The 57,671-nt window shown below is 65.1% G+C and carries 46 protein-coding genes and 1 riboswitch (1 of these 47 running past the window's edge); of the genes, 21 read left to right on the forward strand and 25 right to left on the reverse strand.

Annotated elements, in window-relative coordinates:
- Nucleotides 1-153: 153 nt before the first annotated feature.
- The 4 genes from ABWY06_RS05700 (at nucleotide 154) to ABWY06_RS05715 (ending at nucleotide 6,028) form a co-directional block, all read left to right on the forward strand.
- Entirely contained in the window at nucleotides 154-969 is an 816-nt protein-coding gene (locus ABWY06_RS05700; RefSeq protein WP_353924593.1) for a rhodanese-like domain-containing protein, read from the forward strand.
- A gap of 40 nt (nucleotides 970-1,009) precedes the next feature.
- Nucleotides 1,010-1,879, forward strand: a complete 870-nt coding sequence (asd, locus tag ABWY06_RS05705) for an archaetidylserine decarboxylase (protein ID WP_353924594.1) — start codon at nucleotides 1,010-1,012, stop codon at nucleotides 1,877-1,879.
- Between the two features lie 203 nt (nucleotides 1,880-2,082).
- On the forward strand, nucleotides 2,083-3,897 hold the full coding sequence (locus tag ABWY06_RS05710; protein WP_353924595.1) for a cyclic-di-GMP receptor FimW-related protein: 1,815 nt from the start codon (nucleotides 2,083-2,085) through the stop codon (nucleotides 3,895-3,897).
- 61 nt (nucleotides 3,898-3,958) lie between these two features.
- Nucleotides 3,959-6,028: a GGDEF/EAL domain-containing response regulator gene (locus ABWY06_RS05715; RefSeq protein ID WP_353924596.1), complete on the forward strand. Its 2,070-nt coding sequence runs from the start codon at nucleotides 3,959-3,961 to the stop codon at nucleotides 6,026-6,028.
- Between the two features lie 88 nt (nucleotides 6,029-6,116).
- Here the strand turns inward: ABWY06_RS05715 and serB are convergent, their stop codons facing one another.
- Nucleotides 6,117-7,331: a phosphoserine phosphatase SerB gene (gene serB, locus ABWY06_RS05720; RefSeq protein WP_353924597.1), complete on the reverse strand. Its 1,215-nt coding sequence runs from the start codon at nucleotides 7,329-7,331 to the stop codon at nucleotides 6,117-6,119.
- A gap of 208 nt (nucleotides 7,332-7,539) precedes the next feature.
- Here serB and ABWY06_RS05725 point away from each other — a divergent pair, with 208 nt between their 5' ends.
- Nucleotides 7,540-9,111: an AhpA/YtjB family protein gene (locus ABWY06_RS05725; RefSeq protein ID WP_353924598.1), complete on the forward strand. Its 1,572-nt coding sequence runs from the start codon at nucleotides 7,540-7,542 to the stop codon at nucleotides 9,109-9,111.
- A gap of 115 nt (nucleotides 9,112-9,226) precedes the next feature.
- On the forward strand, nucleotides 9,227-9,769 hold the full coding sequence (locus tag ABWY06_RS05730; protein WP_353924599.1) for a metal-dependent hydrolase: 543 nt from the start codon (nucleotides 9,227-9,229) through the stop codon (nucleotides 9,767-9,769).
- Nucleotides 9,770-9,796: 27 nt separating this feature from the next.
- Here the strand turns inward: ABWY06_RS05730 and ABWY06_RS05735 are convergent, their stop codons facing one another.
- The 9 genes from ABWY06_RS05735 to ABWY06_RS05775 all read right to left on the reverse strand — a co-directional run bounded on the left by ABWY06_RS05735 (nucleotide 9,797) and on the right by ABWY06_RS05775 (nucleotide 19,325).
- On the reverse strand, nucleotides 9,797-10,501 hold the full coding sequence (locus ABWY06_RS05735; protein WP_353924600.1) for a PqiC family protein: 705 nt from the start codon (nucleotides 10,499-10,501) through the stop codon (nucleotides 9,797-9,799).
- Between the two features lie 171 nt (nucleotides 10,502-10,672).
- The gene (gene parC / locus ABWY06_RS05740; RefSeq protein ID WP_353924601.1) at nucleotides 10,673-12,931 is read right to left on the reverse strand and encodes a DNA topoisomerase IV subunit A; all 2,259 of its coding nucleotides are present in this window, start codon (nucleotides 12,929-12,931) and stop codon (nucleotides 10,673-10,675) included.
- Between the two features lie 7 nt (nucleotides 12,932-12,938).
- Complete coding sequence (locus tag ABWY06_RS05745; protein ID WP_353924602.1) at nucleotides 12,939-13,451, reverse strand: retropepsin-like aspartic protease family protein; 513 nt, start codon at nucleotides 13,449-13,451, stop codon at nucleotides 12,939-12,941.
- Nucleotides 13,448-14,425, reverse strand: coding sequence for an esterase-like activity of phytase family protein (locus ABWY06_RS05750; protein WP_502948151.1), 978 nt, complete (start codon nucleotides 14,423-14,425; stop codon nucleotides 13,448-13,450). Before ABWY06_RS05750 ends, ABWY06_RS05745 begins: the two co-directional genes overlap by 4 nt.
- Nucleotides 14,425-16,320: a DNA topoisomerase IV subunit B gene (gene parE / locus ABWY06_RS05755; RefSeq protein ID WP_353924603.1), complete on the reverse strand. Its 1,896-nt coding sequence runs from the start codon at nucleotides 16,318-16,320 to the stop codon at nucleotides 14,425-14,427. The genes ABWY06_RS05750 and parE overlap by 1 nt, the downstream gene beginning before the upstream one ends.
- A gap of 150 nt (nucleotides 16,321-16,470) precedes the next feature.
- On the reverse strand, nucleotides 16,471-17,070 hold the full coding sequence (locus ABWY06_RS05760) for a YqiA/YcfP family alpha/beta fold hydrolase (RefSeq protein WP_353924604.1): 600 nt from the start codon (nucleotides 17,068-17,070) through the stop codon (nucleotides 16,471-16,473).
- Nucleotides 17,071-17,257: 187 nt separating this feature from the next.
- On the reverse strand, nucleotides 17,258-18,073 hold the full coding sequence (gene cpdA, locus ABWY06_RS05765; RefSeq protein ID WP_353924605.1) for a 3',5'-cyclic-AMP phosphodiesterase: 816 nt from the start codon (nucleotides 18,071-18,073) through the stop codon (nucleotides 17,258-17,260).
- Nucleotides 18,074-18,243: 170 nt separating this feature from the next.
- A complete protein-coding gene (locus ABWY06_RS05770) occupies nucleotides 18,244-18,696 on the reverse strand; it encodes a DUF1249 domain-containing protein (RefSeq protein ID WP_353924606.1) in 453 nt (150 codons plus the stop codon).
- A complete protein-coding gene (locus ABWY06_RS05775) occupies nucleotides 18,687-19,325 on the reverse strand; it encodes an NUDIX domain-containing protein (RefSeq protein ID WP_353924607.1) in 639 nt (212 codons plus the stop codon). The genes ABWY06_RS05770 and ABWY06_RS05775 overlap by 10 nt, the downstream gene beginning before the upstream one ends.
- A gap of 212 nt (nucleotides 19,326-19,537) precedes the next feature.
- Here ABWY06_RS05775 and ABWY06_RS05780 point away from each other — a divergent pair, with 212 nt between their 5' ends.
- The 8 genes from ABWY06_RS05780 to ABWY06_RS05815 all read left to right on the forward strand — a co-directional run bounded on the left by ABWY06_RS05780 (nucleotide 19,538) and on the right by ABWY06_RS05815 (nucleotide 29,962).
- Complete coding sequence (locus tag ABWY06_RS05780; protein ID WP_353924608.1) at nucleotides 19,538-20,278, forward strand: RsiV family protein; 741 nt, start codon at nucleotides 19,538-19,540, stop codon at nucleotides 20,276-20,278.
- 173 nt (nucleotides 20,279-20,451) lie between these two features.
- Nucleotides 20,452-21,330, forward strand: a complete 879-nt coding sequence (locus tag ABWY06_RS05785) for a PAS domain S-box protein (protein ID WP_353924609.1) — start codon at nucleotides 20,452-20,454, stop codon at nucleotides 21,328-21,330.
- A gap of 233 nt (nucleotides 21,331-21,563) precedes the next feature.
- Nucleotides 21,564-23,303, forward strand: coding sequence for a HesA/MoeB/ThiF family protein (locus ABWY06_RS05790; RefSeq protein WP_353924610.1), 1,740 nt, complete (start codon nucleotides 21,564-21,566; stop codon nucleotides 23,301-23,303).
- Nucleotides 23,304-23,305: 2 nt separating this feature from the next.
- On the forward strand, nucleotides 23,306-24,529 hold the full coding sequence (locus tag ABWY06_RS05795; protein WP_353924611.1) for an acyl-CoA dehydrogenase family protein: 1,224 nt from the start codon (nucleotides 23,306-23,308) through the stop codon (nucleotides 24,527-24,529).
- On the forward strand, nucleotides 24,526-27,051 hold the full coding sequence (locus ABWY06_RS05800; RefSeq protein ID WP_353924612.1) for an efflux RND transporter permease subunit: 2,526 nt from the start codon (nucleotides 24,526-24,528) through the stop codon (nucleotides 27,049-27,051). The genes ABWY06_RS05795 and ABWY06_RS05800 overlap by 4 nt, the downstream gene beginning before the upstream one ends.
- Nucleotides 27,044-27,952: a hypothetical protein gene (locus tag ABWY06_RS05805; protein WP_353924613.1), complete on the forward strand. Its 909-nt coding sequence runs from the start codon at nucleotides 27,044-27,046 to the stop codon at nucleotides 27,950-27,952. The genes ABWY06_RS05800 and ABWY06_RS05805 overlap by 8 nt, the downstream gene beginning before the upstream one ends.
- Nucleotides 27,953-27,962: 10 nt before the next feature.
- Nucleotides 27,963-28,745 carry an outer membrane lipoprotein-sorting protein gene (locus ABWY06_RS05810; RefSeq protein ID WP_353924614.1) on the forward strand — a complete coding sequence of 261 codons (783 nt, stop codon included), beginning with the start codon at nucleotides 27,963-27,965 and terminating at the stop codon, nucleotides 28,743-28,745.
- A complete protein-coding gene (locus ABWY06_RS05815) occupies nucleotides 28,745-29,962 on the forward strand; it encodes a DUF1302 family protein (RefSeq protein ID WP_353924615.1) in 1,218 nt (405 codons plus the stop codon). Before ABWY06_RS05810 ends, ABWY06_RS05815 begins: the two co-directional genes overlap by 1 nt.
- Nucleotides 29,963-30,321: 359 nt before the next feature.
- On the opposite strand, the gene thiC is transcribed toward ABWY06_RS05815, so the two are convergent.
- Nucleotides 30,322-32,211: a phosphomethylpyrimidine synthase ThiC gene (gene thiC, locus ABWY06_RS05820; protein ID WP_353924616.1), complete on the reverse strand. Its 1,890-nt coding sequence runs from the start codon at nucleotides 32,209-32,211 to the stop codon at nucleotides 30,322-30,324.
- Between the two features lie 122 nt (nucleotides 32,212-32,333).
- Nucleotides 32,334-32,439, reverse strand: a riboswitch (TPP riboswitch).
- A gap of 222 nt (nucleotides 32,440-32,661) precedes the next feature.
- Here thiC and ABWY06_RS05825 point away from each other — a divergent pair.
- Entirely contained in the window at nucleotides 32,662-34,110 is a 1,449-nt protein-coding gene (locus ABWY06_RS05825; RefSeq protein ID WP_353924617.1) for a TolC family outer membrane protein, read from the forward strand.
- A gap of 103 nt (nucleotides 34,111-34,213) precedes the next feature.
- On the opposite strand, the gene waaA is transcribed toward ABWY06_RS05825, so the two are convergent.
- Together waaA and ABWY06_RS05835 are read right to left on the reverse strand one after the other, a co-directional pair.
- On the reverse strand, nucleotides 34,214-35,485 hold the full coding sequence (gene waaA, locus ABWY06_RS05830; protein ID WP_353924618.1) for a lipid IV(A) 3-deoxy-D-manno-octulosonic acid transferase: 1,272 nt from the start codon (nucleotides 35,483-35,485) through the stop codon (nucleotides 34,214-34,216).
- Between the two features lie 70 nt (nucleotides 35,486-35,555).
- Nucleotides 35,556-36,440: a LysR family transcriptional regulator gene (locus ABWY06_RS05835; protein ID WP_353924619.1), complete on the reverse strand. Its 885-nt coding sequence runs from the start codon at nucleotides 36,438-36,440 to the stop codon at nucleotides 35,556-35,558.
- 84 nt (nucleotides 36,441-36,524) lie between these two features.
- Between ABWY06_RS05835 and ABWY06_RS05840 the strand changes: the two genes are divergently transcribed.
- From ABWY06_RS05840 to ABWY06_RS05855, 4 genes are all read left to right on the forward strand, one after another.
- Nucleotides 36,525-36,857, forward strand: a complete 333-nt coding sequence (locus ABWY06_RS05840) for a DMT family transporter (protein WP_353924620.1) — start codon at nucleotides 36,525-36,527, stop codon at nucleotides 36,855-36,857.
- 165 nt (nucleotides 36,858-37,022) lie between these two features.
- Nucleotides 37,023-38,198, forward strand: a complete 1,176-nt coding sequence (locus ABWY06_RS05845) for an NAD(P)/FAD-dependent oxidoreductase (protein WP_353924621.1) — start codon at nucleotides 37,023-37,025, stop codon at nucleotides 38,196-38,198.
- Nucleotides 38,195-39,007, forward strand: coding sequence for an aldo/keto reductase (locus tag ABWY06_RS05850; protein WP_353924622.1), 813 nt, complete (start codon nucleotides 38,195-38,197; stop codon nucleotides 39,005-39,007). The genes ABWY06_RS05845 and ABWY06_RS05850 overlap by 4 nt, the downstream gene beginning before the upstream one ends.
- Nucleotides 39,008-39,044: 37 nt before the next feature.
- Nucleotides 39,045-39,989 (forward strand): metal ABC transporter ATPase, encoded by a 945-nt coding sequence (locus tag ABWY06_RS05855; RefSeq protein WP_353924623.1) that lies wholly within the window; start codon nucleotides 39,045-39,047, stop codon nucleotides 39,987-39,989.
- 47 nt (nucleotides 39,990-40,036) lie between these two features.
- Here ABWY06_RS05855 and hldE read toward each other — a convergent pair whose 3' ends face one another.
- From hldE to msbA, 4 genes are all read right to left on the reverse strand, one after another.
- Complete coding sequence (hldE, locus tag ABWY06_RS05860; RefSeq protein WP_353924624.1) at nucleotides 40,037-41,458, reverse strand: bifunctional D-glycero-beta-D-manno-heptose-7-phosphate kinase/D-glycero-beta-D-manno-heptose 1-phosphate adenylyltransferase HldE; 1,422 nt, start codon at nucleotides 41,456-41,458, stop codon at nucleotides 40,037-40,039.
- A 102-nt stretch (nucleotides 41,459-41,560) separates the two neighbouring features.
- Nucleotides 41,561-42,961, reverse strand: a complete 1,401-nt coding sequence (locus ABWY06_RS05865) for a PIG-L deacetylase family protein (protein ID WP_353924625.1) — start codon at nucleotides 42,959-42,961, stop codon at nucleotides 41,561-41,563.
- Nucleotides 42,962-42,963: 2 nt separating this feature from the next.
- Nucleotides 42,964-43,860 (reverse strand): GNAT family N-acetyltransferase, encoded by an 897-nt coding sequence (locus tag ABWY06_RS05870; protein ID WP_353924626.1) that lies wholly within the window; start codon nucleotides 43,858-43,860, stop codon nucleotides 42,964-42,966.
- Nucleotides 43,854-45,719: a lipid A export permease/ATP-binding protein MsbA gene (msbA, locus tag ABWY06_RS05875; RefSeq protein WP_502948152.1), complete on the reverse strand. Its 1,866-nt coding sequence runs from the start codon at nucleotides 45,717-45,719 to the stop codon at nucleotides 43,854-43,856. Before msbA ends, ABWY06_RS05870 begins: the two co-directional genes overlap by 7 nt.
- 156 nt (nucleotides 45,720-45,875) lie before the next feature.
- On the opposite strand from msbA, the gene ABWY06_RS05880 reads away from it, so the two are divergent.
- Nucleotides 45,876-47,747, forward strand: coding sequence for an O-antigen ligase family protein (locus ABWY06_RS05880; protein WP_353924627.1), 1,872 nt, complete (start codon nucleotides 45,876-45,878; stop codon nucleotides 47,745-47,747).
- The gene (locus ABWY06_RS05885) at nucleotides 47,744-48,970 is read left to right on the forward strand and encodes an acyltransferase family protein (RefSeq protein WP_353924628.1); all 1,227 of its coding nucleotides are present in this window, start codon (nucleotides 47,744-47,746) and stop codon (nucleotides 48,968-48,970) included. The genes ABWY06_RS05880 and ABWY06_RS05885 overlap by 4 nt, the downstream gene beginning before the upstream one ends.
- 38 nt (nucleotides 48,971-49,008) lie before the next feature.
- Here the strand turns inward: ABWY06_RS05885 and ABWY06_RS05890 are convergent, their stop codons facing one another.
- The 8 genes from ABWY06_RS05890 to ABWY06_RS05925 all read right to left on the reverse strand — a co-directional run.
- Complete coding sequence (locus ABWY06_RS05890; RefSeq protein WP_353924629.1) at nucleotides 49,009-49,890, reverse strand: glycosyltransferase; 882 nt, start codon at nucleotides 49,888-49,890, stop codon at nucleotides 49,009-49,011.
- Nucleotides 49,887-51,041 (reverse strand): glycosyltransferase, encoded by a 1,155-nt coding sequence (locus ABWY06_RS05895; protein ID WP_353924630.1) that lies wholly within the window; start codon nucleotides 51,039-51,041, stop codon nucleotides 49,887-49,889. Before ABWY06_RS05895 ends, ABWY06_RS05890 begins: the two co-directional genes overlap by 4 nt.
- Nucleotides 51,038-51,919, reverse strand: a complete 882-nt coding sequence (locus ABWY06_RS05900; protein ID WP_353924631.1) for a DUF6625 family protein — start codon at nucleotides 51,917-51,919, stop codon at nucleotides 51,038-51,040. Before ABWY06_RS05900 ends, ABWY06_RS05895 begins: the two co-directional genes overlap by 4 nt.
- 29 nt (nucleotides 51,920-51,948) lie before the next feature.
- The gene (gene galE, locus ABWY06_RS05905; protein ID WP_353924632.1) at nucleotides 51,949-52,962 is read right to left on the reverse strand and encodes a UDP-glucose 4-epimerase GalE; all 1,014 of its coding nucleotides are present in this window, start codon (nucleotides 52,960-52,962) and stop codon (nucleotides 51,949-51,951) included.
- A 76-nt stretch (nucleotides 52,963-53,038) separates the two neighbouring features.
- Nucleotides 53,039-54,175 (reverse strand): glycosyltransferase, encoded by a 1,137-nt coding sequence (locus tag ABWY06_RS05910; RefSeq protein WP_353924633.1) that lies wholly within the window; start codon nucleotides 54,173-54,175, stop codon nucleotides 53,039-53,041.
- Nucleotides 54,159-55,916, reverse strand: a complete 1,758-nt coding sequence (locus ABWY06_RS05915; protein ID WP_353924634.1) for a carbamoyltransferase family protein — start codon at nucleotides 55,914-55,916, stop codon at nucleotides 54,159-54,161. The genes ABWY06_RS05910 and ABWY06_RS05915 overlap by 17 nt, the downstream gene beginning before the upstream one ends.
- A gap of 64 nt (nucleotides 55,917-55,980) precedes the next feature.
- Entirely contained in the window at nucleotides 55,981-57,450 is a 1,470-nt protein-coding gene (locus ABWY06_RS05920; protein WP_353924635.1) for a lipopolysaccharide kinase InaA family protein, read from the reverse strand.
- Nucleotides 57,447-57,671, reverse strand: partial view of a lipopolysaccharide kinase InaA family protein gene (locus ABWY06_RS05925; protein ID WP_353924636.1) — the end only. It continues 522 nt past the right edge of the window; the window shows 225 of its 747 coding nt (coding positions 523-747); its start codon lies off the right edge, out of view; it ends in the stop codon at nucleotides 57,447-57,449. The genes ABWY06_RS05920 and ABWY06_RS05925 overlap by 4 nt, the downstream gene beginning before the upstream one ends.

Below are 57,671 nucleotides of genomic sequence, written 5' to 3' on the forward strand. Positions count from 1 at the left end.
CCGACCAGGAGGGCGCGCCGCTGAGCGAGGTCAGTCTGCAGGCCTTCGGTAAAACCGTGCAATGCATCGAGCGGGCATTGGCCAGTTTTGCCAAACGCGGACGCTGAGCTTTCCGCTACAATCGGCAGCCTTGTTACCTGCGAGGCCTATTGCATGTCCGCCTTCTCAAGCCTGCCCCTGGTGATCGAACCGGGCGACCTGGCAACCCGCCTGGACAGTCCCGAACTGATCCTGGTCGACCTGACCAGCAGCGCCCGTTATGCCGAAGGCCACCTACCTGGAGCCCGCTTCGTCGACCCGAAACGCACCCAGCTCGGCGCGCCGCCAGCACCCGGTCTGTTACCGCCGCTGGCGCAACTGGAGACCCTGTTCGGCGAACTGGGGCACCGCGCGGACGCCATCTACGTGGTCTACGACGATGAGGGCGGTGGCTGGGCAGGTCGCTTTATCTGGCTGCTGGATGTGATCGGCCATCACCGTTACCACTACCTCAATGGCGGCTTGCCTGCCTGGCTGGCCCAGCAGTTGCCACTCGCCACGGCGGTACCGGCCAGCGCGGACGGCCCGGTGACGCTGCAGTTGGACGACGCGCCAACGGCCAGCCGAGAGTACCTGCTGAGCCGCCTGGGAGCCACCGACCTGGCAATCTGGGATGCCCGCACAGCCGCCGAATTCCGCGGCGAGAAAGTCCTGGCCGCCCGTGGCGGCCACGTGCCGGGGGCGGTCAATCTCGACTGGACCCTGGCGATGGATCCGGCGCGCCAGCTGCGCTTGCGCCAGGACCTGCTGCCCCTGCTCGAACAGTTGGGCATTAGCCCGGACAAGGAGATCATCACCCACTGCCACAGCCATCACCGCTCCGGCTTTACCTACCTGGTCGCCAAGGCGCTGGGTTACCCGCGGGTGAAGGGCTATGCAGGTTCATGGTCGGAATGGGGCAATCACCCCGACTCACCGATCGAACATTGAACGCGACACCTTCCCCGCCAGCCACTGACGAACCCACGCCATGACCACTCTCAAACAGCGGCTGTTCATCTTCAGCCAATACCTGCTGCCCCACCACTTGCTCTCTCGACTGATCGGCTATGCCGCCGACTGCCGAATCAGCGGTTTCAAGAATCGCCTGATCAGCTGGTTCGCCCAGCAGTACCAGGTCGATATGCGCGAAGCCCTGGTCGAGGACCTGCACGCGTACGAACACTTCAATGCTTTTTTTACCCGAGCCCTCAAGGACGGTGCCCGACCGCTGGATGACAGCCCGGGCGCAGTGCTGTGCCCGGCGGACGGCGCCATCAGCCAGCTGGGCGCCATCGAGCACGGACGGCTGTTTCAGGCCAAGGGCCACAGCTTTACCGCGCAAGAATTGCTGGGCGGCGACAGCCAGCGGGCGCAGGCCTTTCTCGGCGGCACCTTCGCCACCGTGTACCTGTCGCCCAAGGACTACCATCGGGTGCACATGCCGCTGACCGGCACACTGCGCGAGATGGTGTATGTGCCGGGCCGGCTCTTCTCGGTCAATCAGACCACCGCCGAAAACGTCCCTGGGTTGTTCGCCCGCAACGAACGCGTGGTCTGCCTGTTCGATACCGAGCGCGGACCGATGGCGGTCGTCCTGGTCGGCGCCATGATAGTGGCGAGCATCGAAACCGTCTGGGCGGGACTGGTGACGCCACCCAAGCGCAGCCTCAAGACCCTGCGCTACGACGAAGCCGCACGGGCGCCCATTACCTTGGCCAAAGGGGCTGAGCTGGGTCGTTTCAAGCTGGGTTCGACCGCCATCGTACTGTTCGGTCCGGACCAGGTCGCCTGGCATAACAACCTCGGCGCGGGCAGCGCTGTGCGCATGGGCCAGGCGCTCGGCCAGGCGCACAGCTGATGCCCAGAGGGCATCGCGACTGAACGTATCGGCCTTGCCCCCGGTCCAAGCTGCACGCTTGCCAGCCAGCATGCGTCGCTGGCACGACTGGCGGCGGGGCCGCCGGGATGCTGCTAGAGTAGGGGAAACCCTAACCTGCAGTGACACCGAGAAAAACAGGCAGCTCGCTTGACCCCCCTGCGCCGTTGGAGCATCCGAGTTACATGGAAAAACACAGCCCGCACTTGCTGCTGCGCGTTCCGACCCCGACTCAGCAAAGCTTGTCCTATTGCGAGCCCAGCCCCCGCGACCTGAAACGCTGGATAGCCGGCCTGCCCAAGGCCAATCTGGGGGAAATGGCGCGCCAGCTCTACCAGAGCCTGGTGGAACTCAATCAGCTGGTGACGCCTGCGGACAATCGCCTGCAGTTGCTGGAACTGCTGCGCTCCGAGGTCTATTTCGTCTGCAAGCACCTGGAGCGGCATTTCCTCAACCAGGCCATTGTGCTCGACGAACGCCCGCGCAAGGTGGCCAACCTGTGCCAGGCCCTGCAGAACCATTTGGCGGTGGGCTACAAGCTGATCATCGCCCAGGAGGCCGTCCGCCCGGTGCGTGACCGCTCCCCCTTGCTGACCGCGGCCCTGCAGCGAGCCACGCACTGCTTGTGCGGCCCCTTGATACGGGCCAGTCAACTTTATTGTCCGGTGCCTGAGGGTTTGTGGCTGGAGTTACACCAACTCTATCAACTGGCACGCGAGCGCAACCTGCAGCAGGTCGTGGTGCGTGACACCCTGGCGCTGCACACGCCCGGGCTGAGCGTCGAGCAAACCTACCTGGTGGCGCTCCTGCTCGGCTGCGCCCGCTGCAACCAGATGCGCCAGAACGGTATCGCACGCCTGGCCGAGATCCTCGAGCCTTGGAGTGCGCTGGTCACCTTGCAGGCCGCGACCGAGGCCTCCAGCCTATTTGCCGTACCGCCCCAGGTTGATGGTCCGCCGCGCTACAAGTCGCTGTTTCAGGATGCGGAACTGCCAAACCTGCTGGGGATCGACCCCCAGCGCCTGGTCGACGCGCTCAATGACTACCTGGCAATGCCCGCCGAGACACGCAGCAAATCCCAGCTCTTGGTTCCCGAAGGTTTCAGCCTGGACCTGCTGCAGCACCTGAGTTCGGCCTGGGGTGACATTTCCGAACGGACCTTCCAGCGCAACCCGGGCCAGGGCAGCCTGACGCTGTGTATTGGCATGTCGGCCCTGCACTACTTTCTCGCGGGACGCAAAAGCTTCAACGAGGTGTTGCGTAGCCCGGAAAAAACCAAGGCCGCGGTATTCAAGTCCGGTATCTCCGGCGGGCCGGATGTGTGGTCGAACGCGTTCGACGCCCAACCCGTTACGAATTGGGAAAATGGCCTGCCCTTCGAGGAGATTCAATACAACCACGCGCCCGGCAAGACTTCCGACCCGGACGACGGCGCTGCCGTAGAGAGCATGCCGACCTTCGTGCTGCCGATTGTCAACCACAGTCCCGGAGGCTATTGCCTGTCCTGGCCCAAAGAGGTGCCCAGTCAATTGCAAGCGGGTGAATTGCTCGGCATCCAGGACAGTCCGGAACAAGGCTGGAGTGTCGCGCTGGTACGCTGGATTCGCCAGGTCCGTGGGGGCGGCACGCAGATGGGCATCGAACTGGTTGCACCCTATGCGCAGCCCTGCGGGCTGCAATTGCTGCGCAAGGCCGAACAAAACAGCCAGATGCTGCGCGCCCTGCTGCTACCGGCGATCAACGCCATCTCCAGGCCAGCAACCGTGATTACCCCGCGCCTGCCCTTCCAAGAAGGCAACAAGGTGTTGGTGAATCTGGGGGGCAAGGAACAGCGGGCGATTTTAAGCCACCGGCAAACCAGCACGGGCAGCTTCAATCAGTTCGAATACCGCAGCGTAGACGAGCAGCCGGAGCCCGTGGCCGGGAAACCCGTCACAGCTCCAGCAAGCGCTGGTGAAGCGGGCGAGGAAGACTTTGACTCACTCTGGAAGTCGCTGTAGATTGCCAGAACTCCCATTTGTCGCCTTTTCGCGCCCGTTCGGCGCAGTCTAAGTACCCGCCATGGCCCTCGAAAAGAAAACCATCAGGCTTCTGATTCTCGAAGACTCGCAAAACGAGGCTGAACGCCTCGTCAGCCTGTTTCGCAATTCCGGCCGCGCCACTCGCGTGCACCGGCTGACGTCCAGCGATGACCTGGCCAATGCGCTGCAGCAGAGCTGGGACCTGATGATCGCAGCCCCCAGCAGCGAAAACCTTGACCCCAATGAAGCGATCACGGCCATTCGCCGTCAGGCCAAGGATATTCCGTTTATCCAACTGACCGAGGGCAACGATTCCGACGCCATTACCGAGGCCTTGACTCTTGGTGCCCAGGATGCCCTCCCGCAAGGTGAAGACGAGCGCCTGGTATTGGTCGCCAACCGCGAGCTGGCCAATCTGGAGGAACGCCGCGCGCGCCGCGCGGCCGAGGTGGCATTGCGCGAGACCGAGAAACGCTGCCAGTTGCTGCTCGACAGCTCGGTCGATGCCATCACCTATGTCCACGATGGCATGCACATCTACGCCAACCGCGCCTATCTGGAGCTTTTTGATTACCAGGACGCCGACGAGCTCGAGGGCATGCCGATGATCGACCTGATCGCCCCGAGCGATCAGGCGAGCTTCAAGGACTTCCTGAAAAACTACCATGGCACCGACGGCAACGCCGAGCTCACCTGCAACGGCCTGAAGGCCGATGGTCAGGACTTCGTCGCGCGCATGAGTTTCTCCCCAGCCACCTATGACAGCGAACCCTGTATCCAGGTGGTGATCCGCGCTGAAACCAGCAATGCGGAACTGGAAGAGCGCCTGCGCGAAATCAGCAGCCAGGACCTGGTGACCGGGTTGTTCAATCGCAGTTACTTCCTGGAGTTGATGGACAGTGCCGCCGAGCGCGCGGTCAATGCCGGGCTGCCATCGAGCCTGGCCTATATACGCCTCGACCGCTATTCCAGCCTGCTGGCAGGGATTGGCCTGGCAGGCATCGACCTGCTGCTCACCGACCTGGCCAACCTGCTGCGCAGCCACTTCGACAGCGACGCGCAACTGGCGCGCTTCGGCGACGACGTTTTCGGTGTACTGCAGCCCGGCCTGACACCCGAGAAAGCGCAACCGGCCATGGTCAGCCTGCTGAAGAAAGTCGAAGGGCACCTGTTCGATGTCAGCGGCCGGACCATCCAGACCACCCTGTCGATCGGCCTGGCCGGCCTCAACGAAAAAACCCCGAAAGCCCAGGAAGTGGTCGATCGCGCCCATCGCAGCGCCGACGAATTGGGCGATGGCAACGGCCTGAAGATCTTCAACCCGGCCGACGAACTGGCGGCAGCGGCCAATCGCGGCAACGTGGTCGCGATGGTGCAGCAGGCCCTGGAGAACAACAGCTTCCGCCTGCTCTTTCAGCCGATCATCAGCCTGCGTGGCGACAGCCATGAGCATTACGAAGTGCTGCTGCGAATGGTCAACGGCCAAGGCCAGGAAGTGCCGCCCATCGAGTTCCTCGCGGCGGCGATGGATGCCGGCCTGGCAGAGAAGATCGACCGCTGGGTCATCCTCAACTCGATAAAGCTGCTCGCCGATCATCGCAGCAAAGGCCATCAGACCTGCCTGTTCGTCCACCTGTCCAGCGCCAGCCTGCAGGACCAGACCCTATTGCCCTGGCTCAGCGTGGCGCTCAAGGCTGCCCGCCTGCCCTCCGACGCCCTGGCGTTCCAGCTCAGCGAACCGGACGCCATTGCCTACCTGAAACAGGCCAAGGCACTGACCCAGGGCTTGGCGCAGTTGCACTGCAAGGTGGTACTGAGCCAGTTCGGCTGCTCGCTCAACCCATTCAACACCCTGAAGCACTTGAGCATCGACTTTGTCAAAGTCGACGGCTCGTTCTCCCAGGACCTGACCCAGGCGGAGAACCAGGAAGCGCTGAAGACCCTGCTCGACAGCCTGCACGCCCAGGCGAAGCTGACGATCGTGCCCTACGTCGAAAGCGCCAGCGTGCTGGCGACTCTCTGGCAAGCCGGCGTCAACTATATCCAGGGCTACTACCTGCAAGGGCCCAGCCAATCGATGGACTACGACTTCTCTGCGGGAGACGAATAACGCTGCAGCCCTCGGAGTCGTAAAAAAACCGCCTACCGGCGGTTTTTTTGCTCTGGCGCTCACGCCAGGACAGCGGCGTGCGCCCCGTTCAGACCTGGCCGTCGCGGTCGCGGCAGCCCAGCAGGTAGAGGATACCGTCCAACCCCAGGGTCGAGATCGCCTGCTTGGCCGACTGCTTGACCAGCGGTTTGGCGCGAAACGCCACGCCAAGGCCGGCAATCGCCAACATCGGCAAGTCATTCGCCCCATCCCCCACGGCGATGGTCTGCTCCAGGCTGAGCCCCTCGCGCGCCGCCAGGTCGCGCAGCAGATCGGCTTTGCGCTGTGCATCGACGATAGGCTCCAGCGCCACGCCGGTGACCCGCCCATCGATAATCTGCAGTTCGTTGGCGAAGACGTAATCGATACCCAGTTTTACCTGCAATTGCTCGGCGAAGTAACTGAAGCCGCCTGACAGGATCGCCGTCTTGTAGCCCAGCCGCTTGAGCTCGGCGAACAGGGTTTGCGCCCCCTCGGTCAGGCGCAGGGACGCCCCGACCTGGACCAGCGCCGCTTCGGGCAGCCCTTTGAGCAGTGCCAGGCGCTCCTTGAAACTGGCGCGAAAATCCAGCTCGCCACGCATCGCCCGCTCGGTGATCTCAGCCACTTGCTCGCCAACACCGGCGACCTTGGCCAGTTCGTCTATGACCTCGGCCTCGATCAACGTGGAATCCATGTCGAACACGGCCAGCCGACGATTGCGCCGGTACAGGGAGTCCTGCTGGAAGGCGATATCGACATTCAACTCCTGGGCTACGCGGAGAAATTCCGCGCGCAAGGCGATGGGATCGGCAGGTTCGCCACGCACCGAAAACTCAATGCAGCCCTTGCTGAGTTCGGCCGGCGTATCCAGCGGCATGCGCCCGGAAAGCCGGTCGATGTGATCGATGTTCAAGGCATATTTGGCGGTGATCGCGCTGACCCGCTGCAGTTGCTCGGCCGTGACCTTGCGCGTCAACAGGGTGACGATATGCCGGGGCTTGCCTTGCCCGCTCACCCACTGCCGGTAATCCGCCTCGGACACCGGCGTGAAGCGCACTTGCTGATCGAGCTTGTAGGCGGTGAACAGCACATCCTTGAGCACCTGCGAGGCCTGTTCGGCCCCCGGAATCTCCACCAGGATGCCGAACGACAGGGTGTCATGAATGACCGCTTGGCCAATATCGAGGATATTGACCCCCCCTTGCGCCAGCACGCCGGTGATGGCGGCCGTCAGGCCGGGCCGGTCTTCGCCAGTGATGTTGATCAGGACGATTTCGCGCAAAGCGCACCTCCCAGGATAAAGAAGGCGGCCATTCTACCTGCTTGTGCCGGCACGGCTACCCTCTTGCGCCGGTGTCGATCTGCCCGCGGCGGCGTGCAATCCCGACCACGGCCCGGCTTTTCGTCCCGCTTTACCGCTTCAAGCCTTCATCCGTGGTGGCGCGTTCCGTATACTGCGCGGCAACTCCATTCTAGAAGAGCCGAGCCCTGTGAACCGGCCTGCGCCCGTCAAACCCGATAACGTCTTCCTGCTGATCTTCCACGCACTGCGCCAGCGCCGCGTGCCCCTGGTCCTGCGCATCGCCAGCCACAGCCTGTTGCTGGTGGCGCTGGCGTTGCTGATCTATGCCTGGGTCATCGGCATGCAGTTCAAGCAGGCGATGCAGCAGCAAGCCGACGCATTGGGTCAGAGCCTGATTGTGCAAACAGCGTCCTCGGCCACCGAGCTGCTGGTGTCCAACGATATTCTCAGCCTCAATGTCCTACTTAATAATCTGGTGAAGAATCCGTTGGTGGCCCATGCCGCACTCTATAGCGTGGACAACCGCATTCTCGCCGAGGCGGGCGCGCGCCCCAAACAGGGCTTGCTCGGCGAAGCGGAGGGGCTGTATTCGACCCCCATCACCTTTCAGGAAGTGATTGCCGGCCACCTGCGCCTGAGTCTGGACATGCAACAGTTCCAGCAGCCAATGACCATCAGCCTGCAGAGCATGGGGCTGCTCAGCCTGATCCTGCTGGCCCTGACGCTGTCGCTGAGCATGCGCCTGGGGCGATACATCTCCACCCCGCTGATGGAGCTGCGCCTCTGGTTGCGCGACCCGGACGACCCGGCGCCCGGGGCCGCCCGCCAGGACGAGATCGGTGACTTGGCGCGTCAGCTGCAAACGCGCCTGGTGCCACCCAGGCCTGAGGTCGAACAGCCGTCCGAACTGGACGCCAGTGCGTTCGAGGAGGAGACGGACGCGCCCCTTGAGCTCGAAGGCAGTGACGACGACCCAGGGTTCGAGATTCGCGACCTGCGCGACCCCTCGTTCGATGCACCGCTCGAAGCTCCCCTTCCGCGTAGACCGTCCCCCGCCCTGGGCGACGATGACGACCCCTTCGCCGAATTGCGCCACGAGTTCGAAGACCCCCTGCCGGCGCCGATCGTCGAGGTGCCGCCGGTCATCACTCGACCAGTGCATGCGCCCGCCATACCCGGTGAGCCACAACGCAGCGCCGTGCTGGCGATCCAACTGGGCGCCCAGGAACAGCTGCGCCGCCTGCCGCGGCTGCGCCTGATGGACCTGCTGCAGCGTTATCGCGACTGCCTGGATCAAGCGGCGGCGCTGTACCAAGGCGAACTGCATACCCTCAAGGACGGCAGCAGCCTGATGCTGTTCCACAGCCGCGACAGCGGCGCGGACTACCTGACCCACGCCCTCTGCTGCGGCGAACTGATGCGCGCGCTGGGTCATGCCCTGCAAATCGAAGTGGCCGACAGTGGCATTACCCTGCAATTGCAACTGGGCTTGACCCAAGGGCAAGACTTGCTTCAGCTCAGCCAGGGCGACCTGTTGCTCAGCGACACCGCCCAGGATGCACTGGCGCTCTCGCAGCACAGCCGCAATCTGCTATTGGTCGAGCGCAGCATCGGTGACGACCCACTGTTGCGCGAGCGCGTGCGCATTCGCGCCATCGCCAGCCCGGAAGGCGCGTGCTGCGTCGAGCGCCTGCTGGAGCCCTATCCGTCGTTGCTGGAGCGCCAGCTCGCACGCATGCACGAAACCCCAAGGGCCTGATGACACAGGGCACACGGCCGCGCCAGCCGCCACAGGAGGGCGAGATCGGGCAGGAGTCGCGTCGCTTGCCCGAGCCAATACTGCCGTACCGTGCCCCCGCAGGCCCTGGGCATCCATGACCACCCTGATCAGCCACCCACTGCCGATACTGGCCCTGGGACTGGCGCTGGGCAGCCGCATCATCGGGCCCCGGCTGATGCTGGCGGGCGCCCTGCTGGCCTGCCTGCCGGACGCCGATGTGCTGGCCTTCAAGCTGGGTATCGCCTATGCCGACCCTTGGGGCCATCGCGGCGCCAGCCATTCCCTGCTGTTTGCCGCCGCCTGTGGCCTGCTGCTGGCACTGGGCAGCCGCCTGCTGCGCACGGGGCCACTGAAAGCCGGCCTGTGGGGCTTTCTCGCCTGCGCATCACACGGCGCGCTCGACGCCCTGACCAATGGCGGCCTGGGAGTCGCCTTCGCCTGGCCCTGGCACCACGAGCGCTACTTCATGCCGTGGCGACCGATTCAGGTGTCGCCTTTTATCAACGGTTTTTTCAGCACACGCGGGCTGGCCGTGCTGCTGTCCGAGGTACGCTGGGTGTGGTTGCCCTGCCTGCTGCTGGCTGCCGCCGGCCTGGGCCTGCGGCGCTGGATCGGGCCCCGGCAAAACCCCTACTGACGGGCGCTACCGGGTTCCGGACAGGGGTTAGAAACGAAACACCTCTAGGTTGTTACGCACCGGCTCGGCCAGCGGTGCCTGCGACGGTGGCGTCGCCCGCTGCCGGGGACGGGCCGGCGCCGGCTTGACCGGCACCTCGGCCACCACCGAACTGGCCAACGGTACGATCGCCTGCGCCAGTTGCTCCACCAGGCGCTGCAGCACCACGCTCTGAGCCCGCACTTGGTCGGCGATCGCCGCCTGGTGAGGCTCCTCGATCCGCACCAGGCGGCTCGCGCGCAACTGCCCGGCCTTGTCCAGCACGCGCCACTGCGCCTCGAGCACCGCCGGATGCTGGGGGCCGGAATCCAGCCGGGTAATGCTCAGCAGTACCTGCAACTGCGGGACAAAACCGCTCGGTGCCGGCGCCAGCACCAGTCGCTGGCTGTCCAACCGCCAGGCCAGCTGGCGCAAGATCTGCTGGTCGATATCCGCCGCCAGATTGCCGGCCCAACTGGCATCTGTCGTAGCCACCAGGCTGCCATCGGGCTGGCGCTGCAACAAGGCTTCGCGCTGCAGGTAATCCGCCACCGAAACCGGCCCCAACACCAGCGCCAGCCCTTCGGCCTGCTGCGGCACACCGACTTCGCCACCGCTCAGCTGGTACAGGGGCACCGGCTGGTAAGCGGTACAGCCAACCAGCCCGAGCACTCCCAGCAGCAGCGCCAAGAGGGAAAGGCGACTTCGTATCATGACTGTCTTCACCCTGTTTTCGGTCCTGCTCCGGGGCCGCCAACGGCGGCCCGACATCCCAACCACGCACCAGGCGCAGGCCCCACGCCAACGCGGCGGCGTATCATCCGCCAATCCGTCGCATGACTCCAGCCTTCCCCACCCTGAACGACGGCGAACCGTCCACCGGCCTTAACCGAGGGCCTCCACCAACAAGCCGTCGACGCGCTGGAAACCGCGCGGCAGCTTGTTGCCGCGCCGGCCACGCTCGCCCTTGTAGTGCTCCAGATCGTCGGGCTTGAGTGACAACGTGCGCTTGCCGGCCTGCAACACCAACGTGGCACCCGTGGGCAGCACAGCCAGGTCGGTCAGGTATTCTTCGCGACTGGCGACCCGCTCGCCCGGGATACCGATGATCTTGTTACCCTTGCCCTTGCTCAACTGCGGCAAGTCGCTGACCTTGAACAGCAGCAGCCGCCCCTCGCTGGTCACCGCCGCCAACCAGTCCTCCTCTCGTCGTGCCAGGGGCCGTGGCGCCATCACCCGGGCCCCGGTGGGCAGGCTGAGCAAAGCCTTGCCGGCCTTGTTCTTGGCCTGCAAGTCCTCGCCCTTGACCACGAAACCGTATCCGGCATCGGAGGCCAGCACATAGAGTGCATCGTCCTCGGGCAGCAGCACCCATTCGAAACTGGCCCCCGGTGGCGGCGTCAGCCGCCCGGTCAGCGGCTCACCCTGACCGCGGGCCGAAGGCAGGGAGTGGGCCGCCAGGGAATAACTGCGCCCGCTGGAATCGATAAACACCGCAAACTGGTTGGAGCGCCCCGGCGCGCCGGTCTTGTAACCGTCACCGGCCTTGTAGGACAGGCCGGTGGCATCGATCTCATGGCCCTTGGCGCAGCGCACCCAGCCTTTCTCGGAAATCACCACGGTGACCGCTTCGGTGGGCAGCAATTCGGTTTCCGACAGCGCCCGTGCCTCAGTACGGGCGACGATGGGCGAGCGCCGAGCATCACCATAGGTCTCGGCATCGGCGATCAGTTCGCTGCGCACCAGGTTCTTCAGTTTCTTCTCGCTGCCCAGCAGGGCCTGCAGCTTGGCTTGCTCCTTGGCCAGGGCTTCCTGCTCGCCGCGGATCTTCATCTCTTCCAGCCGCGCCAACTGGCGCAACCGGGTGTCGAGGATATAGTCGGTCTGCTCCTCGCTCAGGCCAAAGCGCGCCATCAGCACGGACTTGGGCTGATCCTCGGTCCGGATGATATGGATCACTTCGTCCAGGTTAAGGAAGGCGATCAACAAACCTTCCAGCAACCGCAGGCGCTTCTCCACCTTGTCCAGGCGAAACTGCAGGCGTCGGCGCACGGTGCCGATGCGGAAGGTCAACCACTCGCTCAGCAGGCTGCGCAGGTTCTTGACCTGGGGTTTGTTGTCCAGGCCGATGATATTGATATTGACCCGGTAGCTCGACTCCAACTCGGTGGTGGCGAACAGGTGCTGCATCAGCTCGTCCAGGTCGATGCGGTTGGAGCGCGGGATGATCACGATGCGACAGGGGTGCTCATGGTCCGATTCGTCGCGCAGGTCGGCGACCATCGGCAGCTTCTTGGCCTGCATCTGCGCGGCGATCTGCTCCAGCACCTTGGCCCCCGAGACCTGGTGCGGCAAGGCAGTGACCACGATGTCGCCATCCTCGATGCGGTACACCGCGCGCATGCGCACCGAGCCCTTGCCGGTTTCGTAGATCTTCAGCAGGTCGGCGCGCGGCGTGATGATCTCCGCCTCGGTGGGGTAGTCCGGGCCCAACACATGCTCGCACAGCTGTTCCACCGTGGCGCCGGGTTCATCCAGCAAGCGCACGCAGGCGCTGGCGACTTCCCGCAGGTTGTGGGGCGGCACGTCAGTGGCCATGCCCACGGCGATTCCGGTGGTGCCGTTGAGCAGCAGGTTCGGCAGGCGCGCCGGCAGCACCGCGGGCTCGTCCAGGGTGCCATCGAAGTTCGGCACCCAGTCCGCGGTGCCCTGACCCAGTTCGGTCAACAGGACTTCCGAGTAACGGGAAAGCCGCGCCTCGGTGTAACGCATGGCGGCAAAGGACTTCGGGTCGTCCGGCGCGCCCCAGTTGCCCTGGCCATCGACCAGGGTGTAGCGGTAACTGAACGGCTGGGCCATCAACACCATGGCCTCGTAACACGCCGAATCACCGTGGGGGTGAAACTTGCCGAGCACATCGCCCACCGTGCGCGCCGATTTCTTGTGCTTGGAGTCGGCGTCCAGTCCCAGTTCGCTCATGGCGTAGACGATGCGCCGCTGCACCGGCTTGAGGCCATCGCCGATATGTGGCAAGGCGCGGTCCATGATCACGTACATGGAGTAGTTCAGGTAGGCCTGTTCGGTGAAGTCAGCCAGGGAACGGCGTTCTACGCCATCCAGGCTGAGGTCGAGGGTATCGCTCATGGGACTCTCATGGGGTCTGGCGCAGCACCAGGGTGCCGTCGCGCTGAGTAAATTCGAGTTGTTTCAAGGCACTCATGCCCAGCAGCACCTCATCGCCGTCCATGCCGGGGACGATTAGGGCGGTCACGTCGTCCAGGCGGATCGCGCCCAGCTGCAGCTGCCGCACCCGGGTGCGGTAAGCCGCGGCGCTGCCATTGGCGGTGCTGATTTCGACTTCGGCGCCGGACGCGAGCCCCAGGCGCGCGGCCAACTCACCCGGAATCGCCATATCGGTGGCACCGGTGTCAAGCATCAGGGTCACCCGCTGGCCGTCGATCCGGCCATCGAGCAGGTAATGCCCCTGGGGATTGCCCAGCAGACGCACCTCGCTGTACCCCTCGCCCCGAATTGACTCGGGCGAAGCGTTGGGGTTATGCCGGGCCTGCTCCCAGCGCCCCAGGAACAGGGTCGCCAAGCCCAGCGCGGCGACCCAGGCGAGAATCCAGAACAGCCGCCCCGCCAGCTTGCCGGGCGCGCTCACAACGCCGCGCCCCAGCCCGCGACCGGCGCGGCGAAGCGCCAGACGAAGGGCCGCACGTCCCCATCGGCACGCGCATGGCCGCCGTTATCCAGGCCGATCCAGGCGCCCTCGGCGTCCACCCACAGGGCTTCAGCCGTGCCATGGGGTTGGTGGTAACTGCGCGTCTCGCTCAACGCGGTATCGGCGAACGACCAGCAACGCTCCACCGCACCGGTCTGCACGGAGCGCCGGCAGACGGTATGGGCCAGACGCTCCAGGGTGAAGAGTTTGTCGTCGAACCAGGCCAGGGCGGAAAAATCCCGCGGCTGCCGGCGCCCCCCCAACGCGGCGGGCCCCTGCTCCCGACCGCCTTCGCTGAGCAGCACGCAGCGCTCGTCACACTGCCAGCGGTCCTGCTCGCTGCGCAGTTGCAACAAGCCGCGGCGCTGACGCTCCGCGGCCAACCACAGGCGCTCGCCCGCGGGGTCGATGGCCAGCCCTTCGAAACCGGCGTTGAAGTGCAGCAACAGGCCACTGGCGCGGGCCTGGCGTGTCAGGGTAGCGGGCAGGGTTAACCACTGTGGCTCGCCGATCCGCGGCAGGCGCAGCACCCCCAGGGCCGTCTCGCTGGCCAGGTAGCGGTTGCCGGCCGCATCGCAGGTCAGGCCTTCGAAATCCAGCTGACCGCCGCGAAACAGGCCATTGACCCGGTTTACCGTTCGTAGCCCCCAAGGTGAGCCACTGGCCGGTGCCGGCGGCGCGGCGAAGCGCTCGACCTGCGCCAGCCAGCTGATCGCACCCGCCTCCAGGCGGTAGAGCCGATCGTCCTCGCGGTCAGACAGCGCCCAGAGCGCGCCGTCGCACCAGGCCAGGCCCGACAGGTTGCCGGCCGCGATCCCGTCCACCGCACGGTCCTCCAGCAGCCGCAGCGACTCGAGCTGGGCCCAGGCGCCGAACGGCGCGGCCAGCAGCAGCGCCGCCAGCAGCCAACGCATCAGGCCAGCACCTCCGCCAGGTCACCCTTGGACTCCAGCCAGCTCTTGCGGTCACCGGCGCGTTTCTTCGCCAGCAACATGTCCATCAGTTCCTCGGTCATGGCGAAGTCCTCCAGGGTCAGCTGCACCAGACGCCGAGTATTGGGGTCCATGGTGGTTTCCCGCAGTTGCGGCGGGTTCATCTCACCAAGCCCCTTGAAACGGGTCACCTGGGGTTTGCCGCGACGCTTTTCCGCCACCAGGCGCTCCAATATGCCGTCGCGCTCACCTTCGTCCAGAGCGTAGAAAATCTCCTTGCCCAGGTCGATGCGGTACAAGGGCGGCATGGCCACATAGACATGACCGGCGTCCACCAGCGGACGGAAATGACGCACAAACAGGGCACACAGCAAGGTCGCGATGTGCAGGCCGTCGGAGTCCGCGTCTGCCAGGATGCAGATCTTGCCGTAGCGCAGCTGGGTCAGGTCGGCGGCGCCAGGGTCGACACCGATGGCCACCGCGATGTTATGCACCTCCTGACTGGCCAGCACCTCCCCGCCGTCCACTTCCCAGGTATTGAGGATCTTCCCGCGCAACGGCAGGATGGCCTGGAACTCCTTGTCCCGCGCCTGCTTGGCCGAACCGCCGGCGGAGTCACCCTCGACCAGGAACAGCTCCGAGCGCATCGGGTCCTGGCCGGCGCAGTCGGCCAGCTTGCCGGGCAGCGCCGGGCCCTGGGTGATGCGTTTGCGCTCGACCTTCTTGCCGGCCTTGAGACGTCGCCCGGCGTTGTTGATTGCCAGCTCGGCCAGCTGCAAACCCAGCTCCGGGTGCTGGTTGAGCCAGAGGCTGAACGCATCCTTGACCACGCCGGAGACAAAGGCGGCGGCCTCGCGGGACGACAGGCGCTCCTTGGTTTGGCCGGAAAACTGCGGCTCCTGCATTTTCATCGACAGGACAAAGGCGATCCGTTCCCAGACATCCTCGGGCGCCAGCTTGACCCCCCGCGGCAGCAGGCTGCGGAACTCGCAGAACTCGCGCATGGCGTCCAGCAGGCCTTGGCGCAGGCCATTGACATGGGTGCCGCCCTGGGCAGTCGGGATCAGGTTGACATAACTTTCCTGGACGCTGTCACCGCCCTCGGGCAGCCACAACAGCGCCCAATCCACGGCTTCCTTGTTGCCCGCCAGACTGCCGCAGAACGGCTCGTCGGGCAGCCGCAGGCTGTCGGCCACGGCGTCCACCAGGTAGGAGCGCAGACCATCCTGGTAGTGCCATTCGACCTTTTCGCCACTGGCCTTGTCCTCGAAACTCACCGCCAGGCCCGGACAGAGCACCGCCTTGGCCTTGAGCACATGTTTGAGGCGACTGACCGAGAACCGCGGCGAATCGAAATATTTGACGTCCGGCCAGAAGTGCACGCTGGTGCCGGTATTGCGCTTGCCGACCGTACCGACCACCGCCAGGTCGCTGGCCTTGTAACCGTCGGCGAAACTCATCTGGTATTCGCTGCCGTCGCGCTTGACCGTCACTATGACCTGGGTCGACAACGCATTGACCACCGATATGCCGACGCCATGCAGGCCGCCGGAAAACTGGTAATTCTTGTTGGAAAACTTGCCACCGGCATGCAGCTTGGTGAGGATCAGTTCGACACCGGGCACCCCCTCCTCGGGATGGATGTCCACCGGCATGCCCCGCCCGTCGTCACTGACCTCAAGGGAGTTGTCTTCATGCAGAATCACTTGCACCGACTTGGCGTGACCCGCCAGGGCCTCGTCGACGCTGTTATCGATGACCTCCTGAGCCAGGTGGTTGGGCCGGCTGGTGTCGGTGTACATACCCGGGCGCTTGCGCACCGGATCGAGCCCCGACAGTACTTCGATGGCATCGGCGTTATAGGAACCGGCACTCATGCGGCGGGCCCTGTCCGTCGTGCGACCGGGTCGCCCCGGCGCTGCGTCGGTCCCCGCTGATCTGCAATCACCAAAAGGTCTCTCCTCATTTCTGTACATCGCATGCGGGGCAGCGTCTTGCCAAACTGGATCCGAAACGGACCGCCCTTGTCACACCGTTACGGCCGGCAGGCGGAACCCGGCAAAGGCCAGCAAGGCCGGCAGGCGCTCGGCAAACCCCTGAAAACCGTGATCACCACCGGCCTGGATACGCAGCGCACAGCGCTGGTAGTAGGCCTGGGCCTGGCGATAATCGAGTGTTTCATCAGCCGTCTGCAGCCACACTTGATAGCGCAGCGGATCCTGCGGCGGTGGTACTTCCAGCTCGGCCAGGGCCTGCACATGATCGGCCGTCAGGGTCCAGCGTTCGCCACTGTACAGATTGCACTGCGGCCCCAGGCGACCGTCGAACAGGCGGTGCGGGCTTACGGCGGGATTGATCAGCAAGGCCTTCAGACCATGACGCTCGGCCAAGTGGGTCGCATAGTAGCCGCCCAAGGAACTGCCGACCAGCACTGGCCGTCCCAGGGCGCTGATCGCCGCATCGAGCTGGGCCATGGCCTGGCGCGGGTGATGATGCAACGCGGGCACCTGCAATTGGCTGGCCCAACCCTGGGCGGCGAACAGCTCAATTAGCTGACGCGCTTTCTGGGAGCTGGGCGAACTATTGAAACCGTGCAGATACAGCAAACAAGGGCGATCAGCGGGCACGCGGGCGGCTCCTTCGGCAAGCCGTTGAAAAGGTAGCGAGTGACGGCTAGACAAGGCGAAATCCGTCGCAAAGGCGGAGTTTACACGGAGTAAATCAGCAGTTTGAGACTGAATTCAACGCCGGATAGCCTAGGACCTGTGGACACAACTGCAAAGCGGAGCACGGCGCTCAGCCACCGAGACCACCTCAGTAGCCCTTGATGGTGTAATCCACGTCGAAATGGATACCGGTGACCCGGGAAACCCCGGTTTCCAGACGCCCATCGGCGTGCAGGCGCAACCAGCGGTAGCCCGGCGACTCGGTGTCGACCTGAAATTCCTCGCTGCCCGGGGCGAACTGCACACACGTGGACGGCGAGGCCAGCAGACGAACGCCTTGGCGCTGCTGGTCGAATTCCTGGTGGATATGCCCCCACAGCAGCGCTCGTACCTGAGGAAAGCGATCCAGCACGGCGAACAGCGCATCGGGGTTACGCAATCCGATCGGCGCCATCCAGCGACAGCCGATGGACACCGGATGGTGGTGAAAGCAGATCAGGTGATGACGCTCGGGCGCCGTACTGAGTGCTTGCTCCAGCAACTGCAACTGCGCTTCGGCCAAATGACCGGGCACCGCACCGGGAATGGAGGAGTCGAGCAGGACGATGCGCCAGCCACCCAGATCGATGACCGGCTCCAGCAGGTCGCTTCCGGCACAGGCGGCCTGCATGGCCGGCAACTCGTCGTGGTTGCCCGGGAACCAGCGCGCCGGCGCCGGGATGGCCGCCGTCAGGCTGCGAAAGCGCTCGTAGGAAGCCAGCGAACCGTCCTGCGACAGGTCACCGCTGGCTAGCATCAGGTCGACCTTCGGCTGCTCCTCGAGCACCCGCTCGATCACCCGCTGCAAGCTGTCCTGGGTATCCATGCCCAGGAGTCTGCCATCCGCCGCGGCGAACAAATGACTGTCGGACAACTGCACCAGCAGCACCGCGTCATCGGCGAGAGAAAGGGGCGAGCTCGGCAAGGCCGTCTCCTAGGGACAGAATCTTATGAATTATGGTGGCTTAAACGCCTCAGGGTAAAGTCGAGAAACGGACACAGGTCACAGTTGAGCTTCTGGGATACGGGAAGGCCCGTGGGGCACCGGTGGTTCTGCGCAAGCCACCTCGCCGTAAGCGACGGGATAGAGCCCCCCTAGCGGACCGGTTCCAGCTCATGGCCGCAGGCCAGGCAATGGCTAAGCCATTCTCCAAGAAACAGGTTCAGTTGGGTCTTTTCATCCGGCTGGTACATGGCGGCGTTGGGGTAGGGATAGATGCCGCGAAAGCGCCGGGCGTTTTCAGCACCGATCACCTCAGCCATCCGCGCATCGTGATACACCCGCACCTCCAACTGCGGCACCGGCAGCCAGGGCAGGCTATGCTCCTGTCGCACCTGCAACGTGGTGGTGTAGGGGCAGTTTTCCAACACATCCAGAACCAACACGCCCCACCGATGCTCGCCCTGGCTCAGCGCCACCCGGCGCGTGCCCTGGGCGCCACGCATGTCCGGCAGCAGGCGCAACAGCCGCGCGTAGTTCGCCTCGCAGGCAGCCTGCAGCTCGCGCAGGTCGACCCGGTAGCGTTCGCGCAACAGGTTCACACCCAAGCCTCCCGCACCTGGTCGCGGTTCAACGCCAGCCATTGCAAGGCGATGATGCTCGCGGCGTTGTTAATCCGGCCGTCGGCCATGGCCTGCAAGGCCCGTGCAAAGGGCCAGACATGGACCTGGATATCCTCACCTTCCTCCGGCAGCCCGTGAATGCCACCGACCCCGCTGCTGACGCAGCGCCCCAGGTAAAGGTGGACGAACTCATTACTGCCCCCCGGCGACGGAAAATAGGCGGTGATGGGCAACAGCGCGCTGAAGCTCAAACCGGCTTCCTCCTCGGCTTCGCGGTGGGCGACCTCCTCCGGCTGCTCGTCCTTGTCGATCAGCCCCGCCACCAACTCGATCAGCCAAGGGTTGGCACATTTGTCCATGGCGCCGACGCGAAACTGCTCGATCATCACCACCTCGTCACGCTGCGGATCGTAAGGCAGCACACAGACCGCATCGTGGCGCACAAAAAGTTCGCGACTGATCAGCGGCCCCATGCCTCCGGCGAACAGCTGGTGGCGCAGGTGCAACCGATCGAGCTTATAGAAGCCGCGAAAGCAATTCTCCCGCTCGACCACATCGACGCGTTTGGGCCCAGCGTCGAGCGTTTGGGCAACAGGGGAAAAGGACTCAGCCATGCACGCCTCACTGATTTGCGCTTTAAGGACCCCTCGGGTCCTGGGTTGGTATCATCCTAACGCGCCCCTGCGCCGGCCGCAGCCCCTTTCCTGATTCGTTGGAGGCTGCCAGGATAACCGGCACTCGAACCGCACCGAGCCCGGCGAACTCCCGGCGCCACGCGCAGTCCAAGCCGCTTACTCGCGCACCACCGCCCGTATCAAGGACTTCCATGCCGTCTTATCCGCTTTTTGCCCTGAGCACCCTGGTCCTGCTATTGAGCGCCTGCCAAGGCGTGCCTGGCGGCCCCGCACCGGTCGCCGCGCACCGCACGGCATGGGAGCAAAAACAGCCCGGCTGCGCGGGCGACAGTTGCCCACTGGTCAATATCGACACCCTGACCTTCCCCGACGACCCGACCCTGACCGCCCTGACAGAGCAAGCGCTGCTCACCATGACCCGTGACACGCCCAAAGCACCGCTGCCCCCCTCGCTGCGCGCCTACGAACAGCAGTTCCTCAGCCACGCCGAGGCAGGCTGGAGCAGCTATCTGCAAGCCAAGGTACGCGAGCAGCATGACGACCTGGTGATCATCGAGCTGTCCAGTTACCTGGCCACCGGCGGTGCCCACGGCATGCCAGGGCGGGGATTCCTCAACTACCAGCGGTCCCGGCAGCAGGTGCTGAGCCTGCAGCAGATGCTGCTACCAGGGCAGGAGGAGGCGTTCTGGAGCGCCGTACAACTGGCCCATCAAGCCTGGCTCAAGGCCGAGAAACTCGACCAGGACAGCGCGTTCACCGGCAACTGGCCGTTCCAGCGCAGCCCCAATATCGCCCTGACCCGAGGCGCGCTGAGCCTGAAGTACGATGTCTATAGCATCGCGCCGTACGCCATGGGCCACCCCGAACTGAAAGTGCCTTACGCCCGCCTCAAAGGCATCCTCAAACCCGAGTTTTTCCCGCACCCCATATGAGTGCGCAGTTCGCGTAGCCAAGCCCGGAACGGACCCCGGGCGCAGGCCGCGACAGGCTTCGGACGAGTGGCCAACCGCTCGGGAATTGCGGTATTTCGTAGTCAGAAAGTGCCGCTATACTCGCGGCGGGACCTGGTACAGGTCAGATATCAATCACACATGGAGGTGCAGCGATGAGGGCTTCTGAGCTCATCAGTCTGTTACACCAGTACACGCCCGATACGGACATCCCGGTGTCCTTCACCGACTCGGCCTTCAGCTCGCCACCCGGCCTTCAGGTCGCCAGCTGTTACAGCGACCAGAGCACCCGCTGTTACCAGAACATCGTCGAGTTGGCCCAGGACGGCCTGCTGGTGATCGACCCGATGGGCCGCATCACCTATATGAACCCCTTTATGCTGCAAATGACCGGCTACCAGATGGAGGAAGTCATCGGCCAACCCGTGGGCCGCTTGCTCTCCACCGAGCTGAGTGAAGCCGCACTCTGCCAACCGCTGCCCGGCGACACGGCGACCCGTCACTCCCTGCGCATCCTGTCCAAACAGGGCCGCATCTATTGGGTGCAGATGACCGCGACGTCCATTCCCAGCGCCGATAGCCAACCGCGCGGCAGCATGCTCAGCATCACGGACCTGACCCATCGCCAGGTGCATGTCGACAAGGTGCAGGATCAAGAGCACCTGGGCACCAAAGTGGAGCGCATCACCACTCAGCTGGACAGCCTCAAGGCATTGCGCGTCAACCTGCTGGACGAGTACCAGGCACTGGAAACCTGTCCGCGCGTGGCGGCAACGCCCTACTGGCATTTGCAGCGTTACCTTTACCTGATCCGCCCGCAACGGGAAGGCAAGCGCATCCGCGAATACATCGGCTCGCAACCCGAGCGCATCAACGACGCCCTGGCGGCGGTGCGCCGCGAGCAACGCTTTCAGGAAGTCAGCCGGGAGCTGCAACAAATCGAGGGCCAGATTCGCACGGCCACCTTCAAACTGGACAGTTTTCTCTGGGAATTGGCCCAGGTACCACCCAATCTTCATAAACTTGTGAGCTGACAACAAACACCCCCCAAGGCTCCCGCCAAAAAAACCTGCAAGCCCCAAAAAAGGGCGAGCAGGTTTTTTTTCGTCCCGATTTCGCGCATGCAAAATAAATAAAAGCTATATATATCAATGATTTAATAATAACAAAATTAATGACAAACGTTTGTCGCTGGTCCTTGTTGTGCCATTAAAACGCTGAATAGGATGCGCGCTCCATTCAGCTGCGGTGATGAAGGACTATTAAAATGACCGATGCACAGACAACCCTGGGGCGTACGGAGTACTACCGGGAGCTGACACTACGCAATGCCGGTTTTATCGAAGAGGCCGAACAACAGGGGCTGCGCGACGCGGTTATTTTGATCGCCGGCTGCGGCTCCACCGGCGGCAGCGTGATCGAGCTGCTGGTACGCAGCGGCGCCGAACGCCTGATCCTGGTGGACAACGGCAGTTACGACCTGAACAACGCCAATCGCCAGAACATGGTGCACAACGATGTGGGCCGTTCCAAGGTGCAGGTGTTCGCCGAGCGGATCCTGCAGATCAACCCTTACCTGGAACTGCAGACCCACGGCCATGGCATCACCCCGGACAACGTCGAAGCCTTGGTTGCGCAAGCCGATGTGGTAGTCGACGCGGTGGACGTCACCGGCCGCGCCGGCCTGGAAATGAAGTTCCTGTTGCACCAGGTCTGCCAACGCCAACGCAAACCCGTGGTTTGCGGCTATGACATGGCGGCAGCGCAATACATTCCAATCTTCGACTACCGCAATGAAGAACTGCGCGTGCTGGACGGCCAACTGAGTGCCGAACAAATCGCCACGCTGGACCCGCTGCAGGCCTGCACCTTCCTGATCCCCACCCAATGCATTCCCCTGGAGATGTACGCCGAGCTCGACCGGCACCAGGCCGGCAAGGACTACACCTCGCAACTGGGCATCGCCGCCCACCTGTTCGGCACCCTGGCCACCGCGCTGATCATCGACCTGATCAACCGCAAGCCGGTGCGGCATGCGGTGTATCTGGATGTCTGGGAGCTGATTCGGCTGCGCGACGAGGCTGCCCAGCAACGCCAGCTGGACGCGGGTCGCGAGGGCCTGGCCCGCTGGCGGCAACAACCGCCCGGCAAGCCGGACGCGTTTTTCCTCGACCGTTCCGTGGCCCAGTACCAGCCACCCCAGCTCAAGGACCTGAGCCGCTACGGCGATTGGCTGATCGACGAGCGCGCCGGCCTGTATACCTTCGCCATCCCCCATGACCGCCTGGAGCCGGCCTTGACCCGCCAGCTGCTGCGGTTCGCCTTTGTGCACTACGCCAAGGTCGGATTTATCAACCCACGGACCGCAGCGCTGCAGCAGTTGCACGCCGAACCCGAATCACGCCTGGCCGCCGAAGACGTGCACATCGTGCTGGTCAGCAGGGCCAACTACCAGCTGCTGGCCTACTCCACACTGAAGGCGCCACTGGCCCAGGGCCTGACGTTCAACGATAGCCAACGCCCCTGGTTTGGCGTCGAAACCGCCTTTGGCCGCGACCTTTACCAGGCCGTCGACGCATTGCAGTCACTGCCGGTCGAGCAAGTACGAGAGATCGGTCGCGTCACCAAGGCCAGCGTCGAGGATCCGGTGCTGGCCGCCAAGGTCGGCCTGTTGTTGCTCAGCGCTTACCGCAAGCTGCTCACCGCCGCCCATTCCGGCATCAGCGCCATGGTCGGCGATGGTGAGCGCGACGTGACGCTGCGCAACCTGCGCCTCTTCGGCTTCAACCCGACCATTCTCCCGGCCCGGCCGGCGTGCATTCCGGCCGACCACCTGTACGCCCACCGCTACCAGGGGCGTGAGGTGTTTCCGTTCTGGCTCGACTTGTCGCGCCTGGACCACGCCTGGGCGGACGTGGTGGAAAAACTGCTGGACCTGGACGGCGAAGACTTCCTGAGTCAGCTGCGCCTGATGAAAACACAAAACACCATGGAAATAGGGGTTTGAGCATGCAGATCACATGGAGTGAGCACCAACGCGCGATTCGCGCCCGTTATCAGACGGTGGGCCATGAACTGGTGCGTCCGACCGCCGGCCAGCGCGACAGCAGCCTGTCGTTCGATCGCGAGCTGTGGCGCAACCTGGCGCGCAGCGGCCTGTTCGGTGTGCATATGCCAACCGCCTACGGCGGCCAGGGCCTGGGGATCTGGGAATTCGCCGCGGCCCTCGACGGCTTCGCCGAGGGCTGTCAGGACATGGGCATTCTGGTGTCTTTCGTCGCCCAGGTGGCCCTGGTCCAGGCCGGCCTGCTCAGCTATGGCAGCGAGGCCCAGTGCCAGCGCTGGTTGCCGGACCTGATCAGCGGCGAAAAAATCGGCTGCTTCGCCATCACCGAGGCCACCTGCGGTTCGGATGTACGGGCACTGAAGCTGTCGGCCAGCTACGCGGCCACCGGCTACGTGTTGCAAGGGCAGAAATGGAACATCACCAATGCCCCGGTAGCCGACCTGTGCATGACCTTCGCCCGCCTGGAGGGCGCCGGCGCCCAGGCCATCACCTGTTTCATGACCGAGACCGACAAGCCAGGCATTACCCAATCGGCGGCCTTCGAGCTGCTGGGCAACCGTGGCACGCCGATCGGCAGCATCGATTTCGAACACGCTGCCCTGGACCTGGACAGCGTGATCGGCGGTGAAGGCCAGGGGCTGCGCGTGCTGTATTTCGGCTTCCTGGTCGAGCGCGTGTTGACCGGACTGATCGTCACCGGCTGCGTGCAACCGCTGATCGACGAATGCATTGCCTACAGCAGCAAGCGCCTGGCCTTCGGCAAGCCGATCAGCGACAACCAGTACGTGCAGGGACACATCGTGCAGATCTACACCCAACTCGAACTCCTGCGCAGCGTGTTGCTGCGCGGCCTGAGCGCTCTGGAGCGCGGCGAGGACTGCTCCAAGCTCGCCTCGATCATCAAGATCCTCGCGTCCGAGGCCCTGCACGACGCCTGCCTGACCGCGATGAAGATCCACGGCAACTACGGCTACCGCCGTGATCATTACTTCGAACGGCTGCTGCGCGATTCGATCGGCCTGTTTTTCGCCGGCGGCACCATCGAGATCCACAAACACGTGATCTGGACCAACCTGCTCGCCGAAGCCCAGGACCGCAGCAAGGAAAAAACCGATCTGCGCCTGGACGCCTACCAGGCGCGTACCACCGAAGGAGCTGCCGCATGAAAGCCCGCGCCCTTGGCCTGCTGGCCTGGATGCTGCACCGTCCCTGGCTGATGCTGGGCATCCTGCTGGCCATCACCGCATTGGCGATCGTCAGTGCCGGCCGACTGGAAATCAACAGCACACCCTACATGATCGACAAGAGCCACCCGAGCCGGATGGCAGACAGCGACACCAAGAAGTTGTTCGCCAACACCGGCGAGCAGGCGTTTGTCGCCCTGGAAAATCCCCAGGGCAATATCTTCAATGCCCAAAGCCTGGCCCTGGTCAGCGAGCTGACCCGGGCGCTGCAGGGCATCAACCTGGTGCAGCCGGCCGACACCGACAAACTCACCGCCCTGCTGGCTGACGAGGGCCTGCGCACCGATGTCGAGGCCATCCTCGACAAGGGCCTGGAGCCCAGCGACATCACTCGCCTGAATGCGCTGAAGGGAAAACTGGCGGCCAGCGGCGCCCTCAGCCACACCCGGGAAGCCTGGCTCGACAGCCTGCAGACCCGCCTGGTACCGATCCGCAAGGTGCGCAGCCTGGTCACCCTGGAAAACATGCTGACCCTCGACGGCGCCCTGGATGTGCATCCGCTGATGCCCAGCCTGCCCCGCGACCAGGCGGGCCTGGACGCCCTGCGCCGGGAGGTGCTGGAGAACCCGCTCTACCTCAACGGCCTGGTTTCGGCCGATGGCAGCGCGACCACCATCCAGGTCGAGTTCAACCTGGCCCAGGACGATTCACCGGCCATGCTGCAGGCGTACGAAGCGATAGTGGCGATCACCGATCAGGTCAAGGGCGACGACCGCATCTACCTGAGCGGCCCGCCGATGATCGCCTCGCAGACCGCCTCGAACATGGAGAAGGACAACCAGACCCTGCTGCCCGCGGTGCTGCTGGTGATCCTGCTGGTGTTGTTCGTCAGTTTCGGTCGCCTGCAAGGGGTGATTGCACCGCTGCTGATCGCCATTTTCAGCCTGATCTGGACCCTGGGCCTGATGGCCGCCTTCGATGTGAAACAGAACATCATCACCTCGATGATGCCGGTGTTCATCATTTCCATCGCCGTGTGCGATGCCATCCACTTCCTTTCGGACTACTACCGTCATCTGCCGACCAACCCCAAGCGCCAGGATCGCATCGACGCGGCCTATGCCTGCATGTCGCAGCTGTTCTGGCCGATGTTCGTCACCTGCATGACCACCCTGGTGGGTTTCTTCTCGCTGGCCTGGACCGATGTCACCTTTATCCTCGAGTTCGGCATTTTCACCGGCTTCGGGATTTTCTTCGCCTGGGTCATCACCGTGGTGTTTCTACCCTGCATCGTGATCCTGTGGAAATCCGAACCGCCCCGCTACGGCCTGCTCGTCAGCACCACGCTGGACCGCCTGATCGCCGGCCTGGGCCGTTTCGCCCGCTTCGGCAAACAGCTGGCACTGGGCATGCTCGCGCTGATCGCCCTGAGCAGCTGGTTCGTGGTGGAAAACCTCAAGGTGGATAACCAGGTCATCGGCTACTTCGAGGCCGACAGCCGGATTCGCCAGGACGACGCGGCGATCAACGCCAAGTTCGGCGGCACCACGCCGATCAGCGTGCTGGTCGAGAGCCAGACCGTGGACAGCTTCAAGCGTCCCGAAGTAGTGCGCGCCATCGATAAAATTCAGCAGCACCTGCGCGAACAGGCCCTGGTCGGCTACACCTACTCCTCGGCCGACTTCGTCAAACGCTTGCATCAGGTGACCCGCGACGAGTTCTCCGCCGAACAATATCGCCTGCCCGACGACCTGAGCGGCACGCTGCTGGCGCAGTACTACCTGCTCTATGAAAACGCCAATGGCCGCGACCTGTTCGATGTGGTCGACCGGCGCTTCCAGAACGGCCGGGTTCTGGCGATCCTGCACAGCGACCGCTCCTCGGAAGTCAGCCAGGTGATGCAGGACACCCTGGCCTATGCCAAGGAGGTGCTGCCCGCCGGGATGACCGTCCGTGTGGCCGGATACGGCGAGATCCTGGTGGCTACCACCGACGCGGTGGTCTGGGGCCAGATCAACAGCATCCTGTCGTCGCCGCTGATCATCATCCTGATGGTCATGGCCATGTTCCACTCGATCCGCCTGGGCTTTGTCGCCCTGCTGCCGCTGGTCTTCACCCTAGTAGGCATCTGCGTGCTGATGGCCTTGACCGGTGCGGACCTGGATATCGGTACCTCGATCATCGCGGCGATTTCCTTCGGCATCGGCATCGACTACGCGATCCACGTGATCGCAGCCATGCGCAGCAGTCACGGCACGACCCAGGAAGCCACCCAGTATGCCCTGCAGCACTGCGGCAAGCCGATCCTGATCAACACCCTGGCCCTGGGTCTGGGCTTTCTGGTGCTGAGCCTGTCGGGCTACCAGGCGCTGGTCAACCTGGGCTACTTCATTTCGCTGACCATGCTGTTCAGCGGTGTGTTTGCCCTGCTCGCCCTGCCGGTCTTCGTACCGACCCGGGAAAGCGAGCGCTTGGCGCCCCACGGCAGTCCCGCCAATGCGTAAGTTTCCTCTATTGCTGGGCCTGGGCGTCAGCCTGGGCCTGGCCAGCCTGTCGGCCCGGGCCGATGACTGGCTGGCATTGACCCTCTACCCTGGCGGCAGCGTCTACCAGGCGTCCCATCTGCAAAAACTGGTGGCGGCCACCGAAAACCTCTGGACCCTGCGCGATAGCCAGGGGCAACCGCCGCTCGCGGCCCTGGACAGCCTGGCGAGCACCAACGCCATCGCCGTCCAAGGCGACGACGTGCGCTTTCGCCGGCTGATCGAAACCCGCGAACTGACCCCGGCCGGCCTGCAAACCCTGGCCGGCCTGGTGGATCACCACCCGCTGCTGGGACCGCGCCTGGTCAGCGGGCAAAAGGACGGCACGCACTTCTGGTTTCGCCTGGCGCACCCCTACAGTCCGGCCGAACAGGGCGAACTGCTGAACCGCTACGCCGGCCAACTGGCCGGCGCCTTCGGCCAGCAGTGCCGGGTCAAGTCGGGCGAAACAGGGGCCCTGGCGGGCCTGAGCCTGACCGAGTGGGAAATGAGCGCCGGCAAACGGATACCGCCGCCGGCCGACACCCTCAAGCAGTTGCAGGCCCTGGCCAGCCAGCTGCGCCAGCAGATGCCGCTGGTCTACTCGGCCGCCGACCTGCTGGGTTACCTCAGGCTGGTGCTCAACGGCGAGCCGGGGCTGCCAACCAGCGGCGACGAGGTCGCGCAGCTCTACATGATCGCCGAAAGCGTGCGCAGCCGTGACCTGCAAGCCCTGGCGCGACCGGACTTCAAGCGCCTGAACCTGGTGGCGCTCGGCCCCAAGCCGGGGCCGCCAGCCCCCGGCATCGACGGCTACCGCTCCACCACGGCGGCCTCCTGGTCCGCCAGCCCCAGCAGTTACCTCATCGTGGATTGCCGTTAAGGAGTTTTATATGCGTCCGTTTTTTTGCAGCCTGGCCTTGCTGCTGGCGTTTCCAGCCCTGGCCGATGCTTTCAACCCCACCGAAATCATGCAGGCGGTCCGCGACCGCGATGAAGGCGCGGATCGCCGCTCGGAGGTGACCCTGGTGCAGACCATGGCCGACGGTTTCGTCCGCGAGCGCATGCTGCTGATGCACGAAAAGGAGTACGGCGCGGAACGTAAGTCGACCCTGTACTTCACCGCCCCCAGCGACACCGCCGGCACCGGCATCCTGATGCACAGTTATGCCGAGGCCGCGGCCCGCGAGGACGACCAATGGCTGTACTTGCCGGCCCTGCGCAAGACCCGGCGGATCGCCACCAACTCCAAGGAAGGCCCGTTCCTGGGCACCGACTTCTCCTTCGCCGACATCGAACGCATGCGCGTGGCGGACTACCAGTACACATACCGGCGCAGCGAAGAACTCAATGGCCGGCCGGTGCATGTGATCGAGGCGACCACCGCCGACGGCCTGGAGAACCCGCGCACCGGCTACAGCCGGCGGCTGGTCTATATCGACCAGGAACGCAAACTGATACTGCGTGACGAGTTCTTCCGCGGCGGGCGCCAGATCAAGACCTTCGAAGTGCTCGGGGTGGCCGAGGTCGAGGGCTATTGGACAGTCACCGAGTCGCTGATGAGCAACCTGGTGGAAGGTGGCAAGACCAAGCTGGTGCGAGCCCAGGCCGACTACAACCTGAACTTGCCGGACAACGACTTCACCGAACGCGCGCTGCGCAATGGCATTCGCTGATGCGGGCGTTGTACCCGGCCCTGCTGGGCCTGGCCGCCCTGGGCTGCCTGCCGGCGACGGCGGCGCCCAGCATCAGCAGCCGCGGCCACCTGGAGGAACGCTACCACGACAATGTCACCGGCACCGGCAGTTCCGGGCATCGCCTGGAAGCCGTGCTGGAGACCCGCGCCAGCGAAGGCGACTGGACCCTCGACTCGGTGCTGCTGGGCCGCTATCGCAGCCAGTACCGGGACGCCGGCGGGCGGCTGGAAGACAAGATGGCCGAGGATCTGGACCTGCGCGAACTCTACGTCACCTGGGCCGGCGAGCGCTGGCAATGGCGCCTGGGGCAGCAACAGGTGGCCTGGGGACGGGGTGATTACTTTCGCCTGGTGGATGTGATCAACCCCCTCGACCTGCGCGAATTCCTGTTGCCCTACCTGGACGACTACTCCCTCGGCCGGCAGACCCGGCCGATGGCGCTGGCCGAATTCTACGGCGACAGCATGGAGCACCAATGGATACTCGCACCGCGGGCGCAGAAAACCCGCTACGCGCCCACGGGGGCGGATTTCGCCATGCCGCTGGTGCCCGATGGCCTGCCCGACGAGCATGACGACCATGAACGGCCGGACGTCGGCTGGCGCGGCAAGACCCTGGTCGAGGGCACCGACCTGGATTTCTACCTGTTCGACGGCCTGAGTCCCGATCCGGTGTATCTGATGGAAGACGGCCGGCAAGTCGAGGGCCAGCGCCGGCGCAGCCTGGTTGGCAGCTCGTTCGCCCGCCCCCTGGGCCAGTGGGTGGTGCGGGGCGACCTGGTGCACCTGTTCCATGAGCCGCTGCAGACCCCGGAGGGCGTCAAGGACGTACCGCGCAGCGCCGCCCTGCTCGGCCTGGACCTGACCAAGAACGAATGGACGGTCAACCTGCAGGCCACCGTCAGCCACCGTCACGGCGCTCCGGACAGCCTGAAACACCCCACCGGCTACGAGGCCTCGGCGGCAGTCCTGAAAGACTGGTCGAAACAGCGCCTCAACGCCGAACTGCTGTGGCTCTACAACCGCCAGGACCAGAGCAGCCAGATGTTCAAGGCGGCCCTGGGCTACCGCCCCTGGAACCAGTGGCACCTGGAAACCGGGGTGATCGGCTTCAGCGGCGGACAGGCCAGCCAATACGGGCAGTTCGACCAGCAGGACCGGGTCTATCTGCAGGTGCGGCGGGACTTCAGTTTCTAGGCGGGATGCCCGGTTCGCTCGACGTACCGGGCTCGGGTTGATAAGAAAACGCCCTTCGAAAAACCTTTCAGTCATGGCTGCAGGCAGGGCACGCGCGCTCAGACCGTCATACCCGCGCAGGCGGGTATCCAGTGCCCTACAAGGTGGATGGATAAGGCGTCCTCCACCCTCCGCGAGTCGGCACTTGGGTATTCATGCCGGTCAGGCTGGCCAGTCGGGGGAGCGTCGGCGTGCTGGTTCTCCAGCGCGGCTGAAGGCCTCGTTCAGGAACGCAGTTCCTGGACGCGGACCCAGGCAAAAAAAGCGCGTCCGGGCAGTACCCGGACGCGCTTTTTTCAGTGCGCCCCGCCAGGCGGGCGTTACACCTTATGGTACAGCTGACTGCCCTGGGCCTTGAACTCGGCGGCCTTGGCCTGCATGCCCTGCTCGGCCTCGGCCCCCAGGTCGAGGGCGGCGATGCGCTGTTCCTCGGCGTAGACCCGCACCTCCTGGGTGATCTTCATCGAGCAGAATTTCGGCCCGCACATGGAGCAGAAGTGCGCGACCTTGGCCGAATCCTTGGGCAGGGTCTCGTCGTGGTAGGCACGGGCCGTGTCCGGGTCCAGGCCGAGGTTGAACTGGTCCTGCCAGCGGAACTCGAAACGCGCCTTGGACAAGGCATTGTCGCGGATCTGCGCGCCCGGGTGCCCCTTGGCCAGGTCCGCCGCGTGGGCGGCGATCTTGTAGGTAATGATCCCGGTCTTGACGTCATCCTTGTTCGGCAGGCCCAGGTGCTCCTTGGGCGTGACATAGCAGAGCATCGCGCAACCGAACCAGCCGATCATGGCGGCGCCGATGCCCGAGGTGATGTGGTCGTAACCCGGGGCGATATCGGTGGTCAGGGGGCCGAGGGTGTAGAACGGCGCCTCGTCGCAGCACTCCAGCTGCTTGTCCATGTTCTCCTTGATCAACTGCATGGGCACATGGCCCGGGCCTTCGATCATGGTCTGCACATCATGTTTCCAGGCGATCTTGGTCAGCTCGCCAAGGGTTTCCAGCTCGCCGAACTGCGCCGCGTCGTTGGCATCCGCGATCGATCCCGGACGCAGGCCGTCGCCCAGGGAGAAGCTGACGTCGTAGGCCTTCATGATTTCGCAGATGTCTTCGAAATGCGTGTAGAGGAAGTTTTCCTTGTGGTGCGCCAGGCACCACTTGGCCATGATCGAACCACCCCGCGAGACGATACCGGTGACCCGCTTGGCGGTCATCGGCACGTAGCGCAGCAGCACGCCGGCGTGGATGGTGAAGTAATCCACGCCCTGCTCGGCCTGCTCGATCAGGGTGTCGCGGAACAGCTCCCAGGTCAGCTCCTCGGCGGCGCCATTGACCTTCTCCAGCGCCTGATAGATGGGCACCGTGCCGATCGGCACCGGCGAGTTGCGGATGATCCACTCGCGCGTCTCGTGAATATGCTTGCCGGTGGACAGGTCCATCACCGTGTCCGAGCCCCAGCGGATACCCCAGGTCAGCTTGGCCACTTCTTCCTCGATGGAGGAACCCAGGGCGCTGTTGCCGATATTGCCGTTGATCTTCACCAGGAAGTTGCGGCCGATAATCATCGGCTCCAGCTCGGTGTGGTTGATGTTGGCCGGAATGATCGCGCGACCGCGGGCGATCTCGTCGCGGACAAACTCGGGGGTGATGATCTTCGGCACGCTGGCGCCAAAGCTGTGCCCGGCGTGCTGCTGCTCCAGCAGCCCCGCGGCACGGGCCACTTCCAACTTCATGTTTTCGCGGATGGCGACGTATTCCATCTCGGCGGTGATGATGCCCTGGCGGGCATAGTGCATCTGACTGACGTTGGCGCCGGGCTTGGCGCGGCGCGGGCTGTTGACGTGGGCGAAGCGCAGCTTGGTCAGCTCGGCATCGGCCAGGCGCTGCTGACCGAACTGCGAACTCAGGCCCGGCAGCCGCTCGGTATCGCCACGGGACTCGATCCAGGGCGAGCGTACATCGGCCAGCCCCTGGCGCACGTCGATGATCACGTTCGGATCGGTGTAGGGGCCGGAGGTGTCATAGACCACCACCGGGGCGTTGATCTCGCCCCCGAAATCGGTCGGCGTGACGTCCAGGCTGATTTCGCGCATGGGCACGCGGATATCCGGCCGCGAGCCGGTCACGTAGATTTTTTGCGAGCGGGTAAAGGGCTGGACGGATTGCTGGTCGACCTGGGCACTTTCGCTCAGGTTCTTTTGTTGTTGTGTGCTCATCGGGAAACGCTCCACGGAATCAGCCAAAGCCTGGACGGCATAAGGGCGGCATGAATTGTCGGAGCGAGAAACCTGAGGGGGGCGTGCAGAGTGCACCGTGGCCGGTGCCAGAGGACTCGCCAAGGGCGAGCAATCTTGTTCCCTACGCAGGCGCTAACCTGATCAGGTTCAACGGGATCCGGAATTATCCGATCTCAGCCTTCACTCAAGGCACCCCGACAAGAACCTCGCCAGTCTAATCAAGGCGCGCCCAGAAAACCAACCTCGGGGTCAAAAAAACCGACCGACGCGTCGGATAATGACGACCCGCAACCACGGCGATTGTTCCCGACGGGCAACATAGCTTGTTGCAAACTGGCCGGCCAGGACCATCAGCCTGCTTGACCCCCCAAGCGGCGGGACTTAGCCTTGCGGGTCTTATCCGCTGCTTATCAAATCAGGATTGCCCCAATGCTGCGCAGACTCTCGCTGGCACTCGCCGTGGCCGCCGCTTCCAATGGATTGGCCTGGGCAGAAGAAGCCCCCCTGTCGGCCCGGACGGACTTGATCACCGTCTATCAAGAGGCTGCCAGCAATAACGCCGACCTGGCCGCCGCCCGCGCCGACTACGAGGCCCGCCGCGAGGTCGTGCCCCAGGCCCGCGCCGGCCTGTTGCCTAACCTGTCCGGTGGCGCCGAGCTGAACAACACCCGCACCGAGCTGGACCAGCCCGCCAGCAGCAGTTCGCGCAGCGGCATGGTCTACCAGGCCAACCTCAGCCAACCGTTGTTTCGCGCCGACCGCTGGTTCCAGCTCAAGGCCGCCGAAGCGGTCAGCGAGCAAGCGGCCCTGGAGCTCTCGGCCACCGAACAGAACCTGATCCTGCAGAGTGCCGAAGGTTACTTCTCGGTACTGCGTGCCCAGGACAACCTGGCCGCCACCAAAGCCGAAGAAGCTGCGTTCAAGCGCCAGATGGACCAGGCCAACGAGCGCTTTGACGTGGGCCTGTCGGACAAGACCGACGTGCTCGAGGCCCAGGCCGGCTTCGACACCGCGCGGGCCAACCGCATCATCGCCCAGCGCCAGGTGGACGACGCCTTCCAGGCCTTGATCACCCTGACCAACCGCGAGCACAACGCCCTCGAAGGCGTGCTGCACACCCTGCCGGTGCTGGCGCCGACGCCGAACGACGCCAAGGCCTGGGTCGACACCGCGGCCGCGCAGAACCTTAACCTGCAAGCCAGCAACTATGCAGTCGACGCGGCCGAAGAGACCCTGCGCCAGCGCAAGGCCGGGCATGCCCCGACCCTGGATGCGGTGGCCAGCTACCGCAAGGGCGACAACGACAGCCTGGGCTTCAGCAACAGCGATGCCAGTGGCCTGAGCGGGCGTTCCTACGGCAGCGACGTCGAGCAACGCACCATCGGCCTGCAGCTGAACGTGCCGCTCTACAGCGGCGGCCTGACCAGCTCCCAGGTACGCGAGTCCTATCAGCGCCTGAACCAGACCGAACAGCAACGGGAAAGCCTGCGCCGCCAGGTGGTGCAGGACACCCGCAACCTGCACCGCGCGGTGAACACCGATGTGGAACAGGTCCAGGCCCGCAAGCAATCGATCATTTCCAACCAGAGCGCCCTGGAAGCCACCGAGATCGGTTATCAGGTCGGTACCCGCAATATCGTCGACGTGCTCGACGCCCAGCGCCAGCTCTACAGCTCGGTGCGCGACTACAACAACGCGCGGTACGACTACATCCTCAATAACCTGCGCCTCAAGCAGGCGGCCGGCACCCTGAGCCCCAGCGACCTGGAAGCCCTGGGGACCTTCCTCAAGTCGGACTACAACCCGGATACCGACTTCCTGCCGCCGGACTTGGCCAAGGCCGCCGACACCCGGCTGAAAAACCAGGCCGACTTCTAAGGTCGTCGCACCTCGGCAGAACCGGCTCGGACTGGAAAGCCCGGGCCCCAGTTCCGCCGGAATGCTCGCCGGGCACCTGCTTCGCCGGCACCCGGACCGCGGATCAAACCGGCAACAGCCGCCCCAGGCCGTCCAGCAACCGATTCAGCGCCCCCTGGTTGGCCCGCACCACGGCCAGCCCGGCCTGGGCCCGGGCGTGGGTGGCGGCCGGATCGGTCCAGGCCTGTTGCAGCGCCAGGCTCAGCGAGGCCGCATCGGTCACCTCCTGCAAGGCGCCAGCGGCGCGCAACAGCGCGGCGATCTCGAGGAAATTGAACAGCTGCGGACCACTGAGCACCGGCTTGCCCAGGGCCGCCGGCTCCAGCAGGTTGTGCCCGCCACTGGGCACCAGGCTGCCGCCGACCAGGGCGATATCGGCCAAGGCGTAGAGAAACAGCAACTCGCCCATGGTATCGCCCAGCACTACGCCAGTGGACGCCCCGACCGGCTCACCCAGTGATCGCCGTGCAGTGGCAAAGCCGCTTTGGCAGCACAACTCGAACACCCCGGCGAACCGCTCGGGATGGCGCGGCACCAGGATCAACAAGGCCTCGGGTTGCACGTGCCGCAGCCGCCGGTGCGCGTCCAGCACCACTTCGTCTTCCCCGGCGTGGGTACTGGCGGCAATCCACAGTGGCCGCGCCGTCGCCTGCCAGTCCGCCCGCAGCGCCGCGGCCCGCAACGGCAATTGCGGGTCGATGGGCAGATCGAACTTGATCGAGCCGGTGACCTCGACGCAGCCTGGCCGCGCGCCCAAGGCGCGAAAGCGCTCGGCCTCGGCCTCGCTCTGCACCGCGATCCAGCTCAGCTGGGCCAGCATCGGTGCGGTCAGGCGGGCGAAGCGGCCATAGCCGCGGGCCGAGCGGGCTGAGAGTCGTGCGTTGGCCAGCACTACCGGGATGCCGCGCCGGGCACACTGGTGGATATGGTTGGGCCACAGCTCGGTTTCCATGATGATCGCCAATTGGGGGCGTACCCGCTCGAGGAAGCGGGCCGCCGCCCAGGGCAGGTCATAGGGCAGGTAGCAATGCTGCACCGAGTCGCCAAACAGGGCGCGGATGCGCTCGGAACCGGTCGGCGTCATGCAGGTGACGGTGATCGGCAGTTGCGGATAACGCGCCTGCAGGGCGCGGATCATCGGCGCGGCGGCAATGCTCTCGCCCACCGAGACCGCGTGCACCCAGATGCCGCCGGGAGCCAACGGCGGCAGGCCGAGCGCCAGGCGCTCGCCGAGCCGCTGCCGGTAGGCCGGCGCGCGCCAAGCACGCCACAGCAGACGCAGGGCGATCAAGGGTAGGCAAAGGTGAAACAACAGGCTGTAGAGGGGTCGAGTCATGGGGCGCCAGTGTACTGGGTTACGCGCGCCAGGCGAACCCGCCAGGCGCCCCGCACCAGCGTGACAGGTATCAACCCAGCGCCCGCAGCTGCTCGGCAAACCGCTCGCCCAGCCAGCGCGCGGCCGGCCCAGGGGGCTCGTCGCGGCGCCAGACCAGCTCCACCACCAGCGGTGGCGGCGTCCAGTCGCTGACCAGTTCCACCAGCAGGTTGCGGTAGGTCGGGTATTGCACCACGTGGCGCGGCAGCCAGGCCCAGCCCAGGTTGCGCAGCAGCAATTCGGCCATCACATAGAAGCTGTCGGCGCGCCAGACCTGCGGACTGATCTGCTCGGCGCCCGGGTAATCACTCTGCAGCGGCGCGATCATGACTTGCCGATGTTGCGCCAACTCACGGCGACCGACCCGACCGTGTTGGGCCAACGGGTGACCGACCCCGCACACGGTGACCAGCTCCACGCTGCCCAGGCCGCGACGTTCCAGTGCTGTGGGCATGCCTGCATGGTGGAACAGCAGGCCCAGGTCGGCGCGGCGCTCGACCAACTTGCGCGCCACATCGCCCTGGGCGGCACTCGCCGTCTGCACCTCCAGGTGAGGAAAACGCTGGGCCAGTGCCACCAGGCTGTCGAGCACCGGCTGATAAGGCATGGCCTCGTCCTGGGCCAGGCGCAGGCTAAGTTCTTCGCCGCGCACCAGGCCGAGCGCCCGCCCCTCCAGCCGCTCGCACTGGCGCAGCACCTCGCGCGCCTCCTCCAGCAAGGCCCGTCCGGCGTCGGTCAGGTGCGGTTGGCGGCCGCTGCTGCGCTCGAACAAGAGCACGCCCAGGTCGGCCTCGAGCAAGGCGATGGCGCTGCTGACCGCCGACTGCACCCGCTTGAGCTGGCGGGCCGCGGCGGAGAAGGAGTGCTGCTCGGCAACGCTGACGAATAAGCGCAGCTGATCGAGGTTCCACTGCATAACCTATCTCCTTGATAGATAGGTAATCACTTTACCCCATCGGCCAGTGCCTTAGAATCGGTGCATCACCCAGGAGTGTCTGTCATGTCCGGTTACCTCTACCTCACCGTTGCCATCGCCGCTGAAGTGGTCGCCACCACCTCGATGAAAGCCATCGACGGTTTCAACAAACCCTTGCCGCTGTTGCTGGTGATCGGCGGCTATGCGATCGCCTTCTGGATGCTGACGCTGGTGGTGCGCACCATCCCGGTGGGCGTCGCCTACGCGGTATGGGCCGGTCTGGGCATCGTCCTGGTAAGCATCGCCGCCGCACTGATCTACGGTCAGAAACTCGACCTGCCGGCGGTGCTCGGCATGGGCCTGATCGTTGCCGGCGTGGTGGTGATTCAGCTGTTCTCCGCCAGCACCGGGCATTGAATGAAGCAGCAGCAAGCGGCAAGCCATCAGCCGCAAGTAAAAGCCTGAAGCCGGCCGTTTGCAGTTTGCAGTTTGCAGCTGCCCTTACCGCTTGAAGCTTGAAGCTTGAAGCCGCCCCAAAGGCTTATACTGCCCGCCCGTTTCCGATCAAGGCGGCTCGCCCTTATGTCCCACCCCCTTTCCACCGATGTGCTGATCGTCGGCGGCGGCATCGCCGGGCTCTGGTTGAATGCACGCCTGCGCCGCCAGGGCTTCGCCACGCTGCTGGTGGAAAACGCGACGCTGGGTGGCGGCCAGAGCCTCGCCTCCCAGGGCATCATCCATGGCGGCGCCAAGTACGCCCTGCATGGCGCCTTGAGCGGCGCCTCCGAGGCCATCGCCGACATGCCCCGGCGCTGGCGCGATGCCCTGGGCGGTGACGGTGAGTTGAACCTATCCGGCGTTCGCCTGCTCTCGGATGCTCACTACCTGTGGTCCCCCGGCACCCTGGCCGGCAACCTCACCAGTTTTTTCGCCAGCAAGGCGGTGCGCAGCCGTGTCGACCCGGTCAAGGGCGCTGACTTGCCCGCCGCGCTGCAACACCCCAAATTCAAAGGCAAGGTCTACCGCCTCGACGAGCTGGTGCTGGACGTCCCCAGCCTGATCGCGCGCCTGGTCGAGCTGGCCGGTGACAGCCTGCTGGCCGCCGAGCGCCTCGAGCCGCTGCACGAACAGGGCGAACTGGTGGGCTTGCGCATCGACGGGCGCGCCGTGCAGGCGCAACGCATCGTACTCAGCGCTGGCGCCGGCAACGCCGCGCTGCTCAGCGAACTGGGCCTGAGCCAACCGGCCATGCAGCGCCGCCCCCTGCACATGGTGCTGGTCAAGGGACCCGGACTCAAACCCCTGTATGCCCATTGCCTGGGCGGCGGGCCGAAGCCGCGGGTCACCGTCACCAGCCACCCCGCCGCCGACGGGCAATGGGTCTGGTACCTCGGCGGTGACCTGGCCGAGGCCGCCGGCGTGGCACGCGACGCGGCTGCGCAGATCCGTGCCGCCCAGCAGGAGCTGGCCGACCTGCTGCCCTGGATCGACCTGAGCACGGCCCAGTGGGCGACATTGCGCGTCGACCGCGCCGAGCCGGCACAATCCGGCCTGGTGCGCCCCGACAACGCCTTTCTCAGCGAGCAGCAGCGCTTGCTGGTCGGCTGGCCGACCAAGCTGGCCCTGGCACCGGATTTCGCCGACCGGGTGCTGGCGGCCCTGGCCCGCGACGGCGTGCAGCCCGGCAGTCATCCGACACCGCTCGACGGGCCGCGGCCCGCGCTTGGCCAGCCCGTCTGGGAGACCCTGCTGCCATGACCGCGACCCTCCACGACCTGTGGCGCCCCTTGGGCAGCAGCGGCCTGCGGGTCTCGCCCCTGGGCCTGGGCACGGTCAAGTTGGGCCGCGACCAGGGCGTCAAGTACCCTCAGGGCTTTCGCATTCCGGACGACCAGGAAGCTCGCCAACTGCTGGACCTGGCCCGCTCGCTGGGCATCAACCTGATCGACACGGCGCCGGCCTACGGCCGTAGCGAAGAGCGCCTCGGCCCACTGTTACGCGGCCAACGCGACGACTGGGTGATCGTCAGCAAGGTCGGCGAGGAGTTCGAGGCCGGCCAGTCGCGCCACGACTTCAGCGCCGCCCATACGCGCTTTTCCGTGGAGCGCAGCCTGCGCCGTCTGGAAACCGACTGCATCGACCTGGTGCTGGTGCATTCCGACGGCAATGACCTGGCGGTGCTGCAGGACAACCCGGTGTACGACACCCTGGCGGCGCTGAAGGCGGAAGGCAAGCTGCGCGGCTTCGGCTTCTCCGGCAAGACCGTCGAGGGCGGCCTGCTGGCGTTGGAGCGAGGCGATTGCGCCATGGTCACCTATAACCTCGGCGAGCAGGCCGAGCGGCCGGTATTGGACCGCGCCCAGGCGCTCGGCAAGGGCATCCTGATCAAGAAAGCCCTGGCCAGCGGGCATCTCTGCCTGAGCCCCGGTACCGACCCGGTACGGGCCAGCTTCGAGCTGCTGTTCAGCCATCCCGGGGTGGCCAGCGCCATAGTCGGAACCATCGATCCGCTGCACCTGTCCCATAATGTCAGCACCGCCGCCGCGGTACTCCACGCCTTGCCCTAAGGCCGCCACCGCGGCCCCCTCCCAGGAAGGAGCCGCCATGCCGCGCATTCTCGTCCGCAAGGACCCCGGCACATTCAAGACCCTGCCCTTGCTGGTCGACGCCAGCCCCGAGGGTCTGACTTACCAGGGCCGCGGCATGCCGCTGAATTTCAAGCAGATGCTCGACCGTCGACGGCCGCTGCAGATCGCCGACAGCCAGCGTTTCAGCCAGGAACTGGCCAACCTCGGGGTCTCGGTGCGCCTGACCCTGAACTGGCAGGGCCGCGACTATTGGCTGCTGGTGCGTCAACGGCGACTGGATCGTGGCGACGATGTGCTCAAGCTGATCTCCGGCTACGTGCCCGCCCATGAGCTGAACCTGCCCTTGCTCACCGCCATCCAGGAAGTCGCCGAGGAGTGCCTGCTGGAAACGCCGGAAGGCTGGCTCGGCGGACGTTTTGGCCACACCTGGCTGCCAACCCCCTACGCCGGGCCGCTGCGGTATCGGGAGACGGCGCACTTCGATCTCAGCCCGTTGTCCGGCGCGGCACGGCCGGTGCGCTGTGGCGCCATGCCATTGCTGGAGCGACCACGGGCCTATGTCCACCTGCCGACCGCCTCGCTGCAACTGATTTACGACCTGCGCCTGACGCTGCCCAAGGACACCCGTGAGCTGAGCTTGCTGCACGTCGACGAACGCCTGGAGGCCAACCAGTTGGTGACCCGGCTGGACCGCGCCCGACCCGACCTTTACCTGATGCCGTTGGAGCAGGGCAAACCCTGCGCCGCGCTGTTTACCCTCACCCGTGGCCAGCTCAAGCCGGCCAGCACCCGCGGCCGCTGGCTGGCCGAGAGTTTCGCGGCCCAGGACGGTTGGCTGGTCAGGGACGAACGCATCAGCTGGAAGCAATGGTGCGCGCAACAGCAGTTGTCCGAGTTGGCGCCGCGTAGCCGGCTCAAACGCCTGATGGACAAAACCCGCAGCCTGCTGAAGCGGGCTTGAGCAGGCGAGCGAACGCCGCAGCCTGGCGGCTCACAGCGCTGAAGCGGCTACTGCCCGCGAATTTTCTCGACGATGGCGGTGGTCGAGCTGTTTTCCACCAGCCCCAGGACCTTGACCGTGCCGCCATAGGCGCGCACCAGGTCGGCGCCGACCACCTGATCGATGCCGTAGTCACCGCCCTTGACCAGCACCTCGGGCTTGATCAGCTTGATGAGCCGCTCGGGGGTCGGTTCGGCGAAGCTCACCACCCAGTCCACCGCACCGAGACCGGCCAGCACCGCCATGCGCCGGTCCACCGAGTTGATCGGCCGCCCCGGCCCTTTCAACCGACTGACCGAGGCGTCGTCATTGATCGCCACCACCAATCGATCGCCCTGGGCGCGGGCCTGCTCCAGGTAGGCGACATGGCCGGCATGCAGGATATCGAAACAGCCGTTGGTGAAAACGATGCGCTCGCCATGGGCACGGGCGTCCTCGATGGTGCTGAGCAGTTGATCGGGGCTCAACACGCCGCGCTCGGAACCTTGCTCGCGCTGCACCGCGCGCCGCAGTTCCGGGGCACTGATGGCCGCAGTGCCGAGTTTGCCGACCACAATGCCGGCCGCCAGGTTGGCCAACGCCACGGCCTGGGGCAACTCCTCGCCCGCCGCCAAGGCGGCAGCCAGGGTAGAAATCACCGTATCCCCGGCACCGGTCACGTCGAACACTTCCCGCGCGCGGGCCGGCAGGTGCAGCGCTGGATGGTCCGGACGCAGCAGCGTCATGCCGTGTTCGCCGCGGGTCACCAGCAAGGCGCCCAGCTCCAGCTCCAGCATCAGTCGCGCGCCACGGCTGACCAGCTCGGCCTCATCCGCGCAGCGCCCGACTATGGTTTCGAATTCCGCCAGGTTCGGGGTGATCAAACTGGCACCGCGGTAGATGCCGAAATCCGCGCCCTTGGGGTCGGCCAGCACGGCAATGCCGCGGCGCCGTGCCGACTGGATCAGTACCTGGTGATTCTGCAGCGCACCCTTGCCGTAGTCCGACAGCACCAGGACCTTGATCCCGTCCAGCAAGGCCTCGACCTCGGCGGCCAGGGCCTCGGCGTCGGTGTTGAAACGCTCCTCGAAGTCCATGCGCAGCAGCTGCTGGTGGCGGCTCATGACCCGCAGTTTGACGATGGTCGGCTGCCCGGCGATGCGCTGGAAACGGGCGGTGACACCCGCCGCGGCCAAGCTGGCGGCGAGGCTGTCGGCCGCCTCGTCGACGCCGGTGACGCCGACCAGCGAGGCCGGCGCGCCCAGCGCGGCGATGTTCAGCGCGACGTTGGCGGCGCCACCGGGGCGGTCTTCGATCTGGTTGACCTTGACCACCGGCACCGGCGCTTCCGGTGAAATCCGCGAGGTACCGCCATGCCAGTAGCGGTCGAGCATGACATCACCGACCACCAGGACTGGGGCCAGATCGAAACGGGGCATGGACAACTTCATCGGATCTCCGGGGCGGCGAAAACGCCGCGGATCATAACCCAGGCCAGGGCGGCGCGTCAGTGACGCCCGCCGCCCGGCGGATTGAAGGTCGGCCGGCCCGGCTCAGGAATCGAGCCGCCGAACCCAGAACAGTTCATGCCGGCGCACCGCCTTGCGAAAGAATTCATCCTCGCCGGTGGCCGGCCAGCGGCGCCCGGCCAGCAGGTATTGGCACCAGCGGCGCAGACGCTTCTTCAACGCCAGGCGGCCCTGCAGGTCGTGCTGCATGGCCAGCGCCATGGCCTTGTCCAGGCGCTTTCCGGCGTCCAGGCCGGGGCTCCACAGGCCGTCCGCCGGCAGGGGCGTCAGGGCGGGCGGCAAGGCGATGCCGAACCCCGCCGGCCCCATGGGCCAGCGATCGTTGTCGTGCAGGTGATTGGCATACAACAGCAGCGTTCGTGGTCGCCAGTCGCTGCGCTCGATGGCTTGCAACAGGGCCTGGGTCGCCGCCACATGATCGCTGTGGGGATCCAACTGGGGATGCGGGGTGACCACCACCTCCGGGCGAAAATGCTCCAGCAGGGCCACCAGATCGGCCACCAGGTTGTGCCAGCTCGGCACGCCATCCCGATCGCCGGGCAGCTGCAACGGGTTGTGCTGGCGCACCGTGCGGGTATCGGCCTGCTGCGACTCACGTGAGCCGAAGCCACGCTCGGGCGCCTGGGCCATGGCCGCCAGCTGCAGGCAGTAGTGCCCCAACTGCACGCAACGCGCCTGCGGTATCCCACCCCAGAGCGGCACCGCCAGGCTGTCCCAGGCCCGCAAGCGACCCTTCAGGCGAGCCGCGGCGGCGGGGTCCAGGCCCAGGCGCTGGTAGGTCTCGGCCTCGATCTCGCCCTGGGTCAGGGTGACGATGCTGGCCTCGGGGCAGCGGCTGTATTGGCCAAACGCGGCCAGCTCGGCGTCGTCGGCATGGGGCGCGATCACCATCAGCCGTTGCTGCGCATAGTCGGGGTTGGGCAGCACGTACAGGGTGGCGTTGTCCGGCAGGCGGCAAAAGCGCCCGCGCAAGCGCAGCTCGCCACGCCCCAGGGCCTCGAACTGGCCCGACAGGTTGAGGTAGCGCTGGCCGGAGACGCCGCGCTCGAAATCCTGGCGATCGTCGCCGATCCACACCTGGGGATCCCAGCAGCGGCCCAGCCAGCCGCTGCGCAGGCGCAGTTGCAGGATCAGGGTGTCGGCCGCCAGCAGGTCGCTCGGGACCCGCAGCCAGCCATCGGCCAGTTGCACCGGCACGGCGGTCGCCGGGTCGCCAAAGCGGTACTGGTAATCATCGCCCGGGGAGTAAAACAAATGATCGGCGAACCAGGCTTCATGGGCAACCCAGCCCAGCCCCAGCAGCAGCGGCACCAGCCAGAACGGACCGAACCAGCCCGCGAGCAGCAGCAAGGGCAACGCGGCCAGCAACACCAGACGTTTTTGCCGCCGATGGCGGCGCAGCAACTGCTGTTTACGGTCGCTCATGGCTATACCTGATACACCGGCACGCTGTGACACCAGCGGTCCTTGTATTCGCGGTCGGCTCGGCCGAAGGAGTACCGCAGCGGTTTGCCCAGCGCCCGGGCGTCTTCCCAGGCGGCCTGGGTGTTGACGAAGCTCAGCACACTGCCGGGGCTGAAGTCGCGGGTCAGCGGATCGACCCCACCGTTGATGTACTCCAGGGAAACCCACTCGGGCGCTTCGACCCGGTACAGCACCTGGATGGCGATGGGCGCCTCGGCGAGAAACACCACCGAGCCGGTCATAAACTCACGCAGCAGGCCAAAGACCTCGACCAGGTGCGCCTTGCCCGGCGCCTCGAACTGCCAGCGGCGTTGGAACAGGTCGGCGTACATGCTTGCCTGCTCGGCCGGGCTGAAGTCCAGCATGGGTCGCAACACCCCGCCCGCCTCTTCCAGCAGGCGCTGTTCCCGGCGCTGGTTGTAGCGAAATTTCTTCGAATAGTCCTCCGGCGCACGGGCCAGGGCCAGGCCCTCGGCTTGCGATCGCAGGGTGGCAACCCGTCCGGCATTCAGCGCCGACACGTAGCGCATGCGCTGGCGCACCGGCACACAGGCATCGGCGGCCACCGGCAGGATGATCTCGGCATTGCCCAGGTCGAACAGGCCACGTCGGCCGGTCTTTTTCAGCACATCCTTGGACAGCGCCAGGTGCCGGCCCCAGCAGGGCAGCGCCGCCTTGACCTCGTCCTGGTCGAGCCACCCCAGATAGCGCACCGGCAGGCCGGCCAGGCCGGCCAGGCGCGCGACCACTTCGGGGTGAGTCGCCAGGCTGCCACCGTAGCGCTGCCAGGCCTGGGCGTAGCTGCTGGCGTCGATTGGCGTCCAGCCCCGTTCCCGCCAGCCCCGCCAGGCGTTCAACATGCCGGGCCAGCACCTTTGCCGAACAGCACCCGGGCCTCGCTGTCGCCGGTCGCTGCGCTGCCCACTGCGACGGGCACGTCCTCGAACTGGCGGGCGTGCAGCCGCGCGTAATAGCCGTTCAGCGCCAGCAGCTCGGCGTGGCTGCCGCGCTCGACGATGCGCCCCTGGTCCATCACCAGGATCAGGTCGGCTTTTTCAATGGTGGTCAGGCGGTGGGCGATCACCAGGGTGGTGCGGCCCTTCATCACCTCGTCCAGGGCTCCCTGGATATGCCGCTCCGACTCGGTATCCAGGGCCGAGGTGGCTTCGTCCAGGATCAACAACGGCGCATTTTTCAGCAAGGCGCGGGCAATTGCCAGGCGCTGGCGTTGGCCACCGGACAGCAGCACGCCGTTTTCCCCGACCAGGGTCTGGTAACCCTGGGGCATGCGCTCGACGAATTCAGCGGCGTAGGCCGAGGCGGAGGCCCGCTGGATATCCTCCAGCGGCGCGCCAGCCAGGTCGCCATAGGCGATGTTGTTGGCCACGGTGTCGTTGAACAGAGTCACCTGCTGGGTCACCAGGGCGATATGCCGGCGCAGGTTGCGCAGGCTGAAGTCTTCCACCTCCACCCCGTCGAGCAGGATCTGCCCCTGTTCGTGGTGGTAGAAGCGCGGAATCAGGCTGGCCAGGGTCGACTTGCCACTGCCGGAGCGGCCCACCAGGGCCACCATCTGCCCAGGCTCGGCGACGAAACTGATGTCGTCGAGCACCGGCCGCTCGCCGCCCGGGTAGGTGAAGCTCAGGTGACGCACCTCGAGCCGGCCGCTGACCGCGTCGCGCTCAACGGTGCCCTGGTCGACCTCGGCCACTTCGTCCAGTTGCTCAAAAATGCTTTCGGCGCCAGCCACGCCTTTCTGGATGGTCGAGCTCACTTCCGACAGTTGCCGGATAGGCTTGGGCAACAGGCCGGCCATGGTGATATAGGCCACCAGGTCGCCCACCGATGACTCGCCGCGCAGGTAGAGCACCAGGAACAGCAGCGACGCCATGGCGATATAGATCACCAGCTGCAGCATGGGCGTGTAGATCGCCCCGGTACGGGTCATGCGCAGCTGGCGGTCAGTGTTGCTCTGGCTGGCGCTGAGAAAACGCGTCTGCTCGTAGGTCTCGCCGCCGAAGCTGCGCACCACCCGATAGCCCTGGATGGTCTCCGAAGCCACATGGGTGACATCGCCCATGGCCACCTGGATCTTCTTGCTCTGCTTGCGGAATTTCTTGCTGGCAGTCCTGACCATCAGCGCAATCAGCGGCAGCACCGCGACCATCACCAGGGTCAGGCGCCAGTTCATCCAGAGTAACGAGGCGAACAGGAAGATCACCGTCATGCCTTCGCGAATAACCACCTTGATCGCATCGGTTGCCGCACCGGTGACCATGGTCACGTTGAAGGTGATGCGCGAGATCAGATGGCCGGAATTGTGGTTGTCGAAATAACGGTTCGGCAGTACCAGCAGCTTGTTGAACAAGGCCACCCGCAGGTCATGCACCAGGCCGAGGGAGACCTTGGCCAGGAAGTAGTTGCCCAGGTAGGAACCGACCCCCTGCCAGGCAGCGATCAGCACGATCAGCAACGGTACCGCCTGCAGCAGCCGCAGGTCGCGCAATACCGGGATGGCCGGAAACAACACGGCCTGGGGATTGGTCAAACCATCGACGAAGTATTTGAGCATGTAACCCAGCATCGGCTGGGTCGAGGCAAACATCAGAAAGCCAAGGATACTCAGCAGGAAAAGCCCGGCATAAGGGCGCACGTAGCCAAGCAGACGGAAGTAGATCTTCAAGCTCGAAGGGCTTGCGCTGAGACTGGAGTCGGTCATATCACGCGGCGGCAATCCAAAAGGACGCTGACTTTAGCACAGCTTGCGCGTAGGGCCGGCAGTCGACAATCACGCCGCGCCGCGGCGATACCCTCAGGCGAAATTAAGCGGCCATTACGTTAGTATGCCCCGTCATTTCCCCATCGGCTCGCCAGCATGCATTTCAGTGGTCTTCATACCTGTTCGAATCGGGCATTCGACCTCATTTGCCTCTGGGTATTGCCGATCGGCTACCTGTCATTGCTGGCCGCGCTGTTTCTGCTGCCCGAACGCAGCCTGCACCAGAAACTGTTCTACGCCACCTTCAGCATTCCAGCCTTGCTGGCGCTGTGCTTGCGCCCCGCGGAATTTCTCAAGTTGCTCAAAGAGCCCATCGTCATCGGCTTTCTGCTGTTCGCCGGCTGGGCGTTACTTAGCCTGGCCTGGGGCGGAGGTGACGAAGCAGGCTGGAAGCTGAGCAAGCGCCCGCTGCATACCCTGATGCTGTTTTTCGGCTGCTACCTGCTGCTGCGCCATCGCAGCGAAAGCCTGCAACCAGTGCTGCTGGGGGCCGCGCTGGTGGCCCTGGGCACCTCGCTGTACAGCCTGATCGGCTTCGTCGCGGGCGACTACCACCCCGGCGATCGACTGATCGGCTCCGGGGCCCTGGACAATCCGCTGCTGAGTTCGCACCTGTTCGGTTTTTTCTGTGTCTACTGGCTCAGCCTGAGCCTGACCACCCGCCGCCCACACTTGCTCTGGCTGAGCATTCCAGCCTTGGTGGTGATGTTCGCCGCGGTGGTCGCGACCGGTTCGAGGACCCCCCTGGTGGCCCTCAGCCTGGCAGCGCTGTGGCTCAGCTTTATCTGCTGGCACCGGGGTTCGCCGCTGCTGATCGCCGCGTTGTTGTTGACCGGCACAGTGTTCCTGCTGCTGTTCCCCGAGCTGATCATGACCCGCGGCGACTCCTACCGGCGTGACCTCTGGCAACTGACCCTGGGCAAGATCGCCGAACACCCCTGGATCGGACATGGTTACAGCGCCAACCTGAGTCTCGACCCGGGAACCGGCTACGCACTGCGCGAACCGCATAACTTTGCCCTGGGTGTGCTGTATTACGTCGGTATCCTGGGCCTGCTGCCCTGGCTATTCGTGCAGGCCTGGGCCTTGCTCGCCAGCTGGCGCCAACGCGCCCAACCGCTGTTTATCCTGGCCTCGACCTGGCTGGTGTTCGGTATCGGTGCCGGCCTGACCGAAGGCGGCGGGATTCTTTCACGCCCCAAGGAGCACTGGTTCCTGCTGTGGATTCCCCTGGCACTGATCGCGGCACTGTGCATCGCCAACCGCCACCGACGATTGCTCAACTACCCGGTGACCGAGCTCAGCGTGGCGGCTGCCGAGCAGCTGTGCGCCCACGCCCTGGTCATCGAGGCGGATGGCTTGGGCCCCAAGGTGCTGCGTCTGTCCGACGGCAGCTTCTTCAAGCTGTTCCGCCGGCGCCGCTGGTTCTCCTCCGGCAGCTTCAATCCTTACGCCGAACGCTTCGCCCTCAACAGCGAGCACCTGCGGGCGCTGGCCATCGCCACCCCGCAGGTATTGGGTCTGTACCGCCTGAAGGACGGCAGCACCGCCGTGCGCTATCAACCCCTGCCTGGGCAGACCTTGCGCCAGACCCTGCAGGCACTGCCAGGCCCAGCCGAGCGCCAGGCACTGGTGCGGCGTTTCGGTGAATTCCTCGGCACGCTGCATGACCGCGGGGTGTACTTCCGCTCACTGCACCTGGGAAACGTATTGATCATGGCGAACCACGAGTTCGGCCTGATCGACCTGGCCGACATGCGCATCCTGCCGTCGCCGCTGAGCCGGGCCTTGCGCCAGCGTAACCTGCATCATATGCGCCGCTACCCGCAGGAGCGGATCTGGTTGTTCCAGGAGCATGCCGAAGCGTTGCTCAGTGGCTATGCCGAGCAGGCGTCGCGCCGCGCCACCGAACACCTGCGCACCCAGATTCGCCGACTCGGCAATGACGTCGAGGCGGCGGCGCCGTGAGCCAGTGGATCCTTCACCCGCTGCTGGCCGTGGCGGTCTATGCCTTGGCCCTGCTGTGCGCGAGTCTGCTGCTGCGTTGCATGCCGGCTATCGCCAGGTCCCTGGACAGCAACGGCTCGGCCCGTTTTGCCAGCATCGACGGTTTACGCGGCTACCTGGCCCTCGGGGTCTTTATCCACCATGCGGTGATCACCTGGTTCTACCTGGACAGCGGACAGCTTGCCGTACCGCCGAGCAATTTCTACGCGCAGATCGGCGTGACCAGCGTCGCGCTGTTTTTCATGATCACCGGGTTTCTGTTCTGGCACCGCCTGTTGGAACAGGGCGACCGGCATGACTGGCTGGCCTTTGCGGTGTCGCGGGTGTTCCGCCTCTACCCGCTGTACCTGCCGCTGCTGGCGGTGGTATTGATCAGCGTATTCTGGATGCAGGACTGGCGATTACACGAGTCGCCCTGGGCCGTGCTCAAGCAGGTACTGCTGTGGCTTAGCTTCGATCGACCGGATATCAACGCCTACCCGCACACCGGCATGCTGATCGCCAATGTCACCTGGACCCTGAGCTACGAAGTGTTCTTCTACCTGGCCCTGCCGCTGCTGAGCCTGGTTTTCCTCAAGCGCGGTCCCTGGCCGCAGGTGCTGTTGTGCCTGGCCGGCATCTACCTGCTGTACCAGCTGATCGGCTGGAACCACTCGTTGAAAAAACATTACCTGGCAAGCTTCCTCGGCGGTATCGCAGCCGCCTACTGGGTCCGCCGCCCGGCCCTGGTCGACTGGGGACGCTCGCGCCTGGCCGGGGCGCTCGCGCTGCTGGCGCTGCTGGTGGTGATGACTGCTTTTCGCAAAAGCTTCGCGCTGGTGCCGCTGCTGCTGCTCGGACTGTTCTTCGCGATCGTCGCCTCGGGCAACCGGCTCTTCGGCGCCTTGCAGCCCAGGGCCCTGCGCTGGCTGGGGGAGATCAGCTACAGCACCTACCTGCTGCACGGATTCGTGCTGTGGCTGGTAGTGCAACGCCTGCCGCTACTGCTGCCCTTCGATATCCGCCCGCCACTGCCCTACCTGGCGCTGCTGGCGGGCGCGACCTGCCTGCTGGTGCTGCTGAGCAGCCTGACCTTCCTCTATCTGGAGAAGCCCGGCATGGCCGCCGGCAAACGCCTGATCGGCTGGCTCAGGCGCCGACAGCCCTCCCCGACGGCCGTTGACGAGAACCTGCGGCACCCTTGAGAGCACGGCGGCGAACGGCAGTTCCGCCGAGCGCTGCTTCAGCCTCGTTCCCGCGGCCCGCACATACGCAGCAGGCCGCGCAGGGTCTTGCGGTTCCAGGCCCGCAACGGAATTTGCCCCAGCAGCTCGCGCGCCAGGCCACGGTCACGGTTGGCGGTCTTGAGGAACATCGAATTGAGAAACTTCAGGCGCACTTCGTCGTAACGCGGGTGATCGCTGAACAGGGCATAAGAGCGCAAGATGTTCTCGATCATAAAGCGGTGGTTCTTGTAGGAGTTGGTCGCGTGCTTGCGGTAGCGCGCCATCACCACGCCCAGCCCGTCGATAAAATAGCCGGCGCGGGTGATCTTCAGCTCGATCAGCAAGTCTTCCAGGCGGATCTGCGGATCGAAACCGCCGACCTTGTCCAGCGCTTCGCGGCGGATCAGCAGGGTTGGCGCTGGCGGATAAGGCTTGCGCTCGAGAAACATGTCGTCGAAGTCCAGGCGCCGGAACGGCACGTCGCGGCGCTGACGCTTCTCGGGAAAGAGCTGGCCCTGGGCATCGATCAACTCGATATTACCCGCGCAAATGCCCACCTCGGGCTTGCCCTCCAGGTAGGCGACCTGGGTGGCGATACGTTCGGGCAGCATGATGTCGTCCGAACCGAACGGCGCGATCAGGCTGCCCCTGGCTCGCGCAATCGCGGCATTCAGCGTGTGGGTCAACCCCTGGTTCGGTTGCACCTGGAAATCGAAGCCGTGCTCGGCCTGCAGGCGGCGAATCCGCTCGACACTGTCGTCGCTGGAGCCATCGTCAATGACCAGCAGCTCGATATGCGGATAACTCTGGCCCAGCACGCTGAGGATGCTCTGCTCGATATAAGGCCCGTGGTTGTAGGAGGCGATGATCACGCTCACCAAGGGCGACGACTGGCTCATGCAGGCTCCTTGCGCGCCAGGCTCAGGCGGGAATCGATCAACTGCAGGTAGGCACGGCGGAAGACCTCGATATCATGTTCGCGCTGCAGGTAACGGTAGGCCTGCTCACCCTTGGCCTGCAATTGTGCATCCGAAAGCCCCAGGTAGCTGTCCAGGGCATGGCTCAGTGCTGCCACATCCCTGGGCGCCACCGCCAGGCCATCGGCGCCCTCGATCAGCGGCAGCATGGCCGGCACGCTCGAGGCGATCACCGGCAGATGCCCGCTCATGCCCTCGAGCAGGGCCAGGCCCAGCCCTTCGGCCAGCGACGGCATGGTCCACAGGTCGAATGCACGGACATAGCGCAGCGCGTTCTCGCGAAAGCCGAGCAGGTGCACACGGTCCTGCAAACCGAGACGCTGCACCTCGGCTCGCAGGCGCGCTTCCTCGCGTCCCTTGCCGATGATCGCCAGCTGCGCGGTGGGGTACTTGTCCTTGAGCGGGGCGAAGGCCTGCAGCAGGTAGATATGGCCCTTAACCGGCACCAGGCGGCCCAGGGCGCCGATCAGCCGCGCGCCCGCGTCCAGTCCGAGCTGTTGGCGCGCGTCGTCCCGACTCAGCTGCAACGCCTCGGCCTGGGGGATATCGATGGCGTTGGTAATGGCCACGGTATTGGCATCGCTAAAACCACAGCCGCAGTCGAGCAGGTACTGTTTCACCGCCGGGGAAACCCCGACAAAACACCAGGCGCGGTCGATCAGCTTGCGGGCCTGGCGCCGCCGGTAATAGCGGTCGTACTCGCCGAAACCATGGGAAATGCCAATGCACAGCGGCACCTTCAACCAGCGATTGAGCTGCAGCAACATGTTCACCGGTTTGAAGCGGTTGCAGATCACCACGTCGAAGCCTTCCTCGCGGCAATAGCGATACAACCGCCACATGGCGCGCAGGCGCAAGCCCTTAAGCTGCTTGTCGGAAAAACGGAAGTACAACGAGCGCTCGGCCCGACTGACCGGCTCGCCAGGCCCTGGCTCACCCCGCAGGAACGCCGCCACCACTTCGAAACGCTCGGTCGGCAGCGCCTTGACGATCTGCTCGGCCAGGTCGGCGAAGTCGTGTGCCTTGACGTTGTAGTCCGGCTGCAACTGCAGCACCTTGACCCTTGTATTCATGACGGTCCCTGCTCGAAACCCTGGGCACTGATCGACCAGGCGCCGCTCGCGGCAAAAACGCTGGAGGCGGCCAGTGCCTCGGGCGACAACGCGTCCCAGGCCTCGCGCTTCCAGACGATGAAGTGAAAATAAGGAAACTCGCGCGCGCCGTCGCGCTCGTTACGCAGCGAGCCTGGCGCCCAGAACCAGCGCTGGGGAAAGTTACGGCTGCCATCGAGCCAGTCGATACGTCCCAGCGGAGTGCTGAAGGCCTCGACGAACTCGCTGCGCCGGTACCAGGGATTGAACCGCCCCAACCAGCGCTGCAGGCGGGGCGGCAGGTTCTTGTGGCGCAGGAACAGGCGGGTGAAGGCGCCCTCGTCCAGGGCCTGGTGCTGGGGATCGCAGAACCGCTCGCGCCAGCGCGGGATACGCTGGAACGCCGTGCGCATGCGCTCAGTGTTGCGAATCAGGCACAGGTGCCCCGACACCCTTCGCGCATGGGTGGAGTACAGGTCCTTGTCGCGCAGCCGGGCATCGGTGAAATAGCCGCGCAGATTGCCATAGACCAGGTCGATATCACCAAACCCCCAGAAATCATAGCCCTGCAGCTCATCGGCATGGATCTGGCCGAAGGCCGGGCGGATATCGCACAGCTTGTACGCCTGCCGCGGCTGGAAATCGATGCCCAGGGTGCGGCTGACCTGCTGGCAATACTCGGGAAAACCCATGGGGATCACGCGCACATTGGCCGGGCAGTTTTCCAGCGGCGCGCAGTCGCTGTAGAACAGCCAGTCGATATCGGGATTGTGCCGGCAGCTCTCGAGGAAAAACGCCATCCAGAACGGCCACTGGCCAAAATAGGGCATCAACAGGCAGATGCGCGGTGAATCGTTCATAACCTGCCCCACGGGCCTCCCGAATAAGATCAGCGATAGCCTTGCGGATTTTGGTTTTGCCAACGCCAGGCGTCCACCAGCATTTGCCCCAGGCCGCGCTCGGCTTTCCAGCCCAGTTCACGCAGTGCCTTGTTCGGGTCGGCCCAGCTGGCGGCGATGTCGCCGGCGCGGCGCGGACCGATCTGGTACTGCGCGGCACAGCCGGCCGCCTGCTCGAACGCCCGCACCACCTCCAGCACCGAATGCCCCTGGCCGGTGCCCAGGTTCCAGATGTGGCAGCCTGGCTGCCCGCAGAGGAATTCCAGGGCCCGCAGGTGCCCCGTGGCCAGGTCGACGACATGGATGTAGTCACGCACGCACGTGCCGTCCACTGTCGGGTAGTCGTTGCCGTGCACCCACAAGCACTCGAGCTTTCCGATCGCCACCTGACAGACGTAGGGCAGCAGGTTATTCGGCACTCCCAGCGGATCCTCGCCGATCAGCCCGCTGGCGTGGGCGCCAATCGGATTGAAATAGCGCAACAGACCGATCGCCCAGCGCGGGTCGGAGCGCTGCAGGTCCTGCAACAGGTGTTCAACCACCAGCTTGCTACGCCCGTACGGATTGGTCGGCTCGACGGTTGGACAGGCCTCGCTGACCGGCATGCTGGCGGGCTCGCCGTAGACGGTTGCCGAGGAACTGAAGACCAAGCGGAAGACCCCGGCAGCGGCCATCGTCTGGCACAACGTCAGGGTCCCGGCGACGTTGTTGGAATAGTATTCCAGGGGGTTGTCGAGGCTCTCGCCGACGGCTTTCAAACCGGCGAAATGCAGCACCGCATCGATGGGTTCGGCGGCGAACAGCTGTGCCAGTAGCGCCGCATCCCGTACATCACCTTCGACGAAGCGCACCTTCCGGCCCGCCAGTTGCTCGACACGGCGCACCGCTTGCAGGCAGCTGTTGGACAGGTTATCGAGCACCACCACCTGGTGCCCGCCCTCGAGCAGTTCGAGCACCGTATGCGAACCGATATAGCCGGCCCCGCCCGTCACCAATACATTCATCTGAGCCCATCCACACCCTTGCTAATCGAAGGATCAGCGTACCGCCCCGACCCTACTGCGCGCCCATGACGATCCGTCAGGCGTTCGGCTCAACCCACCAGCGGGCAACCATCGGCAAGCGCCAGAACGCCTGGCTGACCGCGTGATCGGAAAACCGCTCGAGCAAGCGGCTGTCCATGGCCGCGACGCAGGCCCGGCGCTGGCGCTCGTCGAGCTGCCCCAGGTGCACCAGACCCTGGGCAAGGGCGGCTTCGTCCCCCTGGGGAAACAGGATACCGACCCCTTCCACCACCTCCCGCGCACCACCGCAGGCACTGGCCAGCAGTGGCGTGCCGGCGGCCATCGCCTCCAGCAACACCATGCCGAAGGGCTCGTGGTCGGAACTCAGGGCGAACACATCGAAGGCCTTGAAAAAACGCCGCGCCTGGGGGACCTGGCCGAGAAAATACACCTGTTTGGCGATGCCCAGCTCGCGCGCTTGATCCTTCAGTGTCTCGTCCAGGCGACCGCTGCCGAGGATCGCCAGCAGGCTGTTGTCCGGCAAGCCCGGCAGGGCCGCGGCGAACCCGCTGAGCAGGCTGGCCTGGTCCTTGTCCGGATGCAGGCGACCGACGTTGCCCACTATCCAGGCGTCTTCCGGCAACCCCAACTGACGACGCGCCACCCGCCGTTCAAGCTGCTCGGCGCGCAGACGGGCGATATCGATGCGGTTATACAGGGTTTCGATGCGCTCGCCGGACCAGCCCGGCAGGCGCTTGCGCAAATCGTCGCGCACTGCGTCGGACACGCCGAGCAGGCTCAGGCGGCGGCTGAAAAAACGGGCGAACCATTGGCGGGTGCGGCGTCGATAATCATCGAAGGCATGGTGCACCCCGATCACCGGCAAGCCCGTCGCCAGCAGCGCGATATACACCGGCTTGAAGCGGTGGGCGATGCAGAAACGGAAATCCCGCGAGCGGGCGATCTCGCGCAGGTCGCGGATGGCGGCGAACTTTAGGCCACGCACCTGGGCCGAGCTGTACTCGAGGAACAACACCTCGTCGCAGGCGCAGGCGAGCGCGACTTCGGGGTCCGGCGCGCCGGTCAAAAAGACCGTGGTCACCTTGTACGGCGTGCCCTCGAAGAGTCGCGCGTACTGACGCGCGCAGTCGAGGAAAGGGCCGTCGTAGCCGTGGCAAAATTGCAGTACACGAGGTTCAGCTGATCGAGTCATACCCGTCCACACCTTCCTTCAGCACCAGAATATCTTCCATGATCAGGTACTGCAGGTCCGAACCGAAGAACATGTTCAAGGCGTCGGTGGGCGAGCAGATCATCGGTTCGCCGCGACGATTGAGCGAGGTGTTCAGCGACACCCCATTGCCGGTCAGGTCTTCCAGCGCCTTCATCATGTCGTAGTAACGCGGATTGAAACGCCGCTCGAGCACCTGGGCGCGCGAGGTACCGTCCTCGTGCACCACTTCCGGCACACGGCTTTTCCATTCGTCCGCCACCTCGAAGGTGAAGGTCATAAAGGGCGCCGGATGATCGACCTTGATCATCTGCGGACCGACCGTGTCCAGCATCGACGGACAGAAGGGGCGCCAGCGCTCGCGGAACTTGATCTGTTCGTTGATCCGGTTGGCCACGCCGGGAATGCTCGGACAGCCGATGATCGAACGCCCACCGAGGGCCCGCGGGCCGAATTCCATACGCCCCTGGAACCAGGCCACCGGATTGCCACCGACCATGATCCGGGCAATGCGCTGGGGCATGTCGTCGATACGCTTGAATTGCGGCTGGTTCGGATGCCGGGCACAGGCGGCGATCACGTCCTCATTGCTGTAGGACGGGCCGAGGTAGACGTGCTCCATCTTCTCCACCGGTACGCCGCGCGCATGGGAGACATAGGCGGCAGCCCCCACCGCGGTGCCGGCGTCGCCCGAGGCGGGTTGCACGAACAGCTCCTTGACGTGGGGCAACGCGATGATCTTCTGGTTGAGCTTGACGTTCAGCGCGCAACCGCCGGCAAAGGCGATCTTGCCGGTCTCGCGCAGGATGTCGCCCAGGTAGTGCTCCATCATCTGCAACGCCAGCTTCTCGAACAGCGCCTGCATGCTGGCGGCATAATGAATATAGGGGTCGTCGGCGATATCACCGACCCGCTTGGGGCCCAGCCAGTCGATCAGCTTCTTGGAGAAATAAAAGCCCTTGCCGTTTTCCTTGTAGCGCCGCAGCCCGATGACGTTGGCGTACTCGGTGTTGATCACCAACTCGCCGTTCTCGAAGCTGGCCAGGCGCGAAAAATCGTACTTGGAGGCATCGCCATAGGGCGCCATGCCCATCACCTTGAACTCGCCGTCGAGCATCTCGAAACCGAGGAACTCGGTGATCGCGCCATACAGCCCGCCGAGCGAATCCGGGTCGAAGAACTCCTTGATCTTGTGGATCTTGCCGTGTTCGCCGTAGCCAAAAAAGGTGGTGGCGTACTCACCCTTGCCGTCGATCCCGAGGATCGCGGTCTTTTCCGTGAAGCCGGAGCAATGGTAGGCGCTGGACGCGTGGGCCAGGTGGTGCTCGACCGGCTCGATCTTGATTTTCTTCGGATCGAACCCCAGCTGCTCCAGGCACCAGACGATCTTGTTGCGGTAGCGCTTGTAGCGCCGGTTGCCCATCAGGATCGCGTCGAGGGCTCGGTCCGGGGCGTACCAGTAGCGCTTGGCATATTGCCAGCGCGCCTTGCCGAACAGGCTGATGGGAGCAAAGGGAATGGCCACCACATCGACGTCCGCGGGGGTGATGCCCGCCTGCGCCAGGCAGAACTTGGCCGACTCATAGGGCATGCGGTTCTTCGCGTGCTTGTCGCGTACGAAGCGCTCCTCTTCGGCGGCCGCAATCAACTTGCCATCGATATAGAGCGCCGCGGACGGGTCATGACTGAGGGCGCCGGATAGGCCGAGAATCGTCAATGCCACTGGTAGAACCTCTCAAGAGCAGCCCCGTGCGTCGGGCTGCAGGTAAACGCAGAATTCGTGTCGCTCACGCCTGGGTCGCGGTACCGGCCCCGGGGGCGGCGGACGGCAGACGCTGGTCGAGCAGACGGTGCAGGGCCGACGTGGTCGGCCAGTTGCGCAAAAAGCGCGCCCGATCCCGCGCGTAGGCACGGGCAAAGCCACGCTCGCCGGTGTGCTGGCGCATGGCATCGAGGTCGATCAGGGCCCAACGCCCGTTCTCGCCCTCGCTCTGCCAGAGCAGGTTATACCCCTTGAAATCCCCATGGCTGATGCGCTCGCGGCGCAGCGCGGCAAACAGTGCATCCAGCGCCAGCAGGTCGCCCTCGGGCGGCGTACCGTCCACATAAGGCGCAAAGTGTTCGATTATATCGTGCCCGGCGGCATATTCGGTAATCAGGTAGGCACGACCGCGCAATCCGCACCAGCGCCGCTCCAGAACGGCCAACGGACGGGGTGTGGCGATGCCCAGCAGCTGCAGGCGATGGCCTTCGCGCCAACTGTGCCAGGCCCGACTGGGCCGCCAGAAACGCTTGAGCCAATGGCCGAGACCCTTGATGTTGTAGCGCTTGACCACCAGCGGCCAGCCGCCAAGCTCGACCCGGGCGACGCTGGCGGCGCCACCGGTCTTGTACAGGTGGCCCTGGTCGGTGGCGCGATCGAGGTCGGCCAGCAGCGGCCGCAGGGTCGCCTCGACGTCCCGGCAGACCACCCGCAAACCAAAGGCACCGATCCGCGCGCTGAACAGGCTGCAGTCTCGCCCGACCTTGCGCAGGTAATCGCCCAGGCGCCAGCGACGGACCTTGGCCACGGCCTGCAGCAGGGCCTCCAGCGGCAGGCCATGCGCGCCGTTGACCAACAGGTAGTGCACCAGCAGCTCTTCGATAAAGGGTTCCAGTTCCACCGGCAGTTGGGCGAAAAAGACGCCCAGGTTCTCCAGTACCCGCGGCAGCGACAGTGGCTGGCCCGGCACCTCGGCGCGCACCCCGCCGCCATCGACCAATACCAAGCGGCCCTGATGACGCAGCAGGTTGTCCAGGTGCAGGTCGGCCTGCCACAGCCCACGGGCGTGCAGCCCGGCGATCATCGCCAGGGCCTCGCCCAGGACTGCGCCCTGGGGCTCGCTGAGCGGCACGGCCGTGGCCACGGCCTGCCAGGCCTGTGCCAGGCTGTGGGCGTCGTCGAGAAATTCGAACAGCAACCAGGCGCCCTGCCCGGGGGCCTGCCCGGCCTCCAGCAGCGCCGGGGTCGGCAGGCCTTGCTCGGCCAGCAGTCGCGCCCCCAGGTGTTCACGGCCGAAGTGACGGGCCGCCTTGGCCCCCACCAGCAGCTTGGCCAGCACCGCCCGCCCCTGCCAACGCGCCAGGCCGACGTAGCGCTGACCGGGCAACACCCGCAGCCAACGCTCGAACTGCAGGGCACCTGCCGCCCCGGGCAGCTCGACCGTCAACGGCAGGTCGGGCTGGCGCCCGGCCTGACTCAGTTCGGCGAGCCTCATCGGCGCACCGCCTTGGCCTGACGACGCCTGGACAAGCGTCGCAACCAGGCCTGCAGGTCCTCGGCGTCGCCCAGGTAGGTGGCCAGCAACAGCTGCACCTCGTCATCACTCCAGGCGCTGGCCCGCCGCAGCAGCGGCTCCAGGTCCTTGATCCGGTCGTAGCGCCCCAGGCGCAGCGGCCGGGTCTTCTCCAGGTCGATCAGGCAGGCCCGCCAGCGCTC

It is taken from the genome of Pseudomonas sp., from assembly GCF_040514055.1.
Taxonomy (GTDB): domain Bacteria; phylum Pseudomonadota; class Gammaproteobacteria; order Pseudomonadales; family Pseudomonadaceae; genus Aquipseudomonas.

Coding starts and splice junctions, on each gene's coding strand:
- ABWY06_RS05700 (WP_353924593.1), top strand. CDS start 154: ATGTCCGCCTTCTCAAGCCTGCCCCTGGTGATCGAACCGGGCGACCTG.
- asd (WP_353924594.1), top strand. CDS start 1,010: ATGACCACTCTCAAACAGCGGCTGTTCATCTTCAGCCAATACCTGCTG.
- ABWY06_RS05710 (WP_353924595.1), top strand. CDS start 2,083: ATGGAAAAACACAGCCCGCACTTGCTGCTGCGCGTTCCGACCCCGACT.
- ABWY06_RS05715 (WP_353924596.1), top strand. CDS start 3,959: ATGGCCCTCGAAAAGAAAACCATCAGGCTTCTGATTCTCGAAGACTCG.
- ABWY06_RS05730 (WP_353924599.1), top strand. CDS start 9,227: ATGACCACCCTGATCAGCCACCCACTGCCGATACTGGCCCTGGGACTG.
- ABWY06_RS05735 (WP_353924600.1), bottom strand. CDS start 10,501: ATGATACGAAGTCGCCTTTCCCTCTTGGCGCTGCTGCTGGGAGTGCTC.
- parC (WP_353924601.1), bottom strand. CDS start 12,931: ATGAGCGATACCCTCGACCTCAGCCTGGATGGCGTAGAACGCCGTTCC.
- ABWY06_RS05750 (WP_502948151.1), bottom strand. CDS start 14,425: ATGCGTTGGCTGCTGGCGGCGCTGCTGCTGGCCGCGCCGTTCGGCGCC.
- parE (WP_353924603.1), bottom strand. CDS start 16,320: ATGAGTGCCGGTTCCTATAACGCCGATGCCATCGAAGTACTGTCGGGG.
- ABWY06_RS05775 (WP_353924607.1), bottom strand. CDS start 19,325: ATGGCTGAGTCCTTTTCCCCTGTTGCCCAAACGCTCGACGCTGGGCCC.
- ABWY06_RS05780 (WP_353924608.1), top strand. CDS start 19,538: ATGCCGTCTTATCCGCTTTTTGCCCTGAGCACCCTGGTCCTGCTATTG.
- ABWY06_RS05785 (WP_353924609.1), top strand. CDS start 20,452: ATGAGGGCTTCTGAGCTCATCAGTCTGTTACACCAGTACACGCCCGAT.
- ABWY06_RS05790 (WP_353924610.1), top strand. CDS start 21,564: ATGACCGATGCACAGACAACCCTGGGGCGTACGGAGTACTACCGGGAG.
- ABWY06_RS05795 (WP_353924611.1), top strand. CDS start 23,306: ATGCAGATCACATGGAGTGAGCACCAACGCGCGATTCGCGCCCGTTAT.
- ABWY06_RS05800 (WP_353924612.1), top strand. CDS start 24,526: ATGAAAGCCCGCGCCCTTGGCCTGCTGGCCTGGATGCTGCACCGTCCC.
- ABWY06_RS05805 (WP_353924613.1), top strand. CDS start 27,044: ATGCGTAAGTTTCCTCTATTGCTGGGCCTGGGCGTCAGCCTGGGCCTG.
- ABWY06_RS05810 (WP_353924614.1), top strand. CDS start 27,963: ATGCGTCCGTTTTTTTGCAGCCTGGCCTTGCTGCTGGCGTTTCCAGCC.
- ABWY06_RS05815 (WP_353924615.1), top strand. CDS start 28,745: ATGCGGGCGTTGTACCCGGCCCTGCTGGGCCTGGCCGCCCTGGGCTGC.
- thiC (WP_353924616.1), bottom strand. CDS start 32,211: ATGAGCACACAACAACAAAAGAACCTGAGCGAAAGTGCCCAGGTCGAC.
- ABWY06_RS05825 (WP_353924617.1), top strand. CDS start 32,662: ATGCTGCGCAGACTCTCGCTGGCACTCGCCGTGGCCGCCGCTTCCAAT.
- waaA (WP_353924618.1), bottom strand. CDS start 35,485: ATGACTCGACCCCTCTACAGCCTGTTGTTTCACCTTTGCCTACCCTTG.
- ABWY06_RS05835 (WP_353924619.1), bottom strand. CDS start 36,440: ATGCAGTGGAACCTCGATCAGCTGCGCTTATTCGTCAGCGTTGCCGAG.
- ABWY06_RS05840 (WP_353924620.1), top strand. CDS start 36,525: ATGTCCGGTTACCTCTACCTCACCGTTGCCATCGCCGCTGAAGTGGTC.
- ABWY06_RS05845 (WP_353924621.1), top strand. CDS start 37,023: ATGTCCCACCCCCTTTCCACCGATGTGCTGATCGTCGGCGGCGGCATC.
- ABWY06_RS05850 (WP_353924622.1), top strand. CDS start 38,195: ATGACCGCGACCCTCCACGACCTGTGGCGCCCCTTGGGCAGCAGCGGC.
- ABWY06_RS05855 (WP_353924623.1), top strand. CDS start 39,045: ATGCCGCGCATTCTCGTCCGCAAGGACCCCGGCACATTCAAGACCCTG.
- hldE (WP_353924624.1), bottom strand. CDS start 41,458: ATGAAGTTGTCCATGCCCCGTTTCGATCTGGCCCCAGTCCTGGTGGTC.
- ABWY06_RS05865 (WP_353924625.1), bottom strand. CDS start 42,961: ATGAGCGACCGTAAACAGCAGTTGCTGCGCCGCCATCGGCGGCAAAAA.
- ABWY06_RS05870 (WP_353924626.1), bottom strand. CDS start 43,860: ATGTTGAACGCCTGGCGGGGCTGGCGGGAACGGGGCTGGACGCCAATC.
- msbA (WP_502948152.1), bottom strand. CDS start 45,719: ATGACCGACTCCAGTCTCAGCGCAAGCCCTTCGAGCTTGAAGATCTAC.
- ABWY06_RS05880 (WP_353924627.1), top strand. CDS start 45,876: ATGCATTTCAGTGGTCTTCATACCTGTTCGAATCGGGCATTCGACCTC.
- ABWY06_RS05890 (WP_353924629.1), bottom strand. CDS start 49,890: ATGAGCCAGTCGTCGCCCTTGGTGAGCGTGATCATCGCCTCCTACAAC.
- ABWY06_RS05895 (WP_353924630.1), bottom strand. CDS start 51,041: ATGAATACAAGGGTCAAGGTGCTGCAGTTGCAGCCGGACTACAACGTC.
- ABWY06_RS05900 (WP_353924631.1), bottom strand. CDS start 51,919: ATGAACGATTCACCGCGCATCTGCCTGTTGATGCCCTATTTTGGCCAG.
- galE (WP_353924632.1), bottom strand. CDS start 52,962: ATGAATGTATTGGTGACGGGCGGGGCCGGCTATATCGGTTCGCATACG.
- ABWY06_RS05910 (WP_353924633.1), bottom strand. CDS start 54,175: ATGACTCGATCAGCTGAACCTCGTGTACTGCAATTTTGCCACGGCTAC.
- ABWY06_RS05920 (WP_353924635.1), bottom strand. CDS start 57,450: ATGAGGCTCGCCGAACTGAGTCAGGCCGGGCGCCAGCCCGACCTGCCG.